This window comes from Cytobacillus praedii, assembly GCF_001439605.1.
In the GTDB taxonomy this organism is placed as follows: domain Bacteria; phylum Bacillota; class Bacilli; order Bacillales; family Cytobacillaceae; genus Cytobacillus; species Cytobacillus praedii.
Genome location: NZ_LMBX01000002.1, coordinates 57,672 through 115,342, shown reverse-complemented (window position 1 = coordinate 115,342; position 57,671 = coordinate 57,672). Strand labels below are relative to the sequence as shown.

Here is a 57,671-nt window from a genome sequence, read left to right as displayed (position 1 = left end):
AATCAATTTGGAGATATTTCAATTAATGATAATAATTTTGAAGGAAAGGCATCGCATAAGGCAAATTCTGAACATAGGCTAGATATTGTTTCTAATGATGGGGATGTCCAAGTGGACTTTTAAATGCACCAGGGATCTGAGTCTCTTTATTGAGATCTCGGATTTTCTTAATTTATTAAGTTTTATATAAAGGCTTTAAATCTAAATGGATTTGCTCCCCTAAGCATGTCCATTTTTTTTTATGACACCTGTCATAAAAAACTCCTGATAAGTGTGAATATTGATTGCTTATTTGCACAGATAAAATAAACTTATCAAATCAGGAAAGGAAATGGAAATGGATGAATATAAACAATAAACGAATTCGCTTACTTGATATTTTAAGAGGGTTTGCCGTGCTGGGGACATTAGGGACAAATATATGGATATTTGCCTGCTTAGGGGACTTGTCTTATATTTTCACATATGATCATTCTGCATGGTGGGAGTCTGTTCAAGATTTTATCAGAGTTTTTGTTTTATTTTTGGTTAATGGAAAGCTGCTTGGTTTACTAACCATTATGTTTGGCGTAGGCCTTGAGTTAAAATATCAGCAGGCTTTAAGAAAAGGAAATGCTTGGCCAGGAGTATATATATGGACTTCCTTTATCTTAATGATAGAGGGCTTTGTTCATTTCACGCTTGTTATGGAATACGATATCTTAATGAGCTATGGGGTAACGGCGATCATTGTTTCCTTTATTGTAAAGGGGGGGGATCGGGTGATTGCTAGAGCGATGAAAATTATTGGAGGACTTCATGGCAGTTTCATGCTGCTGCTTTTAGTGCAAGGAATCATTCTCGGGTTCTCAGCGTCAAATGTATCATTTGGAGATATGAAAGAAATCGTATCCCTCTATCAAAATGGCAGCTGGATAGAGCAAATTCAATATCGTTTATTAAATTTTGTAATTTTACGTTCAGAGGTCATTTTCGTTATTCCTATGAATATATTTCTCTTCTTGCTTGGTGTTCGTTTAATGAGATCTGGCGTTTTTTCTTCAGATGAAAATGGCAAGAAACAGAGGGGGAAATTATTTAAATTAGGCATATATGCAGGCGTTCCGCTAAATTTGCTCATCTTTGTGCCAGGGGGTGTCTTTGATTTTCCGGTGCGTTATCTATTTGCACCGATATTATCTTTAGGTTATTTAGCGTTTATTGCTAAAATAGTAGAAAGAACCCAATCTTTTTGGCTTTGGAGCAAGCTTGAAAGCGTTGGAAAGATGTCGCTTAGCTGCTATGTTATGCAAAATATCATTGCTTCCATTATTTTTTATGGCTGGGGCATTGGGCTAGGCGGAAAGGTAAATTCCATAGAGATTGTTCTTATTTGGCTGTTTATTAGCTCACTTCAAGTTGTTTTTGCAAATGCATGGCTGCAGCATTATAAGTTTGGACCTATGGAAGCGGCGAGAAGATATACTTCAAGATTAGTAGGAACGAAATAAAGATAAGGAGTGTATCGTAATGCTTAAAAAACTTTATCCTCATGATCAGATCCAAAAATATTTGCTTATTGATATGATTGCAATAGTGGTATTAATTTATAAAGTTAGCATTACGAATGGTGCAATTGGTTATCCAGGGCAGTTTTTATTAGTCATTTTGTATTTACTATGCTTTTATATCTGCTTGTGGCATAAGGATTGGAGGCTGTCTGCAGCCAGTTTTGCAGGCTGCCTCATTCTTATGCTTTTAGCTGTTTATGTGGATAAATGGATGCTGCTTTTCGGATTTATTTTTGCTGATTTGCTTGGAAGAGCAGAACGTAAGCTAGATCTTGGAATCGGGATCATTGGCATTGCAGTGATGTATATTTTATTCGGTTTATTAACAGCAGATAGCCTATTTGCAATGATCAAGACGCTGCATTTCCCCTTTATGATTGTACAGATGCTTTTGCCGTTAGTTATTTTTATAAGTACAAAGGCAAATGTTCTTCAAGAGGAACTTGATACGGCAAATGCTCAGCTTATTTTAGAGAAGGAGAGGCAGAGAATTGCCAGGGATTTACATGATACGCTTGGGCAAACATTAACGATGATAAAACTGAAAAGCGAGCTAACGAAGAGGTTAATTGAAAAAGATGCAGACAAGGCAAAGCAGGAGTTAGATGATATTTTAAATACATCCCGTTTGGCGTTAAAGCAAGTTCGGGAACTTGTTTCAGAAATGAAGTTTGTCTCGATTGAAGAAGAAATTGGACAAACACAAAAGGTCTTACAAACTGCAGGCATTGCTATGATTCATAACAAACAAGAGAAGCTGCCGCTATTATCGAATGTTGCGGAAACAATGCTGGCACTTTCTATAAGAGAAGCGATTACGAATATTGTCAAGCATAGTAATGCAAAGCGCTGCACATTTACTCAGTTTGAAAAGAATGGAGAATACTGCTTTCAAGTAATGGATGACGGAAATGGTCAAATAAGGGAAGGAAAAGGAAATGGAATTCAGTCAATGAAAGAGAGGATCGAAATGCTTCAAGGCGAGGTTGAAATCCACTCGAATCCTCATGGAGGCAGTGTAATCACATTAAGGGTACCAATTCATGTGAATGGAAGGAGAAGGTTAAGTGATTAGAGTTGTGATTGCAGAAGATCAGAAAATGCTTCGTGGGGCATTAACTTCATTATTAAAGCTGGAGGATGATATTGAAGTTGTAGCAGAAGCAGCTGATGGCTTGGCAGCATGGGATGCGATTATGAAATATCAGCCCGATGTGTGTTTATTAGATATTGAGATGCCTTCAATGTCAGGTCTTGAAATTGCTGAGAAACTAAAGCAAGTGAAAAATATGACAAGAGTCATAATTGTTACGACATTCGCTCGCCCTGGCTATTTACAAAAAGCAATTGATGCGCAAGTGGATGGCTATTTATTAAAGGATGAACCAATCGATTTCCTAATTGAAGCGATTCGAAGCGTAAAAAGGGGTGAACGTGTTCTTAGTACAGACTTAGCGGCAGCCTTATTTTTAAAAGAGGTGAATCCATTAACAGAGCGGGAAATGGATGTGCTCCGTCTCGCAAAGGAAGGGATGACAACAAGAGAAATTGTTAGTACTTTGTTTCTAACAGATGGAACGGTTAGAAATTATTTATCTTCTGCTATTCAAAAGCTAGAGGTTACGACAAGACAGCAGGCGATTGAGAAGGCGAAAAATAATGGATGGATTTAAAAAGCTGTCAATTGTAATCTTGGTTAACAAGCAATGGAGAGATAAAAATTCTTAGTGACTTTTAATACTATGAAAAAATGTGAATGAATCGTGAATCCCTTTTCTTAATCCTGCATAGCTGTAATGTCAGATTTGTATTATTTTCAGCATAAATAGGTATGTAAGTAGAATTGGTGAACTCTATTAAAAGTCCAATAAGGATGCATTATAGTACCTGTATAGGTATTTACTATAAGTAAAGTATGGTGATAAAAAATGCATCCAATAATTGACTACAATGAAAATCCCTTTATCGTAATTTGGGAAACGACAAGAGCGTGTCAGCTGAAATGCGTACATTGCCGGGCTGAGGCACAAACAACTCCCCATCCTGATGAGTTATCATATGAAGAAGGAATAAATCTAATTGATCAAATTTACGAAATGAATAATCCAATGCTAGTGTTTACAGGCGGGGATTGTATGATGAGGGAGGATCTTTATCAGCTTGCAGACTATGCAGTGAAAAAAGGCATGCGAGTTTCGATGACTCCAAGTGCTACTCCTAATGTGACGAAGGAAAAAATGATCATGGCTAAAGAGGCGGGATTATCCAGATGGGGATTTAGCCTAGATGGGCCAACACCAGAGATTCATGATTTTTTCCGTGGAACTCCAGGTTCATTTGATTTAACTGTTGAAAAGATTCATTATTTGAATGAACTAAATATGTCACATCAAATTAATACAGTGATAAACAGGTATAATTATGATCATCTTGAAGAAATGGCAGAGCTGGTGAAGGAACTGAAGGCAGTTGTGTGGTATGTATTCACTCTTGTTCCAACTGGCAGAGGACAAATGAAGGATTGCATTACACCAGCTGAGCATGAAAAGGTATTCCGCTGGCTGTATGACTTAAGCAAAACATCTCCTTATGATATTAAAACAACTGCTTCACAGCATTACCGCCGAGTCGTTCTGCAAGAAAAGGTACGTGAAAAGGCTTTAAGTAAAGGAAATATTCGCTATGAAGATACGATTACAAAAGACATGGCATTTATGGTGGATGGATTAAAACGTGCGCCACGGGGTGTGAATGATGGAAATGGCTTTGCCTTCGTTTCACATATAGGTGATGTATACCCAAGCGGATTGCTTCCAATTAAAGCCGGAAATATTAAAGAAACACCATTAAAAGAAATTTACCGTGAATCCAGCATCTTCAAAGAATTACGTGATCCGAATAACTATAAAGGCAAGTGCGGAGTTTGTGAGTATCGCTTTGTCTGTGGCGGTTCCCGTTCCAGAGCATATGCAGTAACGGGTGATTATTTAGAAAGTGAACCTTTCTGTGTCTATATTCCTGAAGCATTAAGGAATAAGAAGGAACAGACAACAAATAAACATTAACCATTAATAAAAAATACCATACGAAAAAGTCGTAAGGTATTTTTTTATTGCCTAAAACAAACCCTTATTTTTGCAAATGCTAAATGACCTTGATAAACAAACGATCCATCTTTTTTATCAAAAGATGAGAAATTTTTTACTAATAGTTGTATTTAATACTTTTTCAAATGAATAATCTCTGAAGGTACGCCGTAAGCAGCAGAAGCCTCATAAATAGTAGTGGTATTGTTCATATTTTCATATAAAAGCTCGTCTGGTATTAATATTTCAACAGCAAAGATATCTGCCTCAACCTCTATCTTATCTAATGAGAAAAGTGTGTTTTTTCTCAAGAAAGGAGTGTTTACCCTTGGATGCAGGATTGCGTGCCCTAATTCATGTGCACATATATATTTCTGCATCTCATTGTCTAAATTGTTGTTTATAAAAATATATTTATTCCTTTTATCATATTTATAAAAGCCCAAAATTTCCTCATGTAAGTCCCATGGAATGATGTGTATCTTCTTTAAAGATGCAAGCTCGAAGGGGTCAGAAGTTTTGTGCTTTGTCTTCATTTCATTCACTATGGTTTTGATCCATCCCAATGATATCGCCTCGCATCCCTACTCATTCTCTTTTCTATATTTATGAGGAACGTATTTTTTATTAATCCGTTGTGTTTGGCGAACAGCATATTCCATTGCCTCTAACAGTGATTCGATTGCTTCAGGACTCATAGGCTCTCCATTGAAACTTAACCCGTCTTCACTAGTTAGATCATTTTTTATTTTTTCCATTCGTTTAGCAATATCTTTTTCGTCTTTTTCAGAAAGAGGCGATAGGTTTGAAGAAACATACATTTTATCTTCAGATTGCCCAATCAATTCATTCATAGGAATTTTGAAAAACTCGCAAATCTTATCTAGCATGTCAAACCGTGGTTTTGCTATATCATTTTCCCAAGAATTATAACGCCCCCTTTTTATCCCCAATTTGTCTGCAACTTCATATTGACTAAGCCCTTTTTTATTGCGAAGGCTTTTCAGACTTTGTCCAAGAGTCATCATGGTCTCACCCCGAGTGAAAAATATTTTATCCATTTTTCGATTGACAGATAATATTTTTATCCAATATAATTTGATTATCTACTAAAAAGATATAAAATTTGGAAAAAATGTCATTTTATTATCCGATTATTACCAAAATGATAATTTTATTATCTTTTTTTATTATAAGAATATTAAATTATCTGGTCAATCTATTTTGATATTTTTTTGTGTAATTGGATAAATAAATTATCAATAGGAGGGTATATAAATGAATTGTAATGAAATCGAAAAACTGATTTATGATTATCATTGGTTACGTAAAGAGGTGAGCCGATTAGAAAAAATTGTTTTTGGATTTTCTGTACCTATAAAAAGTATCGGGGTCACACAATATGGAGTAGAAGCATCCTTGCCAAAAGGGAGTTTACTAAAGAGTGAAGCAGAACTAGCAGCATTAGATGTAAGGGAGAAACGATTATATAAACGATTAAACATGTATAGAAAAAAAGTATTTGCGATTGAAAAGATTGCAGAGCTTCATTTAGCAGATGATCAAGAACTTACACTGATGGATTGCATGATGGAAGGCATGAGCTATCGAGCGATTGCAGCCCATTTAGGACTTTCGAGAGAAAAAATACGAACTTTAAAGAACGAATTGATCGGCCATATCCACCAGAATTGCCACTTTTTGCATGAGTTGAAGGATGATAAATGTACAGTGTAAAATTAGATCAAGGCGGCAGGGTAATCACGAGTGACGCTATATTTAGAAATAGAACTTTTTAAATAAAAGGAAATATGGTAAAGCATAAAGAAAATGGAACCTATTTTTGGGGTAAAAAGGAAAATGTGGTCGCGTAAAAAGAAGATAAAACCCGTTTTTTGAAGAAAAGGAAAATGTGGTCACGTAAAAAGAAAATAGGCCCTGTTTATTGAAAAAAAAGGAAAATATGGTCACGTAAAAAGAAAATAAGACCCTTTTTTTGAATAAAAAGGAAAAAAAGGTCACATAAATAAAGATAAACCCGTTTTTTGAAGAAAAGGAAAAAAAGAATTGTCTAATGCAGAATTAAGCACTTGCTTATTTAAAAGAAGTGCTTTTTATTTTGGAATCGAGCTTAAGTAAAGTTAGAAGAAATGACCACCCATATCTGCCAAACCTGCCACTTTACGCATGAGTTGAAATGGAAGAAATCATGAGTGTAAAATGAGGTCAAGGAGATGAAGCAAGTATCTTACTTATTAAAAAGCTTTAGATTGTTGTTAAGCAAAAAGTGACTAATAGGGAAAAGATTGAGGCACTTATTTATGATAAAAGTAAGTGCTTTTTTATGGGGAATATTCTCAGTAATAATAAGTAACCAAATCTGCCAAACCAGCCACTTTATGCATGAGTTGAAACAGAGGAAATCAGCAGTGTAAAATGAGGGCAAGGAGATAAAGCAATTATCTTCCATATTAAAATTTAATAAAAAATTGTTTGTAAAGAGCACTTACTAAATAAAATGAGTAGGTGCTTTTTTGTTTGCCGTTTTAGTATTGTCGGCGTTAAAGAACAAGATAGTCGCAGTGGCTAGTGTTAACGAGCTTACTTGAAGGGAGGTGATTAAATAATGAAAAAATCTTTAAAAATCAACTTATAAATTTTTGAGTTGATTGATATACAGAGAGGAGGGAGTGAATGATCACCATAAATGATATGCGAAAAGCAGTAATTGCCACTTTAAAGACTTATTTTTCTTCAATAACTATATATGAAGAGCAAAAACAAGGCGTTGAGGGGCCTTGTTTTTTTGTTAAGCTGCTTTCAACTAAACAAATAAGGGAAATCAATCGGCGATATAAGCGCAGCCATTCCTTTGATATCACCTATTTGCCAGGTTCAGCGAGCACAATGGATGAAGTAGATGTAATTGCTGAACAGCTGTATCGGTATTTAGAGTATATCGAAGTAAGTGGCAGTTTGATCCATGCGCTAAGTATGAGGCACGAAATCATTGAAGGTATTTTTCACTTTTTTATTGATTACGATTTTTATGTTGTAAAAGAAAAAAGCATTCAAGTTAAGATGCAGAAGCTTGAACAGGAGGAATTTGTCCATGATTAAATCAAAGAATAAGGCAGGCTTTTCAAAAGAGCAGTTTCTAAATTCGGATAGCTACGCCGATAAAAGAGATTTACTTCAAACAGTACTTAAGGATGATGAAAAATATACGGCGGAACAAGCTGATAAACTAATCAGCGTTTTTTTAAAGAAGGAGGCTAAATAATGGCTGGAGGTACTTATACAGCGATGAATAAAGTAAGACCGGGTGTATACATCAATTTTGAAAGCGAACCAAAACCATTAGGTTCACTTGGTGAGAGAGGAATTGTTACATTTGCGCTTCCTCTTAGCTGGGGTGTGGAAAAAGAAGTGTTTGAGATTGAAGCAGGTGAAAATGTTAGAGCGAAGCTAGGGTATAGCATCACAGATCCAGAGCTATTATTTGTTCGTGAGGCATTGAAACGAGCAAGTAAAGTGCTTCTTTATCGATTAAATAAAGGAACAAAGGCGACAGCAACTGCAGATTCCCTAACGATTTCAGCAAAATATAGCGGGGTTAGAGGAAACGATATCTCGATTTCAGTTCAGAAAAATATCGATGATGCGACTAAATATGATGTCCAAACACTTGTTGAGGGTGCTGAAATGGATTTACAAACTGTAGAGTCAATCGAGCAGTTGCTTTCCAATGATTGGGTAAGTTTTAGCGGTACTGGGGTCCTGACCGAAACGGCAGGGATTTCTTTGGCAAATGGATCAGACGGCACTGCCACGAATCAGGATCATTTAGATTATTTAAGTGCCATTGAGGTTTTTGAATTTAACACGATTGGATTAACAGCAGCCGATACAATGCTGAAATCACTATATAGCTCATTTGTTAATCGCTTACGTAGCGATGAAGGGGTTAGGGTCCAGCTAGTTGTTGAAAATTATCCAATAGCTGACGGGGAAGGCGTCATCAGTGTGAAAAATGGAGTGATTCTATCCGATGGAACTGCGCTATCCGCTAACCAGGCAGTAGCATGGGTGGCAGGTGCAACTGCAGCGGCTGATGTCAATGAATCTCTAACCTACCAAGCTTATGATGATGCAGTAGATGCTGAGCCTCGATACACAAATTCGCAAATTGAAGCTGCTTTAAAGAATGGGGAGTTTGTATTTGTTCAAAGCAATGGCCTTGCGATGGTCGAGCAGGATATTAATACGCTTAAAAGCTTTTCGCCGAAGAAGGGAAAACATTTTTCAAAGAATCGTGTCATTCGTGTACTTGACGGGATTAATCAAGATATTAAACGGATCTTTGAAAAATTCTACATTGGAAAAGTAGACAATAATGCTGATGGACGCAACCTTCTAAGGAATGAATTGAACAACTATTTATTGATGCTGCAAAATCTTAATGCCATTCAAAATTTTGATGCGCAAAAGGATGTCACAATCCAAGCGGGCAGCGATTCGGACAGTGTTTACGTTGAAGTAAATGTACAGCCAGTAGACTCGATTGAGAAAATTTATATGAAAGTACAGGTGAAGTAACATGGCATTTTTACAAGCAAGAGATGCAATTTCTGGACAGGAAGGAAGAGCTTACGCAACCATAAATGGCAATGTGGAAGAAATGTTCTATGTTAAAACGCTAGAGGCAACCGTTGAAAAGCAAAAATCAGAAATGAAAGCTCTTGGCCGAAGAGGAACGCAGCATAAAGCGACTGGATGGAATGGCACAGGAAGTATGACTATTTACTATGTGACGACACGATTCCGCCAGCTGATGCTTGATTATATTAAAACCGGGAAAGATGTATACTTTGACATTCAAATTGTGAATGAAGATCCAACGTCAAGCATCGGAAGACAAACCGTTGTCTTAAAAAATGTCAACTTAGACAATGTGATTATGGCAAAGGTTGATACAGAAAGTGAATTTCTTGAAGAAGAAACTAATTTCACTTTTGATGATGTGGATATTTTGGAGAGTTTTGCAGCGCCAACAAATTAAGGGGGAAAAAGAGGATGAGTAAACTGCAGGCATTTTTTTCACAAAATGTTAAGTTTAATAAACAGCTAGATGTAATTATTTCTGAGAGATTTATTGATGAAAACGGTAAACTGATCCCATGGGAAATTCGATCGATGAGTGAAAAAGAGAATGAATTAATTAGAAAAAATACGCCGCGTGATAAAAAAGGGAATATTGAGGGAGAATCCTACGCTGCCAAGCTTGTTACCGAAAGTGTTGTTTTTCCTAACTTAAAGGATCCTGATCTTCAAAAGTCTTATGGTGTTATGGGAGCTGAGGATTTACTTAAAGAAATGCTTTTATCAGGTGAGTATTCAAGGCTTTGCCAAAAGGTACAAGAAGCAAACGGATTTGATGTCAATGAAATGATTCAATACGCAAAAAACTAATCAAGGAGGGCGATGCAGATGCAAATTATGCATACTATGCCCTCCATAAGCTCCGCATTCTTCCACATGAACTTATGAATATGAGTCTACGAGAAAAAGCAGTCATCTATGCGATGATTGATTATCGTATTGAACAAGATAGAAAGGAAGAAGCAAAAGCACGGATGATGTCTCGAAATAAAAGATAAGGTAAATGGAAAGCACTCAAGTAGGGTGCTTTTCTGCTTTTGAAAAGGTGGTGGGGAAGACGTCAATTAATAATATAATGAGCAGTTTTTCAAACTCATTACAAAATATGAATCAAAATATGAAGCAGACTAATTTTGCCATCGTAGAATTGAATCGCTCAATAAATCGGTTCACCAATCAGCTAGTAGGAACATTGCAAAGAATTGCAGCAGCTGAAGCTTCTCTGCTCAACTCCCAAAGTAATCCCCCTAACCAGAATGATGCAGGAAATGATAGTGGTTCTATCAGTGGCGGATTAGGTAAGGTTATAAATGGATTTAACAAAATATTAGGGACGGCAGAAAAAGTTTATGCAACTGTCGATGCCACAATGGCATTTGCGGACGGTATTACAGCCACTAATACACGTTTATCTTTTATAAATGATGGTTTAAGAACGCAGTCTCAGTTACAGCAGCAAGTTTTCGATGTTGCAAATCGTACTGCTACTAGCTATGAGTCGACTGCAGGATTTATTTCTGCGCTTGGATCAGCTACAAAAGGTGTTTTTAAGAATAATGATGATATGCTGTCTTTTACCGAAAGTTTTAACAAAACGCTTGATATAGGTGGAGTAGACAAAGGGACTAAGGATAATGTTAGTCAGCTGATGATTCAGGCACTTGGAAATGGAAAAATGCAAGATATTGGATTCAGAGAAATGAGTAAAGCGGCACCTGCTATTATGGATGTATTATCAGCGGGACTAAGTATTTCTGAAAATGAGCTGCAGAATTTGGGCGAAGAAGGAAAGCTGACAGCAGACATGATCGTAAAGGCTTTTGAAAATCAAAGCAATGTAATAGATGGTATGTTCAAACATATGCCTTTATCTTTTGAAGGGGCAACAAACATTGTGAAAAATAAAATCGTTGAATTTATTGGGAATCTCAATCAGGTTGGAGGACCACTAAGCTTAATAACAGAACAGATGAAGGGTTTTATAGCTTGGTTAAGTTCTGCAAATGGTGAGCAGTTTTTCAATGGTTTAGCGATGGGGATTGATCTTGTTGTAAGAGGCTTCGTATTCTTAACAGATGTTATTGGGAGAGTTTTAAACTTTGTTTTAACCTATTTGCCGGAGATTTCAGCTATGCTTTTGACTTGGGGAGCAACGCTAATCCCATCAATTATTGCCAAACTTTGGGGGATGGTGCCGCCAATTTTTGCACAAGCCATGGCATGGCTTGCTGCTAATTGGCCAATATTATTAATCGTTGCTGCGGTGGGTCTGTTAGTTTTTATTATTCATCAATTTGGCGTTACAGCAGATCAAATTGTTGGTTTCGTTGCAGGGGTTTTTACCTCTCTTTTTGCAACAATTTACAATAGTATCGCAATTATTTGGAACTTTTTTGCGATGCTAGCGGAATTTATAATAAATTTATTTAACGACCCTGTTTATGCAGTTAAGAAGCTCTTTTATGATCTCGTCAAAATGGCTGTGAATAATCTTTCCGCGTTAGCAGGTTCGTTTGATATGGTAGCTGATATTTTGGGAAAAGCTTTTGTAAATGGTGCAAATTTAGCAATAGGGGGAATTAATGCTCTTATTAGGGCTTTGAACAAAATTCCAGGTGTTGATATTCAAGAGGTCAAAAAGATTGAAAGCGGTGCTAGTACTAGACTATCTGACAAACTTAAAAACTTTGTTAATAATCTAGAAGAGCCTAAAAGTGATAAAAATATCGTTAATATCCCACGTATGGATTTGAAGTCAGTTCCTGAATCATTTCAAAAAGGCTACAAAACTGGCAGTGATTTCGTTAAAAACCTTGGGAAATCTGATGAACTTGAAAGTTTTGCAGGTAAAAACTTTTTTAAAGATAAACCGGGTATGCCAGGTGGCAATAATTTCACTAATATGAATAATGGCAGTAACGGCTTCACAAATATGAACAATGGCGGCAATCAATTACCTAACATCGATAAAGTTGGAGAAGTAGGGAAAATCAATGATACTGTAGATATTTCCAGTGAAGATATAAAAACGATGAGAGAGCTCGCAGAAATGAAGTCGATCCAGAATTTCGTGTCGCTACAACCGAGCGTGAAAGTGGAAGGGATTAGTGTTCGGGAAGAAGCAGACATTAATACAATTGTTGCGAGGATCGAACAAAAGCTGGAACAAGAATTTTATGCTGCAGCTGAGGGTGTGTATATGTAATGACTGATTATGAAATATGGCTTTCATTTAATAATGAAGCGGAGGGATTCCAGTTGCCTGAGAATCCCTCTTCTATTGAAATCAAGGATGCAAATAGTAACAAAATCTATCATATTTCAGGGGTAGGGGAAATTAATGTTTTAAAAGATTCATCACTGACTGAATATACATTTGAAGGTGTTTTTCCATCTCAGAAAAGTCCTTTCGTGATAGCAAAAAGAGCACTTGAACCAGAAAGCTATGTGGATTACATTCGGAAGTGGATGGCTTCGAAGCAGCCGATTCGCTTCGTCTTTACGGGTTCAACTTTTTCTATTAATACACTTGCAAGTATTGAAGCATTTGAGTGGAAAGAAGCTGGCGGTACAGTTGGAGACATTGAATATAAGCTGTCTTTGAAAAAATATGTGCATTATGCAGCTCAAAAGGTCAAAGTTGTCAATCAAGCTGCAGCAAACAAGCAAGCATCTCCTCGCCCGGATAATCGGGCTCCGGCAAAAACGTATAAACTAGTTAAAGGTGATAGTTTATGGAAAATTGCACAAAAATTTTTAGGCAGTGGCTCCCGCTATAAGGAAATACAAAAGCTAAATAATATTAAAGAGTCAGAGCTGCGAAAGCTTCCTATAGGACTGGAAGTAAAATTGCCTCCAAAGTAGGTGGTAGCAATGGAAATTTTATTAGATAACAAAAACGGGAATGTCTGGGATATAACGAAAATGGTTTCAAATGTTGCCTGGAAAACGACGAGGATTGGCCGTGCTTCTAGTTTGGAGCTGACGATGATCAAAGGCTCGCCAAATCAAGATAAAGCATTCCAATGTAATAATGGCGATGTCATCCGCTTAAAGGATGGAAATCAACCGGTGTTTTACGGCTATATTTTTAAAATTGGAAGCGGAAAAAGTGAAGAGGTCAAGATCACTGCCTATGATCAAATACGCTATTTAATGACAAATGAAACCTATGTAGGTAAGAATGTAACAGCTACCGAAGTAATTAAAAAAATAGCGAATGATCTTAAATTAAAGCTTGGTGTAATTGAAGATACAAAACACCAAATCCCAACATTGATAGAGGATGACAAAAAGCTTCTTGATACTATTTGTAAATCACTTGATTTAACATTAATCGCTACAACACAAAATTTTATTTTTTATGATCACTTTGGTGCATTAACTTTAAAAAATATTAAAAACATGAAGGTGGACGTTGTTATTGGGGATGAAAGCTTAATGCATGATTATAGTTATGAAAAGTCAATCGATGATGAAACGTATAATCGCATTAAAATCATTCGAGATAATAAAGAGACGGGAAAACGTGACGTGTATATTGCAGAGGATAGCAGCAATATTGCAAAATGGGGCCGTCTCCAACTCCTTCATAAGGCAGATGAAAAAATGAATGAAGCTCAAATTAATAATCTATTAGATCAATTGGTCACTCTTAAAAATCGGGAACATAGAAAAATAAAGATTAGTGCGATTGGAGACTTGCGGATACGGGCTGGTTGCTTTGTTCCAATTATTCTAAGTGAATTTGGTATCCGCCAGTATTTTTTAGTTGATGATTGTACTCACAGTTGGGAAGGGGCAGATCATACAATGTCGCTGGATCTGAAGGTAATTTAAAATGAGCATGATCAATATCATTAAACAAGCAGGGGTTGGAGCTATACACGCACAAAACCCTGTTCATATTCTATTTGGAACCGTGATAAAATCGAATCCTCTTGAGGTGAGTGTCGAGCAAAAATTCACTCTCACAGAGGATTTTTTAGTACTCACAGAAAGTCTGATCCGATATGAGGAGAAGGAGCATACTCATTCATCTGCAAATGGAGAAACGACACCGCCTTCTAAGCCGCTTATCATTAGAGCCGGTTTAAAAAATGGTGATAAGGTGCTCCTGCTGCGAGTGCAAGGCGGACAGCAATTTGTTGTCCTTGATAAGGTGGTGTGAACATGACAATCCCACAGTCTGAATTAATTGAAGAGCTTGAATTATTTAAGATGCCGAGCCTGACGTATAAGATTGATTTTCAGAAAAAAAGAATGTCTGGCATGACAGATCAGCTTGCTGCAATTAAGCAGGCAGTCTTTATTATTTTACACACAGACCGCTTTAAGCACATGATATACAGTGATCATTTCGGTATTGAATTAGAAAATTTAATAGGGAAGAACCCCAAATATGTGAAATCAGAGCTAACTCGACGTATAACTGAAGCGCTTCTTCAAGATGATCGAATAACTAGCATTGAAGAATTCCAATTTGTTTTTAATGAACATAACGTGCAAGTAACATTTACTGTCGAAACTGAATATGGAAGCTTTCAGGAAGCTACGGAGGTGAATTAGAATGTATGAACAGATGACACCTGAATATTTACTTGATCGCATGCTAAACAGGGTATCAGCCAATTTTGATAAACGTGAAAGCTCACCGATTTATACAGCCATTGCACCAATTGCCTATATCCTTGCTGAATTTTATGCAGATTTAGATGTACACAATAATCTATCATTTGTTGATTCAGCGGATGGAGAATATTTAGCAAGAGGGACAAGTGAGCATGGGATAAATAAAAACCTTGCTACCTTTGCCAAAAGAGTAGGAAAGTTTTTTGGAGCGAATGAAGCTCCAATGGATGTCCCAATTAATAGCCGCTTCTCAATTGGTCATTTATATTATCTAGTTGAAAGCAGGCTTGGTTTAGGTGAGTTCATTTTGAAATGTGAGACAGCAGGGACTGCAGGGAATGAACAATTTGGTGTACTGCTTCCAGTTGAATACATTGCTGGACTAGTTGAAGCACAATTAGCCGACGTACTGATCCCTGGTGAAAACGAAGAAGAAGATGAGGCTTTGCGCGAACGATTCTTTGAAGAAGTAAATGAGGAACCTTTCGGAGGCAATGTTGCAGATTATAAAAAGATGCTCAATACGTTAGATGGCATCGGAGGTACAAAGGTTTTCCCGGCATGGCAAGGCGGAGGTTCTGTTAAATGCTGTGTTCTTACAAGCGAATTTAATGAACCCACTCCAGATTTTATTCATGAAATACAAGAAAAAGTAGATCCAATCCCTGTTCAGGGACAAGGACTCGGTCTTGCGCCAATGAACCATTTTGTAACGATTACGGGTGCGGCTAAAGTTCTCTTAACTATTGAGTCAACGATTACCTTAGCGAATGGTGTAACAATTGGTCAAGTAGTAGGTGACATTGAAGCGATATTAAAGGATTATTTTCTATCTCTGCGTAAAAATTGGAAGAATGAAGCTAAGACGATTATCCGTTTATCTCAAATTGAAGCGCGGGTTTTAACGATCCCTAATATTGTGGATGTAACAAATACGACTATAAATGGTTCTTCAGTAAATGTCGAACTAAATGCCGAAAAAATTCCTTTCTTGGACCAGGTGATTTTAAATGGCTGAAGTATATTTACCCCATTTACAGCCAATTTTTCATGACATCCCTGAGTTTATGGAAATTGCTATAACTGTTGATAAAGAGGTTCAAATGCTTGAAGCGGAAATAGAACAAGTCTTTCGTAATCGTTTTGTGCAGACCGCTAACGAATACGCAATTAAACGTCGTGAAAAACTGCTTGAAATTCAAGCGGATCCAGAAACGGAAAGCTTAGACTTTCGAAAAAGAAGAATAATTAATCGTCAATCAACGAAAGTACCTTTTACCCTACGATTCCTTCAAGATAGGCTCAACTTTTTAGTAGGAGAAGGGCGAGCAGCAGTCTCTGCCGATTGGCTTTCCAGCATTTTATCAATAGCAGCTGATATAGGTGATGCGAAGGTTTTTAAAGAGGTTGAGCACACGATTAAGACAGTAAAGCCCGCATGCATGGTCTATCAACAGCAAACCGCATTAAGCAACACGATTTTGTTCAAAGAGCATATTTCCATGAGGCAAGTTACGAGAATGACAAGGCTCTCAACTACATGGAAGCTCGGCAGCACACCATTTGCTGCAGGAGGAAAGGAGGTGATCATTAAGTGATTACCCAGGAATTTTTAAGCGAAGTGGCGATCTTCACAGATCTGAAGATTAATAAGGTCGTATTAAATGGAACCTATCAAGTTCCTAATTTTGATCTAAAAAAACTAGCAGCAAATGAGCTTTCGATGAGATACACGGTACCGTTTGGCGCTGTAGAAACTATTCAACAAATTGAACTAAAAGATGAATTGGATAATGTCGTTACTTCGAACAAAGTATACGTTCCAATCTCATCAGATACGATTCTTTCACAGACTATATTTGTAAAGGAGGCATAATAGATGAAATTTCAGCCGAAAACAGACTGGAAATATGATGATACTCCAACGGAGGGAGACTTTAATCGGATTGAACAGGGGATTGTTGAAGCTCTTAAGAGGGGGGAAGTGAATAATGAAGGGTTGGTGGTTGTAGAGCAGCTCATTGGTACTCATTGTGCTGATAGAACGAATCCGCATAATGTTACAACTTCACAAATTAATAAGATTGAAAAAAATAGTAATAATAATATATCTCCATTATCTAACTTTTCAGAGGGAATTACGATCATGGAGTCAGATTTAATGGAAAATGGCTTCCCTTTTCAGTGGGGTACTCTTACGACACACAGAGTATTAGAGTATGGTTGGCAATTATTTTCAAAGGATAATAACATCCTTCACACAAGGACATGGAATCCTGATACAAAAGCTTGGCAAAATTGGTCACAGATCGAAACTACCACAGGCGCACAGTCAAAGGCGAACAAAGCGGAGTTGAATGCTAAAGATTATATTGATCAGCAAATTGCTGGTATTGAGTTTGATGATATTGATAGAGAGGCTGCTGACATTTCTTATTATGTGAGAACTACAGGTAATGATGATAATGATGGTAAGAGTGAGGCAACAGCATTTGCTACTTTAGGAAGGGCATTAAGGGAATGGAAACCAATAACAATTGGTGGCAAACGTACATTTAATATTGGTGAAGGTGTAGAACTTTCTGAGAGCTTGACACCGATTCATAGAGAGTTAGTAATAAAAAATAAATTCGGTGGTGATTTTGTCTTTAATTTTAATAGTGCTCATGCTTTAAATATTGTATTTGAAAACCTTCAGTGTAAAATAAGGGTAGAAAACTTTGAAAAATATAATTCTAATATTCTTGAATTTGGTATGGGGGAAGGATGTTACGTTGAAAACTGCCAAATGGTGGATTTTAATAATGTGACATGTAATTTGAGTGGAAAAGAATCTTCGTATGCAGCTTTCTATTTTTCAAGATCAAGAGGTCGTGTTGGGGAAGCTACTTTTACAAGTTATAGACCTTGGATAATTGCTGCTGACGCTCATTCTTTTGTCTTTGTATGGATGCCGAAAGGAACGATGAGAGATAATACCGAAATTCCTTATAGAGCTTCTGGTGGTGCTATAATTGATGTATTAGGCAATCAAGTTACGAATGCAACTGTTTTGAAAGAGGAAGAAGATGCTGGAAGAGTATTTGGTGTGTAAAATGTCCTTTAAACAACTTGTTAAGTGTTTAATTTTACATGGTGAGAGCATAGTATCCATGAAATTTTGTGGTGTAATGAGAATAAATGTATTATTAGATGGGGGAATAAGGAAGTAATAAGAAATATTTAGTTCAATAGGGTTCAATCTTGGATTCTTTTTTATTTATATCGAAAGGAGGCTACAAATGAACGAACTAAACCTAGTCCAAAAAGACATTGTTACACTCAAAACCTCCGTCGAAGACATGAAACAGGATATTCGCCAGCTTCAGGATAAAACACTAATTCATGATCGGGATATTCGTGAGATTCAGTCGGATTTAAAGGATATAAAAGAGGATACGAAATGGCTACGGCGCGCAATCACCAATGCATTTGTTGTTGGGCTGATTGGAGGAGCAGTGGCTATTTTTTATGCAGCCATAAATTTTAATCTGTAAGAGGCGAAATGATTATGAAAAAGGATATTGCTACATTGATCGGGGGCTTTTTGACAGCCCTTTTCTTCTTTTTTGGAACGATTGGCATCTCGTTTGAATGGTTTACGCAGGACAGTATTAATGCTTTTGTCGTTTTGATTTCTGCCGCTATTGCTTTAGGGATCAATTTATATGCTGTTTATAAAAATACGTATGCGTTAACTAAGAAAGCAAAGCTTCAGAAAGAAATTCTAGAGCGCCACAATCTTAAATAAACAGCTTTATTAAAAATATTTGTAAGTGGTTTATTGTGTACAAGCTTTATGATTATAACTTTCAAATAAAAATATGAGGTGATTAATAATGGCAAAAATATTTATCGATCCAGGTCATGGAGGAACAGATTCAGGTGCAGTTGGAAATGGTCTTCAGGAAAAGAACATTACACTGCAGATTTCTACAAGAATTAGAGATATTCTTTTAAATGAATATGACAACGTATCAATCAGAATGAGCCGAACAGGTGATCAAACGGTTTCTTTACCTGAACGGACGAATGCTGCGAATGCCTGGGCAGCAGATTTTTTATTGTCTGTTCATATTAATGCTGGCGGGGGAACAGGATATGAGGACTATATTTATCCAGGGGTAGGAACACCGACCACAACCTATCAGAATAATATTCACACTGAGGTCTTGAAGTTAGTTAATTTCTCAGACCGAAGCAAAAAGACTGCGAATTTCCATATGCTTCGTGAATCCAATATGCCAGCGGTGTTAACGGAAAATGGGTTTATCGATAACGCGAATGATGCGGCTAAATTAAAGACAAGCTCTTTTATCGAAAGCATTGCACGTGGTCATGTAAATGGGATCGTGAAAAGCTTTAATCTTCCTAAGAAGTCAACAGCTGTGTACCATATTGTTGTACAAGGCGATACAGTATATTCTTTAGCTCAAAAATATGGAAGTACCGTTCAACAGATTAAAGATTGGAACGGGCTTGATGCGAACTATACCATTTATGTTGGTCAAAGACTTCGGGTGAAATAAACTAAGAAGTACTTCTCAAAGAGTTTCCGTGCTCCTTTTCATTGTTTAGTTAGTTTCTCATACGGCTCGCTCAGTCGTAAAAGAAAAACAAATGGACATATGGAACCGCCAACACGGTTCCATATGTATGTTGGAGTACGAAGGAGAACCCCCTCGTACTCCTAATCAGTATTGTATCTTGTGACATTGGAAGAGTAATCCAAATTTAGACGATCTGATTCTTATGAATGAAAGTGCATGTATTAAAACTTTTCATTCACTTCCCATGATTCAACCATTTGATAAGCTGTTTGCGGATTATATCCTTTTCCAATCAAATAGGCGATGGCTGCTACTTCAGTCATTGCATGAGAATATGACGTAAATGCTGCTTCTTTTAAACCATAATCAACAAATGGTGTGACGGCATTTAATGTTTCGCTCTTTAAATCCCTATAGGGCATATAAACAGGGTAATAAGGTGATGGATTATAATACATATGCCAAGCTTCATCCTTTCTCAAATATTCTGCGGACCTGATGTATCATATGAGCAGCCTAGACATTCGTTTTTGTCCTTTTAAAAAAAATCGTATTTATTATACTTTTTGTTCTGGACAAGAAATCTGTCCCCCTGTCTCTAATATGTAAATTCATATTTTTTGGTATTTGAGTAATTGAAATGGACAAGTTCCTTGCGTTCGCTTAGTTTCCAGCCTTCACTTGTATTAATCAGCTTGTAATGCCAAGGATTGGCGGTTTCTGTCATCTCGTAAAGTTCTCCTTCAGTGTAGGAAGCTGAATTCATTGTTAAAACAACATTTAGCTCAACACTTTCTTCACCTTCATCCATACGATATTTAATACTATCTAAGTCATATTCAGTGTATAAAAGTTCTCCTTTGAAAATTGTTTGATTAGACCTAATCTCCTCAAATCGATCATGAAAGAAATTCAATAGTTCAGGTGTTATATGAACAAAATAGGAAGTATCCAATTGATTATAGGCAGACATCCATCCGATCGCGTACTCATTGACTACGGTCATTATTTCTTCTTGAAAGGCAGGGTCTTTTGCTTTTTCCGCTTCCATTGCTTTATTTAATTCTTCCTCTTTCCTTTTGCGTTCTTCCTCTAAAGCAGCCATTTTTAATTCATATGCCTTTTCTATAGACTTGAGCGTTTCTTTAAGCCAAAATGCCTCTAAGCCAATTTTATAATAGGAAGAAACTTGGCGATTAATCGTTTGCTTTAGCTGATTGTAACTGAGTCTGTCCTCTAATAACGAATATTTCTTTTCATCATATTTGATAAAATGACTCGTTAGTTCTTCTGCTTTTTTGTCTGAACTCCCATAAACCTCATTTGGCAATGCTCCTAAAAGAGCAATGAAATGTTCATCCTCAAATAACTGATTTTTTACATTTGCATCCATTTGTTTATATAAGTTCTCTCTAGTATTTGAAAGGAGGGTATCAAATTCATTTTGTACATTGAAGTGCTGATCATAATCTAAAAAGATAGGATCATCTTGTTTCTTTTCTTTTAGATTCAGGTAGTCTTTATAAGTTTTGATAAGTCCAGAATAATTTTCATTCCTGAATAGCGATTCTGCCTTTTCTAATAAAGCGGAAACTTCTTTATTGTTATTTAAAAGCATAGTATAGGTTGATTGGATTTGATTCTCTTTGTATAGGATGGAACGGTTGGTTATGGCATTTTCATAAAAGGTTTCGGATTTTACATATTGCTGTGATAGATAAAAATGCTCTGCGTTTTTCGTGGCAGTGAATTTTTCATATCCAAGATATGCTTTATATCCAAGAAGTCCGAACGAAATGATAAACAAAAGGAATAATCCGTTTCTTATTCGTACAGTATTTTTCATTACGTTGTCCTTCCTAATGAAGAGCCATTACGAATGGTTCCCGATTAAATTTTGTGTGCAATAAATGATGTGCCCGTTTCTTTGATTCCTCTATTTCATAAGAATGGATCGAATCCAGAAGCGTGCATAAGCGAATGATTCGCTCCTTAGGCAAATGATCAGCATATTTCATAATAAACTCTTCATAGTTTAAGAAGTATTGTTTCATTCTTAATGCTGCACCCGCTACGATGATGAAGATCTCATTAGAAAAATGTTCTTGTATTTCTCTTTCATAAGTAACGACATAATCTAATACCTTCTTATTGACAAGATGCCGCTGGACTTTTGCTGCATTACCCAAGTACGCAATAAATTCCTTACTATACATATTTGGGACTACTGTATCCATTTCTAATTGCATATCTTTACGAATAATAAATGTATTTAAGCATGTTAATTTTAGTTTTTTAGTGTCATCATCATTCGAAAATAAACCGATGATTCTTAAAATCTCATAGGCTTCAAGGTAGGCGTATTCTTGTATTTTCTTCTCAGCAAATGTTTTGTTGACATGAATCCCTCTCTTAATTTTTTCTCTATCAGCTGTGACTTGGTTCATGAGGAGATAATTTATTTCTGAGCTGCGGAAGAGCAGTTTAAAAATACATAAGAGGATAATTGCTGCAGCCCCAATTATGCCAATGATTGCTATTGAAATTGGATTAAAGGTAAAGAGAACAGCAATAAATAAGAGAAACAATAATAGGAAAACATCACTCTGAAATTTAAGCCGGTATTTTTTGGAGATAAATTGATCCATTGAAAGATATCCCTTTGCTTGTGAACAGTGACTGCAATGTTCCATACGCAGCAGGGTGTATCCGCTGCAGTTTTTGCATAGATATAATTGGTTTGTCAATTTCTCATTAAGAGTAAAATGGCTAAATTTGACTGGAGTTTTGCTCATGTGATAAGTTCCCTCCCTGATTCTTGTTTATATATTCATAAATTACCTCATCAACCTTTTTTTGTTTTATAATCGTAGTTTTGTATTTGTATAGTTGAAACGATTTCCATAGAAAACTAAAAATAAAGATAAGTAAAGGCAAATAGTATGGAATCAAAGCTTCTCCTCCTTCATGAATGTAAAATCCTTCTATATTAACAAAAATATTCAAAACTTTACAATATACGATAATTTAATTATATTTAAAATAGGGTGATTTTTCTATAAATATAGGGTTAGTTTACAATATATGTATGTTTTTCGGGAGGATATGAGGGGATTGCTTATTTTTTTAAGGGGGATGTTTCTGTGAAGGTGCATAAGTATGCGGCTTTTTTCTTATTATGCCTATTATTCTTACATTCACTTCTTCTAACTGATTCTGCTGCTGCAAATATATCCACAGATGCTCAAAAAATGGATGCTGTATTAGTGGTAGATGTCAGTAATTCTATGAAGGACAGTGACAAAAACAAAATCAGCAGCGAGGCAATGAAGATGTTCATTGATATGCTTTCAAAAAATGGGGATAAGGTTGGAATGGTCGCCTATACAGACCAAATTATTCGGGAAAAAGCCTTAATGAAGATTGGATCAGATGCTGATAAAACTGATTTTAAGAAATACATAGATACATTATCCCTTGGTGCTTATACAGATATTGCCGTTGGTGTCAGTGAAGCAGTTAAAATCCTTGATGCCGGCAAGGAAGCTGACCATACACCACTAATCATTTTATTAACAGATGGCAATAACTATTTAAATCCAAATTCGGATAGAACAGAGGAACTGTCTGGAAAAGAACTAGATGAAGCGATTAGGAAATCAAAGTCAGAAGGATATCCTATCTACACAATTGGTTTAAATGCAGACGGAACCTTAAATAAAACGATATTAGAAAAGCTGTCTGGAGAAACAGGCGGAAAATTTTTTACTACTACTACGGCAGATGACCTTCCAAGAATATTGAGTGAGATATTTGCAAACCATCTCAAGTTAAAAGTAATACCTATTACAAATTTAACAGGAAATGGCCAATTTCAGGACGTGAATATCGATATTCCAAACAACAGTGTAATGGAAGCAAACATCTCAATTACATCTGGGAATCCGATTGAAGCGAAGTTATTTTCTCCAGATGGGAAGGAAATAGAAATTCCGTCCGACGATGTGTACTATTCTAAGTCAAAGGCTTATTCATTAATAAAATTGATTAAACCAGCTTCGGGGAACTGGAAGGTTCAAGTGAAAGGCGTACAAAAGGACAAGATTGATATCAATATGGTTTTTAATTATGATTTAGGGCTTCGACTAGTGGACCCTGCGAAAAAGAACTACAAAAAGGGTGACATTATCGCTATTCAATCATTCCTTGAATCAAATGGGCAGAAGGTGGAAAGTCCAGAATTATATCAATCGATGGGTGCGAAACTGATTGTTAACGAAATCGCATCAGGTACGGTAAGTGAGATTCCTCTGACAAATGATGGAAAAGGCTTCAATGGAGAATTTATCATTCCAGAGGATAAACAATATGAGATAAAAGTAATAGCTGAAGATAATAGTTTTTTCAGGGAAACAAACACGTTCATCATCGATGCTAGTGTAATTGCTGCTTCTTCTTCCCCTGTAAAAGAAGAAAATACAAAGGACGTCCCATGGTTATTATACGTCCTGGCTGGAATTGGCTTCCTCCTTTTGGGCGTTCTTGTATTCTATATTCTTTCTTTTATAAAAAAAGCAAATAAAGGATTTATCGGTCAGATTGTTGTTGAAATCCGAGATGAAGATACAGGAGAGAAAACAACTCCACAATATCGTAAATTGAATACATTTAAAGGGAAGATTAAACTTCATCAACTTCTGCAGCTTGCACCAGAATTGATAGAAACTGAATCGGTCATTCTTGTGCCAGGCAAAAATGACACGCTCACTTTATTTAATAAAGGGGAAGTGATCATCGAAAAAGCTGGCAGGGCAGTGGATGCATCAAAAGGTATAACGATTAAGAAGAATGATAGGCTGAAAGCTAAACTGAGCAAGGTGAATAAATCGATTTCTCTTGATTATCTCATATAGGGGGTATACGGCATGAAAGCAACAGTTAGAGAACATATCCAGCAGTTAGACGTATCTTTGGGCGGTGGAATCGTAAGTGAAAAAATCCGTGTGGATACGATCGATAATCCAATACTTGTTATTGGCCTTGGCGGGACAGGGATAGATGCTCTTCTCCGTTTAAAATACCAAGTGAATAGAAGGTTTAAGCTTCCGGCTGATCCAATTTCCAAAAAGAAGAAAGAGAAGCCAAATAACATTGAGTATCTTGCTTTTGAAACAAATGAACAGGACCGTTTTAAAAAATATAAAGGAATTGGGCTAGACCCTGTAACCGAATTTGTCCTTCTCTCTAATCCTGAAATTGGAAGTCTCTTGCAAAATCGGAGCACACTTCCTTCGTATATTACAGATTGGCTTTCACCAGAGCTTTTGATTACAGATGGAATAAGTGGGGCATCTGGGGTTAGACAGGCGGGACGATTACTATTATTTACGAAGATTAATCAAGTAGTGCAAACAATTGAAAAGAAAATAAAGGTTTTATCTGAAGGGACCAATAAAAGGATGTCCGTGTTCATTTTAACTGGTATCTCTGGAGGAACAGGTTCAGGATGCTTCCTGGATATCTCCTATATTATTCGCGGCATTATGGAAAAGGAACATGGCTCAGCGGGTGTTGATAAAGTGAGTATTCTCGGGTACTTATTTACACCTGATGTCAATTTATCAAATAAAAGCTTAAATACGCACACAAGTGAATACATCAAGAAAAACGGGTTTGCAGCTTTGAAAGAGCTTGATTATTGGATGAATGTGGATGAGCGGAATGAGCGATTTAAACAGCAGTATGGGAATATCCTGACTGTTAATTCGCCAATGCCTCCATATAATCTGTGTCATCTCATTTCTGCGACAAATCTTGACGGGAAACTGCTTGAAAATGCGTATGACTACACCATGAATGTAACAGCTGAAAATATTACAAACTTTATGGCAAATGAGGATAAGCAATCGGGAGAGGAATTTGCCATTCACGATTATATCAGCAATATTGGCACGAATATTAAGCAGATGCATAAAGCTTACGCCGCAAATTATTCCTACAACATTCTTGGGGCTTCATCTGCGATTTTGCCTGTTGAAGAAATGACAACATACTTAGCCTATAAAGTTTTTAAAAAGATGGAAAAAATGTTTCCTGCTTCACCTACTCAAGAGGAAGTTGAAACGTTTGCGAATAGGATGGGGCTTGATATTGATTCTGTACATAGAAAGTTCAATTCCCTTGTTCCTGAACCGATTCCGGGCTATGAAAATAGCGATCGCTTAAACTTTAACAATGTGATAAAGCAGCAAACGATCAGTTTAGATCAAGAACTTGAACAAGGGTACCTATCAAAGGCAAGAGAAAATTATATTAAGTTAAAAAAGCAATATCCAGCAGAGCTGCTTGAAAATTTTAAAGAACAGATTAAACGTATATTTTTAAATCCTGAGCAGGGTCCATTTTTTGTATCCCGCTTAATTTTTACAGCTAAAGGAAATAGTTTATTAAACTTGATCAAGTCTTATATTGAATTTTTGCAAGAACAGGTATATCGAAAACCAATGGAAATAAACGATATGGCCCAGCATGGGGCAGAAAGATTAGCTGATGCCAAAAGTGCGCTATTCTCAAAAGATAAGAAGAAAAACGCCTACATCTCAACTAAAATTGATGAATATTATCTTCGTGCAGATAAAGAGTGTATGGAGCATATGATTGATTTTTATCAGGATGTCCACACGATGATTAATGAAGAAAATAATAAAATGTACTCTGTTGTAACGGAGATATTAAATACATTAAATGCGATTTTTGAAAAAAATGGCGATATCTTAATTCGTGGCGAAGAAACCCAGGATGGGAGCGGGAACAAAACTTATTATTGGAATGTAGTGAGTGTTCCTGATATGGCTGAAAAAATAACAGAAATTATGGATACAAAAGATGGAAATGATATGATTGCAGATTTTACAAAAGATCTGCTCGATCAATCAAATCGTTGGGTAAAAGAACAGGATTTAGATATTATCAGTTCCATTTCTGAATTTCTCTCTGAAAAGTTCGGCGATTTAATCACGAAATCGATGGAAGACTTTCTCGTTATGAAATACGGAGAAGATGAATCGATCGAACATATTATTGAACGAAAAATTGCAAAATTACTTAATGATGAAGCGGTTCCGGTATTCCATTTAAACAATAGTGTAGGTAATCTTGTATTTCCATCTTGGGGGTTTGTTTCAGTCCCTCATAAAGCACCAAATATTTTAAAGGGAATAAAGGATTTCCAGAGAACCTCAGTAAGCGGTGCTCGCTTCACGGTCAAGGAAAGTGAGGTAAAGAACCGGATTTTCTGGTTAAACACGAAAAATGGAGTCCCATTATTTGTCTATACTCCACTCACTAGTTATGAACAAAGCTATGAACGCACGATATTTGAACAAGAAGGGGTAGGCCGACATCTTTCTCAATCGGAAAAAGATAATTGGGCATACCTTCCGTCGCCTATTCCAGAAATGTCATGGGGAGACATTTATGAAAATGCTAGACTTAAAGATTACAACCGCCGCATAAGAGAATTATTTGCTAAAGCAATAGAATTCGGTGTCATCAAGGATAAGGGCGAATATGCAAACACGAATAATAAATTTGAAGTCATTCTTTCTGGACAATTTAATCTTTCAGACATTCTAAACCAATACCAAATGGAACATCATTCAGATAAGCCAAATTTAGGTGAAGTGAAAAAGTGTATCAGTGAACTTCGTAGGCTTTTAACAGAGCAGCTTCCTGTTGTTTCCAAGAGAGATATTTTTGGCAGCAGTAATAAAAATTTGGCGATTGAAAATTTTATTCGCACACCGAATCTCATCCATTATGTTAGAGAAGAAGTTCTAAAATATGAATCGATTCAGGAAGTATTGTATGAACTCGAAGCTTCACTTAAATCGTTTCAGGATGAAGCTGTGAATATAGAAAAGTTTATTGAAGTTTTATATACAAGCACCATTACGAAAAAAGGTGCTGTTTATGTCTATGATCACGATGTAGAAGAAGAGAGCTGGGAGCCTTTCCTTAACTTAACGAAGGTTAATAAGTTTATTGAATTTGAGCTTTACCAAGTCTACCGTTCGCTTAATGAAAAGCGCAAAGGGATTATTGATAAGAAAGCGGATCGAAGAAATACGAATTTGTCGATGAGCGATGATACCGGGGTATTAACAAGTAGATTAGAAGCATTAAGTGATGCAGCATTAGAAGCTAAATCAACATTAGAATATGATCGAAAAGAATTCGTTAACGGAGAAGAAATGTATACATTTTATAAACAAATTCTTGAAAAGGTAAATAGTCTAATTAAGGTGATTAGATAAACCTTTAAGGGGCCAAAATGGAATGCAAAAGTTAGTAGGAAAAATCATCGAAGATTATATTCTAAAGGCTGAAAATAGCCATCTTGGTAAAGAGGGAAGACGGCTGATCAGTAATCCGATCATTTACTTATTTATTGGTGATCAGTCTCTGCCTGCTCTAAAGGCAGTCTATGAACTAAATCAAAAAAAGTGGGCTAACCATGACGGAATTTTGTATCTTCATGCCTATTTGAAAGAAACATGGGCAGAAGCAAATGTTATATCATTTAAAGCCGCTGAAAAGGATGCATCAGGAAAAAGAAGCAGGCCTTCATTATATGAAGCCTTTTATCAAGATGAGCAAAAGCTGGTTGATTATAACCAGCTTTTGCGCCAATTAAATGTCCGTTTTGCAGAACTAGGGAATAAATTTGCTTCCTTTCAAAAGGTTAATATCTCTGTCATTACCGAGATAAATGATCCGCTTACAGTTATCCTATCAGAGTTAGCTATTTTACTTGAACACTCCTTAAGGGATTTATTCACAATGACCTACTTAGATGCTTTCTGTTTACTAGAAGAAAGAACAGCAGACGAAGGCACCTCGGTTTTAGGCTTAAGCTTTCTTCGTGAGTTAAAAAAGATGCAAGAACAGCAATTTTCTTTTTCAAAAGACATTCTTGTTACTAAAGATAGGATTCGGATCTCTGTTACTAGAAAGGGACCGTTATTTGATCTTGTGTATCTTCTAAGTGATAAAGACGAACGTGGGATGTTTACAGAAAATAGCATAGGTAAAAATGCAGAAATTATTAATGCAGTTAACTTAATAAAAAATAAAAAAGTAAATGAAAATGAACATTTTCCCGGAAATGAAATGTACAACAATGTCCATTTTTCGAAAAATATTCAAAATGATGAACGGATACCAGCATTTGTTTCAGCTGGGTTTTCAAAAGTTAGCCGTCCTAATGAAGCGATTGTTATAAATGTTCTTTATTATTTTTATATACATTTAAAAGCTGTTATCGGTGATCGTGCCAATAATATAGAGCAGCAAAAAGTTATTGAATTACTTGAATTAGATAACCTCTCTATTCATAGTAAAGTTTCTTCCTTTTTCCCTCCTACGGAAATAATAGAAGAGATGCTTGGTTTAATGCCTTCTGATTATATGTATCATCAGCTGGAAAATCTGACCTTAAGAGAAGCAGAGGAAATATTATTTGGGGATTCAGCTAAGGTGTTTTTTCAAGAGAACCTGTTGAAGCCATTTTTTGAAAAGATGAAAGACTATTATTCGAATCAACCGTTACAAGAGCTGCTTCAAAAGCGAGTGGAGGAAAACTCTAAATATGGGGTTTTTTGTGCTTATCGATGGACGGATGAACAGGTTGTCCAATATTTGCTCCGGCTTCGCTCCGAGTATATCCATCAATCTGAAGTACTTAAAGAAGAACTAAACACGATATACAGTGAATATGGAGGACAGCAGGATTTCCGAAAAGTCCTATTTTCCAAGAAACGAACAACTAGAAATTTCATTTCTCATTTAATTAATAGAATATATCAGCATAAGTGTATAAGTTTACTAGTTGACTCAAAGCTTGAGCTGGTCAACTACTATATGCTGATTCTTGAGGAGTGCCATGAAGAGTATAAGAAGCAAATTGAGGTATTTAATAGTTTGGAAATGAATTTGTACCGCAGGAAGGTTGAAATAACAACAGGCTATCAAAATAAGATTAACCAAAATATTCCAGAATATTATGAGAGGATAGTCCAATCCATTCTTCAAGAGTTAACGGAAAAACGTTCAACAGAATTTTACTTTGAGGAAAAGAATTTGGGGAAACTTTCCCTCCTTCTTAAACAAGGGATGTTTACCAACCGGGTCATAGAGATGTGTCAAAGGTTTATCTTCGAATCAGGAAAGCTAGATCAAACGTTCGAACAAGAAATACTAGCAAGAGGAAATGTAATGGTTGATTATGGTGACCCTCAGGTCCTTACAAAAGAAGAGCTTTTTCATGAACTATACCAGCTTCTGGAAAAGGACTCGGCCTGTCATATTCATTTATTAGATTATAGTCAGAAACATAAGTATGAAGAGAAATATTACCTTGGAGATTTTCAGAGCAGCTTTATCCAATATGTTTTAGGAATAGATAAGGATAATCGCCCCTACCGCCTCGGCTGCATCCATGAGAATAGAGCAAGTGGGATTGAAAAGTTAAGTTTAATGGGTGGGTTTGCTATCGAGGACTTGAGATTTTATCAAAACAATATTCGATACTATGAGAAATATCGTGAAAGTGGATATGAGTTCCACCCTGAGCCCATTAATCTGCGATCAACTTGATTGAAAGGGGTAACTTGATGAAGGTAAGAAATTTTAATTTTCTTCTCTTTATTTTAACGGCTATTGGAGGAGTAATTGGAGCATTTACTGGTGAGGCTTTACTGTCCGAATTAAAAGGGGAGGTTCCTAATAGCATCTTAGTAGGACTATACTTCGGCCAGTTAGGACTATGGATTGGCTTAATGGCATTCATTGGAGAAAAATTGAATCCTAGATTAAATGGATTACGCTGGGCTTCATCATATGCCTCTTTTTCATTGAAATTGCTTGTCCCCGTTATGGTAATTCTCCCATTTATTGCGGGCAGCTTGCTGCAATTTATCTATGAATTAGATGCATTGGATACGAAGTCCCCAGAGGATATTATTCTGATTGTGGATATTTCTGAAAGCATGCTAGAAACGGATCCGGATAATAAAACAATTGCTGCTGTTAAAGAGTTCTTAATGAAGGTAGACGGGAATCAGAGAAGTGCACTTTTAGTCTTTAATGATCAAACAAAGATGCTTCAAACATTTACTTTTTTGAAGAATAATAGTGAGAAACAACAGGCAGGAGATGAATTTGAAAAGTCAATTCGTTTTCAAGGCGGAACGGATATCGGACTCGCTCTTTCTGATGCAATGGAATATCTAAACCAAGTAAATGATGACAGACTGACAATGGCTGTTCTTTTATCAGATGGATTTAGTAAAATGGATGTTTCTCAGTCTGTAAAACCATTCCAGGATAAACAAATTGTCATTAACACAGTTGGCTTAAGCCAGAAACAAAATCAAGGTGCAGCTCTATTAAGTGATATTTCAGAACGAACAGGTGGGGCTTATTATAGCGTCGATGATGCGAATAAACTTTCCAGCGCTTTTCAGGACATTCAAAAGGATACACAAGATAGGCTTTTAATAGGTGAACGTCAAGGTTCTGCTCAATATATGCTTCTATATAAATTCCTAAGAATTCTATTTGTTTCTTTAATAGGAGGGGTATTAGGCTTAGCGCTTGGGCTGATGTTTGATAATCGCTTCCTGGCACAAAGCTTGGCCATTGGCGGGTTAGCAGCGGGAGTAATTGCTGGATTGATTTTAGAATGGGGATTCGGAAGTCTTTTCTTAAAAGGATTCTATATAAGACTTTGGAGTGATATCATTCTTGCAGTTATTGTGAGTTTATTCTCTGCAGTCGTTCCTTATAGAATGTACAATGCCGAAGGCGGGACGAATAGATCGGATGTTAGTTTGTATAACAGAAGAGCATTTGCTGATTCAGATAAGAAACATACGAGCAAAACTTTTTATTAAGGAGTTTTCATCATGAATTGGAGTTATGCAGAGTCCAATCAGTGGATTAAGGAGCCTAAGATAAGGATGCAAGATTATTCCATAATCTTATCTTGGCAATGGCCAAAGAATATTGAATTTGTTTATATTTGTAAAGCAGCAGAAGAGGATGGGCTTTCCTTTGGTGAGGAAAGCTCTATTCCTATGAAGCTATATACGAGAGAAGAATATAAATCAAATGCAGGTTATAAGGATACTGTTGACTCGATCGGGAAAATTGTTTATAAAATCTACCCAGCTATTCATGAAAACGGGAAAATGGTTATTCTTAATCAGGATAATCAGCACAATGAAATAACAATCAAAGCACAGAAAGCAAAGATTTATTATTCGATAAAGTATAAAAAGGGATGGTTCAGCTCTAAAAAGACGGTGAAAATCACAATTAAATCTGAAGTATTTATACCTAAAGAAAGCTTATGCTACGTCAAAAAAAAGGAGAGTCATCCAACAAGTACAATCGATGGGTCTATTTATCATTTTGTAAATGACTTTCAGCCAGGTCAAACCTCTCTGCCGGAAATTCAAATAAATAAGGATGACTATATTCGTCTCTTTTTTACTAATGGAAAACAGTATGGTGATTTATATGAACTCATTCCAGAATAGGAGGATGTATGATGATCAGCATGTTTAAGAATTTGTTTAAGAAAGAAGAAATTAAAGTGAAGCCGCCTTTTTATGATATTGTCTGTCCTTATTGCTTTGAAAAGTATCAGCCAGAGGATGTGGTATTCCGGGCAGCTCATCATCTGGAAGATGATGAAGATTATGCACTTCAGGAAGATGAAGAGCTGAATAAATATCGAGCAAAGTTTGGAATGGACTCTGCCCCAGAAATGGAAGCAGTACTGCATCCAAAATACATTCATGATGACGATAAAGTATATGCAGATGGTGTACTAGCTGCTATTACAGATTCACATGGAATCGTTACGAGAAAGCGGCTTTGTCCTGCTTGTCATAATGAACTGCCCATTAATGCTGGTAAAGTGCCAAGCAATATTATCTCGATTGTTGGAGCATCCTCGGTAGGTAAATCAGTATACATGACTTCCTTAATCCATACCCTTCAAAATACGACTGCCTACAATTTTAATGCAGCATGTATGCCATTAAACGCAGATGTTAGCCGTAAATTTAAAGAAAAATATGAAGATCTTATTTTTGAGAATGGCAGAATGCTGCAGTCTACGAGATTAGAGCTGCAGGAGCCTTACATTTTTCAATTAATCTTTAAAAATGAAAACCAGGCACCGCTCACTTTAGTCTTTTTTGATGTTCCAGGTGAAGGAATGGTTGATCAGGATTTTCTATCTATTTTTGCTTCTCACATTAAAAATTCAGCAGGGATATTATTCCTTGTCGATCCATTGCAGATCAAGTCAATTCGGGAACGGATGCTCATTCATTTAGATAATCATGGAGATGTATCAGAACGATATGCTGAGCCTCGTGATGTCATTCTGAACTTGTTTGAGAATTTTATTGGCCATCAAGATAAAGGGAAAACATCTATTCCGACGGCTGTTATCCTTACAAAGAGTGATTTATTAAATACACTTGCTGAAGAAGATGGCGCCTATATTCGGCCGAACAGTAATTTGTTTAATAACTATGTACATACAGGAGCTTTAAATCTAATAGAATTTGAAAATATTAATGGTGAAGTCAGAAGACTTATCGAGAAGATTGATCGCCCCTTTAAAGATGCTTTAGATGTGTACTTTACAAATACTGCCTTTTTTGCTGTATCAGCACTAGGTACGAATCCAGTAAATAAGGAAATAGCTGGAGTAGTAAACCCCATTCGGGTCGATGAACCGGTTATATGGCTTTTAAACCAGCTTGGCTATATTGAAGGAAAGGAATACTAGGTGATGTTACAAATTCAGCAGCATATGTACACAAGGGAGAGGGCAGGGATTTTTACGACCACTCCTGGATACGATACGATTGCTAAATCGAAAGGGCTCGATAACAATTTTATTAAAAAGGTCATCCACCCTCTCTGTTCTTACTATCCTCCAAGAGAACTTTCGAATAGTGGAGTAAGAGATGAAGGAAAGTATCCAAAGTCAAAGCTTATTATGGTTACTGATACAGGAGAATTGATTTTTGGACAAAGTGTTTATAAAGAATCGGACTATACAGGTGAGAGGGAAACCTTCTTCTCCCATAATATGATTATTCCTAAAGAAAGAGCGAAGGAGTATCTTTATGTAGCCGATACAGTTTTTGGAAGTCTCCCTTTCCGTACAGACTATGAACTTACTAACGGGAGCGAATTGGAAGAATTAGATACTCTTCCTTTTAAAAACGGGCATTTCCGCCCGCTACATTCAATTTTGAACGAACTAAATATCTCATCTGAACAATGTATGCAGTTGATATTTGCACTGATTTCTTCATTAACAACAAAGAAAAAAGTGTATGTCTCCTTACCTGGCGATATAACAGCGGCAACTGAATCTGCTTATCATTTAACCTATTATTTATTTCAATGTATTCCATATGAACTAAGGAAGTATTTTGGTTTTATTTCATATGCTGCAGAACCCCAAAGTAAAAAAAATATTAATCTCATGTTTGTTGAGAAAGGAAGCATTCGCCCGAATGATCGTTTAATAAGCAAGGACTACGTTTTTGATTTTGCTTTCCATCATTTTATCAATGCAAACGAAAATTTAGATCATCATCCTTTTTTTGAGTTTATATTTAGAAATTTACAGCAAGCCCCTTCAAAGCTAGCAGATTTTTATACGTTTGCGAAAACAGCATTATTTGATCAAAAAAGCCTTTCTATTCAATCTTATAATGAGTTAGTCTCTCTTTACGCTATTAAAGATGGAGGCTATAGCAAAACTAACAGTAAGCTTTCATCCCTTTATAAAAGTTTTCGCTCATTTTTAACGAGTGATAATATTAGTCAAAAAACAGAGCTATATCAGGTCTTAGTGAAATTAGTACATGATGATGCCGCAAGAATTTCTAAGCATTCATTGCCTGATGATGAAACAATTGCGGAAATTTTGCAGCTATCCACTTTATTTGCTCCAAGAGATCTCAGCAAAATTTATCAATATTTAGTGGTTTCATTATATTATGGGGCAAGTGATGTAAATTATTTAAATCAAGTATATGAATACATAAAAAGATACCCAATCCTGTTTAAAAATGTGAATGCAGCGATCTTGAAACAACCGAAGCTGGTCCCAGTAATTTTAGAAGCCTATGTAGAACTAAGATTAAATAGTATGGCTACCTTAAAAGAAGTACTAGAAGAGATAAGATATTTGCTGGATCAGAATCCTGAGGTATTCGATAACCAATTGATTAATGATCTGACGAGAGAAAGGCTTGTCTTAGTTTTTCGAAAGGAAAGAAATCGATTAAGAGCCTTTCAAGAGGTGCAAAGAAATTTAAATGCTGGAAGAAATTTGAATGATCGCATTCAATTGTTTAAGAAGGCTATGATTACGAGCTTGTCTAAAGAAGTGATGAGCGGTTTGAAGATGGAATTATTGAGTCCAGATGAATTCGATCAAGCTGCCGCCATAGCTAATCATATTCCAGGAGAACGGATGAGCGCTGAGATTAAGCAAAAAGTCGAACTTATTCACCTTGTTCATGACATCATGGAGAAAAGGTATTTGTCTAATCCTGAACGTTATGTTCTCCATTCTAGTTTTGACAAACTTCAAGCAATCATTATTAAGTTAATCCCGACAAGTCATTTAGAAGAGCAAACAGAAAGAATTGCTTTAAGTTTTTATAACAAAGGCCACAAAAATGATCATCTCTACCACTATGATGAAATGTTTTCATTTGTAGATTCAAATGGAGGCATAGATGAAATGAGAGTCTTTTTACAGCGTTTCCTTAGAATATGGGGCGCATCCCAGGTAAATGATCCTGCTTTCAAAAATGCTGTAGAAAGATATTTGAGTACTCATTCAAAGGTGATTTTTGGTGATAAAAGAGTCGAAAAAAGATGGGAAGCTATTCATCCAATGATAAAAAAGGCGATGGAAGAGGTTAAATTCCAGCGTTTAAGCGCTATAGGTAAATTTATTTATAAGAATAAAAAAGCGGTGGTATCCAGTTTGATCGTTTTGATCAGCTTGGTCATTGTTGGCGGAGCAGGCGGACTTGTCTATAAGCAGAAAATGGATGAAAAGGCAGCAGAGGCGCTTGCCGCTCAAAAAGAAAAGGAGGAAGCAGACAGGAAAAGAGCAGCCGAAGAGAAGGCAAAAGCTGAGCGTGCAGAGGCAGAACGAGTTGCTAAAACCTTGACACTTCAAGCAACGGGGATAACATACAAGGATGTTAATAATGATGGAGAGATTTCTAATTCAGATGAAATAATTATAGTGGTTTCAAATGAAATAGATATGACGAAGCTCTCAATTCTTGAGCACTTGGAAATTTATTATAAGGAAGAGAAAATAGAAGTCAAAAATATATCAGAAGCAGATATAGTAGTAGAACCAAATGCAGAAATTGTGAATGTGAAGATTTCGGAAAACAATCTAGCTGCTATCAGTCCAATAGCAGAGAAGGTAATTAATGAGGCAAAAGAACATAATGAATCATCGGAAGTATAATTTTTTTACTTAGTTTTTGTGAGTGATTGTTCATTAATGAAAATCAATTAGATGTACGATAAAAGCCTGATCATTTGAGAGCATCAATTCAAATGGATTCAGGTTTTTTATGTAGAGAGTTCTAGGCGTTTCTTCGATTGTTTAGTCTAATAAGCGAGTCATCAGCAGTTATTTCAATTATTTGCTGATTTCCGTATAATTGTTTGATAGAGAAAGATGAGAAAATAGATCATATATAAGGGAAGATGTGAACTTAATGGCAACATACGTATTTGTACATGGTGCATGGCATGGCTCATGGTGCTGGGAAAGAGTCATACCATTACTAGAGAAACAGGGGCATCTTGTCTTGACAGTGGATTTACCCGGAATAGATTCAGAGAAAACACACGATGTATCTATAAATTTGCAAAGATATACAGATTCTGTAATAAGTGTGATTGATAAAGCAAATGAGCCTGTCATCCTTGTTGGGCACAGCATGGGAGGGATTGCAATCTCTCAAGCAGCAGAACGTCATCCAGAAAAAATCAAATCACTTATTTATGTTACAGCTTACATGCTTAAAGATGGGGAAGCGATGCTGGATATTATTAGAACAGATAAGGAATCCTTGATTGCACCTAACTTAATTCCTTGCAATGAAGGTACTGCCTTTAATTTAAAATCTGACAAACTGATAGATATTTTCTACGGAAGCTGTGATCAGAAAGATATTGAAAATGCAGTGTCTCGTATAACATCACAGCCATCAGCCGTTTTTTCGGAGAGATTATTCCTAACAGACGAAAGATATGGAAAAATTCCTCGTTATTATATTGAATGTCTCCAAGACAGAGCTATCACGAATGAGTGCCAGCAGGATATGTATCATGCTTTACCATGTAAAAAGGTGTTTACATTGAATACAGATCACTCTCCTTTTTATTCAAAACATGAGGAATTGGCTGAAATTCTTCTTCATGAGGATAGTGTCTACGAGCCATCTGGGAAAACGGATGTTTTATTCGATTAGACCGAGACGGAAAGCGGAGGCAACGACTTGTGTGCGATTTTTGGCATGTAGCTTTGTCATAAGGCTGCTAATATAGTCTCTGACGGTGTGTTCACTTAAATGCAATAATTCTCCCATTTTTTTGTTGTCATACCCATCGGCAAGAAGGTCTAGGATCATTGTTTCTCGTTCAGTCAATTGAATATCTGCTAGTCTATTTCCTTCATCATGATTTCTTGAAAGGTATAGTCCAATCCGTTTTCCGGCCTGTTCGAGTAAGATTAACTCTTCCTTCGAACAATCAAATTCTTCCCCTAACTGATCAAATGTTAACCAGCCTAATAATTGCTGCTGATTAAATATAGGAACAAAAATAACTGAAGAGAGATTGAACAGCTTGATATGTTCCTCCCTTACATAATTATGAGGATTTTTAAGAAATATTGGCCCCTTCATATTAAAAAAAGTATTCTGTTTATTAAGCTGTCCTCTCATGCTTTGAACCTTTGTTAGTTCAGATCCAATGACCCCGTAAAATTGATTGGACCAAGGAATGTAGGCGTAAAATACACATCTTTTATAGTGAAAGATATCCTCGCATTTTTTTAGAATATGTGCAAGATTATTACTGCCTGAAGTACTGATTAGAATCTCGTTCAATTGATCTAGTAAATATAGTCTTCTAAGTTCTTCGTTTTCCTCTGCCTTTTTAGAAAATGTACGTTCCGTTTCAGTATCACTACGTTTGCTATAGCTGTGAAACAGATGGGAAAAAACGGATGATAGAAACATTAGAATGGGAATATTGCGGTTATGCTGTTTTAGATTTGCCATTAAAGTAAGGACTGATTTTTCAAAAATAAAGAAAAAATAATTAAAAATTCTTGTGTTCAAAATAGTTATTTGTGATTGCAGCCAAGTATCTAAATGATCCTCATAATTATTGCTGATATCTTCAATATCTGATTGAGACAAAAAATATATAAAAGAGTCTAGCAGTGTACCAATTAGTATTCGATCTTCTTCAATAATAGTAGGCTCTAGGTTTTTGTATATCGTAATATTTTCTCTAATTTGCTTGCTATGACTTTTAATAAAGATGATGAATTGTTCAAAATCTATTTCTTCATAGTCATGGGAATGCTGCTTCATACAAATTCATTCTCCTTAAAACAATTTAACCCTATAGATGAAGGATAATCTTCTATGTATTATACAGCAATATGGAGGATAGTAATTCAAAGCGGCAGTAGTAAAATTGAATTATAACAACAGTGACTCTTTCATGAATAGATCATTTAAGTCCACTTATTAAAGAGAATGAAGTGATTAGCAGTGGATTTAATAAAATGAAGAAAAGGAAAGGTGATACCAATGAGACTTGATAATAAAGTAGCCATTATTACTGGCGGTGGAACAGGGATTGGCAAAGAAACCGCATTGTTATTCGCAAAAGAAGGAGCCAAAATTGTTATCACTGATATAAACCAAGAATCTGGACAACTAGCAGTAAATGAAATAAAGGAAAACGGAGGAGAAGCTCTATTTATCCGTCATGATGTAAGTAAGGAAGAGGATTGGAAACTAGTTGCTGAAGAAACCATTAAGCGCTTTGGGAAAGTGGATGTCCTGTTCAATAATGCAGGGATTTATATGATTAAACCGCTTGCTGAAATTGAATTAGAGGAATGGAATCGTCTCATGTCTATTAATGTAACAGGCGTATTCTTAGGGATGAAACATATTATGCCATTAATAGCAATAAACAAAAAAGGATCTGTCATTAATGCGTCATCTATTGCCGGTTTAACAGGAGCTCCTGGCCATGTGTTATATGGGGCAAGTAAAGGAGCTGTCCGTATGATGACGAAGGATGCGGCTATGGAGTATGCTGCAGCTGGAGTTAGAGTAAATTCGATTCATCCAGGGTATATTGATACTGGTATGGCAGACTATGCATCCCAAGTAACAGGAAACTCAAAAGATCAACTAGGGAAAGATCTATTCCCTTTGGGACGACTAGGGGCTGTGAAGGATGTAGCTAATATGGTTCTATTCCTTGCTTCAGATGAGTCCGCCTTTTCAACAGGGGCAGAATTTGTCATTGATGGTGGAGCAACAGCAAGATAATTGGAAAATCTTAAGAATTTTATATTGGAGTGACACATGATGAGACTAGAAAATAAAGTGGCGATTATTACAGGCGGAGCAAGTGGAATTGGTGAGGCAACCGTTCGTTTATTTGCTGAAGAAGGTGCAAAAGTAGTCATTGCCGATTATTCTGATCGCGGACAAGAACTTTCTAAGGAACTGAATGCAAACGGGTATGATACTTTGTTTGTCAAAACAGATGTAACAAAAGAAGACGAAGTAAAACATATGATTTCTGCAGCTGTCGATAAATACGGAAAGCTTGATATTATGTATGCGAATGCGGGGATTGCTAATGATGCAATCGCACATGAGCTATCTTATGAGCAATGGAAGAGAACGATTGATATTAATCTGTCAGGTGTATTTCTTTCTGATAAATATGCGATTGAACAAATGCTTAAACAAGGGACAGGCGGGGCAATTGTTAATGCTGGCTCTATTCATAGTCATGTGAGTTTACCAAATGTAACGGCCTATTCAGCTGCAAAGGGTGGAGTTAAGCTGTTAACGCAGAATTTGAGCGCTGCCTATTCAAAGCATGGAATTCGTGTGAATGCTGTTTGTCCAGGCTATATTGATACACCGTTAATCGGTGGGGTTGATCCGAAAGTGAAGGAATATCTTGCTTCTCTGCACCCAATTGGCAGACTTGGTAGACCAGAAGAAATTGCCAAAGCAGTATTGTTCTTAGCAAGTGATGATGCCTCATTTGTAACTGGAGCAAGCTTGCTCGTAGACGGTGGATATACGGTGCAATAACATTTTGACGGAAAAAGAATGAAATAGGAGCCTATTCTCAATATGTGAATAGGCTTTTTTTGAGGTTTAAAAGGTTAATTATTTATTTGATTTTAAAACCTTTTATTGTTGCCTAAATAGAGTTTCGACTTTTTTCAGCTTAGCATCTATAAAGTCCACAATTCGTTGAAGTTCATGTATTTGAGATATAACTTTTTCTTTATAATTCAATAGAGTTCTTTTTAATTTGGGAACAGAACTAAGTTTTTCTTTTATAGGCAATTGCAAAATATTTTTCATTTCATTTAATGACACGCCTGTTTTCTTCAGGCAAATGATCAGTTCCATAATCTCTATACTTCTTCATCGTATATTCGATGTCCATTTTGTTTTCTTTGTCAGTTCCAATCCAACACCAGAGTTAGCCCCTGTAATCAATACTACTTTACTCTGTTCCTTCATTTAATTCTTCCTTTCTGTGTCCCCAATAGTAATTACAGAATATTACTTGGAGTAAGCACTAGGTCAAGAAAAATATCAATAAATAACTTCATCTAAACGACAATGTAAAATTGAAAACTTATACAGTTAAATGGCCCTTTCAGGCAAAAAAGCACAGATCCATACATTAGAAATGCCCGCTTTTATTGAAGATTGTTCTTGAATATCCATACGGAACAGATATTTAAGAAACTTGATTATTCTAATTTCCATCATACATCCATATATTTTTCGATAGTTACTATCAAGAGCACTTTCCTCCATGATTGTAAGAGTAAAGGGCTTACCGTTAATTACACATTACAGCAGCTCACATTCTCCTTTGAAATTTTGCAAAGAGGTCTAATTTACTTGTCCCAAAAGCAACTTACTTGATTACATATATAGGAAGGAATAAAATGTATAAATCTTCTTCTGTAATGAATGTTGAAATAGAAGAGCAAGATATACTGGAAAGGGGACGTTTATATTGTCACAATCATTAAAAGGAAAAGTAGCAATTGTAACAGGTGCAGGCAGAGGGATTGGCCGAGCAATAGCAACTGCGTTAGCAAAAGAAGGGGTTAATGTTGGTTTGCTTGCTAGAACTGAGGATGCCTTGAAAGAGGTAGTAAGTGAAGTTGAAAGCTTAGGAGCTAAAGCGGCATATGCAGCTGTCGATGTTTCATCAATGGATCAGGTTGAACAAGCAGTTAAACAATTGACAAGCCAGCTTGGTACAGCTGATATTCTTGTAAATAATGCTGGGACAGGGAAATTTGCGTCTCTATTAGATATGGATCCAGAAGAGTGGAAGAGAACGATTGATGTTAATTTAATGGGGCCATATTATGTTACACGTGCGGTTCTTCCGCAATTAATTGAAAAAAATGGCGGGGACATTATAAATATTTCTTCTACGAATGGACTAAATGGGGCTGCTACATCAAGTGCCTATAGCGCATCTAAATTTGGGCTGATTGGTTTAACTGAATCGTTGGCTCAGGAAGTCCGCAGAAACAACATTCGTGTAACTGCATTGGCTCCAAGCACAGTTGCTACTGAACTTGCTGTACAAAGCAATTTAATTAACGGAAATGAAGAAAAATATATGCAGCCAGAAGACATTGCGGAATTTGTTGTGTCACAATTAAAATTGCATCCGCGAATTTATGTGAAGACAGCCACACTTATTGGAACGAACCCATTTTAATAGAAACACCTATTCAATTAAATAAAGAAAATACAATCAATATAAGTTTAAATCCGAGTCTCACTGTCGAGGCTCGGATTTTCATTTTTATTGGGGTGACCTGTCCCAGGGAATGAAATGGTATATGTCCGAATATAGTTGTATCAAAAAGAGGTTATGAGGTGGAGGGGGATGTCGATGCTGGCAGGAAAGTATATTGAAGTGGATTCCGGTATTGAATTGTTTGTTCAAGAAGCTGGAAGTGGAGAGCCTATAGTATTTATCCCAGGTTTTACATTTACAACTGAGGTCTTTTCTAAACAAATAAAGTATTTTTCAAAAACGAATCGTGTGATTGTTATAGATCCTAGGAGTCATGGAAGATCGACAATGTCTATTCACGGGAATGATTATATAACCCATGGATCTGATTTAACTAAAGTACTTCAAGCTTTAGATGTGAAAAATACTAGCCTTGTTGGGTGGTCCTTTGGCTGCTTAACAGTTTGGGAGTATATAAAGCAATCTGGAATAGACCAAATAAAATCATTAGTATTCATTGATATGCCGCCTAAATCCTTATCAATGAATAAGGATGATTGGGTTGAAGGGCCATTGGATGATATAGCAGCAATTTATAATACGTATTTACGAAATTCTAGCGGACAGAGGGAATTTATTAAAAATTACATCACTCAAGTGATGGTGCAAAGAGATCTTGAGGAAGATGAATTAACATGGCTAGTGGAGCAATCGTTAAAAACTCCTTATTATATTGCAAGTAATTTATTTTCTTCAGGGATGTTTTCTGATTATCGGGAAGAAGCAAAAAAAGCAAGTCAAATTGTGCCTGCTCTCCTAGTTGTTGCGGAACATTGGGCAGAAAGTGCAATTAACTATACGAAACAAGTAATTCCGAATGCAAAGATTGAAGTGCTTGGAGGACATATGATGTTTTGGGAGCATAGTGAAAAGTTTAATGAACTTGTTCAGAGCTTTTTTAATGAGATAAAATAGATAGATAAAAAAACTGGCCATTTGGGAGCTTGCTTGCATTGAGATTTGATCATGTTTTTTATGACATTTTAGGATAGTCTTATAAAGTACTATTATGAATTTATTATATTAGGAGAGTTAGTTTCTAATTATACCAATCCTTATGGAGGAACTAATTTTTTGCGGTGATGTTGAAAAAGGTGTTAACCAACCAAGGAAGAAGTAAAAATGTTCATTCTTTTCTTGGTTGGTTTGTTTTTTTCTTTCTTTATAATTGAAGAAGGTTAAACAAAGTATAGACAACTTAAAGATTAGGCAGACATGGAGGCGATTTTGCTTCACAACGAAAACAGAAGAAAACACGAACTTAAATTTCAGTATTTCTTCCTAATTCATTGCAATTTATTTTCTATTTAAAAATACCTTTTGTGCTGCAGTGATACCTGCACCAGGATCGAACGAATAGTTGAAATCCTGTAGTCCCGCTTCCATTATAGAAACTGCTTCAAGAATATCACTTGGAAAGCAATAGCCCATATGGCCAAATCTAAAAACCTTCCCTTGTAAAGGACCCAGACCTCCAGCAAAATCCAGATGGTATTCTTTTTTTAAGTAGCCTAGATAATTGCCAAGATCCAATCCTTCCGGAGTAAGAATTGTCGTGATTGTTGGTGAAGCGAATTCATCACTAGTGAGAAGACCGATATTTAAAGATCTCATCGCTGCCCGGACCATATCTCTCATGAGAGCGTGCCGAGCAATTGTTTGCTCATAGCCTTCTTCTTCAATTAAGTCACAAACAGCTGATAGACCATATATGAGTGTAATCGCTGGTGTATTTGGCGTCATGCCATTTTCTGCCCAATGACGATAGCTTAAAAGGTTTAAATAATAGGAAGGTGTCTTATTTTCCTCAATAGCCTTCCATGCTCGATCACTGATACTTAAAAGGGAAAGACCAGGTGGAAGCATCATTGCTTTTTGTGATCCAGTTACTAAAATATCAATCCCCCAATTGTCCATTTCCGCTGGTGCACCGCCAATACAACTGACTCCATCTACAATAAATAATGCATTTGTCTGTGAATGAACAACCCTTGCTAATTGGTTAATCGGATTGAGAATGCCGGTAGATGTTTCGTTATATGTACAAAAGACCGCCTTAATATTACTCAAAGGCATGAGGAACTCTGCTAGTATTTCTTCCGTACAGGCCTCTCCCCATTCAATCGCAAGCTTATGTACGTTAAATCCATATGCCTCGCAAATTCCCACGAAATAATCACCAAATGCTCCGACAGTAATAACAACCACATCTTCTCCTGGTGAAACAGCATTAACTGCGGCAGCCTCTAATGCAGCAGTTCCACCAGATGGCAATAATAAAATATCTTGCTTCGTTCCAAACAGTGGTTTAACTCGTTCATTTATTTCACGATATAGTTCAACGAAATTAGAACTGCGATGGCTATATATATCTTGAGCCATTGCTAATTGTACTTTCTTAGGTATGGGTGTAGGTCCTGGATGTCTTAAAATATTTCTGTACATTTCCAACTCCTCCTTTTTCTTAAATTAGTTATATCTAACTATAAAAAAACCATTTTGTCTAATTATTCTATTTATTTTCTATTGAAAAGTAAAATAAGAATATATTTTGAACGGCACCTTAGTTTTGCTATGGCTAAATTTACTGTAGAAGAAAAATTACTCCCTTCAACAATTAGTGTTAGGAGAGGACAATTTGAAATAGCTGCCCATCAATCACAGAAAAAGAAGTTTGGGAGAACTTTAACTGTAAAATAGATTCCTTTTGATTAAGCAATGAATATATTCAAGCTAAATTGGAAGAATAAACAAAGGAATGAACCATAGAGGTTCATTCCTTTTCATTAGGTATACGAAAGGCAATAATCGTACCGTGATTAGGCTTACTTTGAATGCTTAGCCCTTCTCCATAAAGCTGCTTTAATCGGCGATCTGTGTTTCGTATTCCCACACCGATTCTTTCCTGAGTTCTGTTTTCTGTTGCAAAAAGCTGCTCCAGCTTTTCTTCGCTCATACCTATTCCATCATCCTCAATGGATATTTCAACATAACTCGGCTGTTTTTTTATTCGAATGGTAATTGTCCCACCGTTTGTGCGCTGTAAAATCCCATGTTTCACGGCATTTTCAACTAGCGGCTGTATGGTTAAAGGGGGTAAAAAGATAGGAATAGCAGTATCCACATCCCATTGTACATTTAGCCGTTCACCAAACCGTGCGTGTTCGATAAATAAATAGGAGTGAACGAGAGAAAGTTCATGCTCTAAGGTTACGAACGGGCTCGTGTTTTCAAAATCAAAGCTTAAGCGCAAATAATTACTAAATTCTTCTAAAAGCTCCTGCATTTTCGAAATATCCATCATCCCAAGAGCTGCAATTGAATTAAGCGTATTAAAGAGAAAATGCGGCTGGATTTGTGATTGCAGCCAAGCTCCCTCTGTACGCAGCTGTTCTTCGATGGATAATTTTAATTCTGTTAATGATCGCACCCGTACTTTTAATTCGGAAGCATTAACAGGCTTCATTACATAATCACTTGCCCCTGCTTGAAAGCCAGTTAATATGTCCTCTGAGCGGACGCGTGCTGTTAATAGCAGAACAGGCAGTTCGGAGAGAGAAAATCTTTCCCTGATTCGACGTGTTAATTCAAAACCTGAGATTTGAGGCATCATTACGTCAGAAATAACTAGATCGTATAGCCCTTCTTTAAGTTTAGCCAAAGCCTGTTGTGCATTTGTCACTGCAATAATCTCGTAATCTTCTACTTCAAGAATTTGCTTGAGGACATGTAAATTAACTGGATCATCATCGACAGCCAAAATTTTTGCTTTTATTTTGGAAGTATTTATCTTTTTATGAGCTGGCTGAACTCGTTCAGGCTGTTCGATTGTTGCGGCAGCTAATTCTTTTGGGTCATTTATATACGCGAAATGATTTATTTCTTTTTCGAAAAATATATCATCTATGATTGGCAGTGTGAAAGTAAATATTGATCCTTCCCCAAGGGTTGAACGAACAGTTAGTGACCCTTCATGTAATTCTACTAATAACTTGCAAATGCTTAATCCAAGCCCAAATCCGCCACTCGCTCTAGTGGAGTTTTCTGCTGCTTGTTCATAAGGGAGGAAAATTTTTTGCAATGCCTTTTCCTCAATTCCAATTCCAGTATCTTCTATATGAATATAGGCTAAGCCATTGTTCAATTCAGCACGAATAGAAATCGTTCCTTCATCCGTATACTTGATTGCGTTATGAATTAAATTAAATAGAATTTGAATCAATCGATTCTCATCGGCCCTAATAGCTGGAAATGAATGGGGGACATCCACATGAAACTGTATGGCTTTTCCATCAGCCATCAGTTTTGTCAGATCCAGTACACCTGCTATGATGGCGTGAATATTAATTTTTTCTATATTTAATTGAAGAGTTCTTTCTTTCAATCTTGACACATCAAGTAAATCGTTCAGCATTATTGACATTCGTTTACTTACATCCATCAATATTTCTAAGCGCTTTTTATGCCCTTTGCTTGGGGGAGTCACTTTATCTTCCAGGATAGTTTGAATGATATTCGTTATCCCATGCAAAGGATTTCTCAGTTCATGAGATGTATTAACTAAAAACTCATCCTTCCGTTTATCTTCAAGCTGAAGCTTATTAGCCAGCTTCTCAGCCTTTGTAGTTATTAAGAAATAACGTTTAAACCAAAAAGCGGTAAAAGCAAGAACAGCAAAAATGAGATCAAAAGGATAATGCAGGTTGATCGGTGCCGTAATTGTCCAAAGAACATTTACACCAACGCTTATACATCCAAGCAGCAAAAAAATGAGTTCTTCGTTATTTTTTTGTGTCTTTTGCAGCATGATTGTTGCGATTGAAACGACGATTGAGAGAACTAAAGCTGAGCTAAGCAGTACTTTAGAAGTCATGATAATGTACTTAGGTTCTGCTAGCAGAACAAAAAAGGAATAGAGTATACAAAAATAGGAATGCCCACGTACGATCCAATTTTTATTTTTTAAAGGATATAGGCTATTGATAACCAATGGAATAAAGGCACTTACACCTATATAGGCAAAATAAATGATCTTTAATGACCATTCGTATTCAAGCGAAACCCATTTAAATAATAATTTCTCATCAGACACTAGTACACTGAGAAGGGCAAATAAAAGCAAGATAGAGAAGTAAAGCAATCCTTTGTTTGGCCTGGACCCAATAAAATTTGCAATGAGTGCATATACACTATGTAATAGAAAAACAACACATAGCAGCAGCTGTAATCCAATTGAAAGAAAGGTTCTTAGATTAATTGCTTCTATTGTTCCTAAGCGAAGCGGTTTAAGCAACCCGCCTTTTTTGGCGTTGCTAGAAACATGGATGACTAGTTCAATTTCATTATGGTCAGGTTTAAATGTAACAGTGTAGGGAATGTTATTGCCATAATGGTTTTCGAGATTTGTGGCGGGCTTTCCAGTTTGTCCGATTAATGGACCATTCACGTATACTGCAGAAGCATTATAAATATAATCTAATCTTAGCGCGTAAACTTGATAACTTTGGTCATCAAGCAGGATCCGCAATTTATATGTACCAAAGTAAAAAGAAGAATTATGTACCTTAGGGAATGCATCGTTCCAGTTTCCAGGGACATTCAGAAATTTTTTATTTTTGTCATCAACTTCATCATTTTGTTGTCCGGGCGGCAGAAAAGTGGAGGGGTAAAACTCCCACTCTCCATTTAGTGTAAGTGTTTGGGCAGTGGTAAACTTTATCCCGCGTAAATCAAGCACGCCTTGTTCAACCTTTGGATTGTCTTCATAATCAAGTGTAGTTAAGAAGGTCATCCAGCTTAAGCGAAAAGCAGTAATGAAAATAACGAAAATGATAATAAGCGCGATCCATTTATTCCTTTTTATTGATTTCATCATTCTCTGTAATAGGTTCCTTTATCATTTTATTTTTACTTCTATGGGATGGGGAGTGGCTGTACTAAATAGGATAGCAAGATAAACTATACATTTTCTATACTACACGAATAGGTTTTCAAGAAATACCATATTTTTAGTAAAAAGGGCTGCAAATTTACTATTTTACACCGTCCTAATAATTAATAATTGAATGATAAGGACTTACCCTTTAAGATAAACTATGTGAAAAAGCATGAAAGGGAAGGATGAATCAGTTTGTTTAATTATAAGACTTTTGATTGGGAAAGTTTGCTAATAGATGCCGGAGTAAAAGCTCTGGAGGTTATCGGAATATTAATCGCTTTTGTAATCGTTAAGAAAATTGGCAGAAAGGTTTTAGACCGGACGTTTCTTAACATGAGCAAGCGGAAAAATATTTCAGAAGGCCGTGCATTAACACTGCATAGGCTAGCTGAAAATATTTTATCGTATAGCTTAATCTTCATTCTTGCTGCTTCATTATTTAATGCATTTGGCTTACCTGTTGCAAGTTTAATTGCCGGAGCAGGTGTGGTTGGACTTGCGATCGGTTTTGGAGCGCAAGGACTTGTTAGTGATGTTGTTACAGGCTTTTTCTTGTTATTAGAAAAACAATTAGACGTAAATGATTACGTAACAATTGGCAATATCGATGGGATTGTAGAAGCGGTAGGCTTACGAACAACGCAGCTTCGAAGCTTCGATGGAACATTAAATTATATCCCGAACAGAGATATTATGACTGTCAGAAATCATTCTCGCGGAAATATGCGTGCGCTTGTGGATATTGGAATTGCTTATGATGAAGACATTGATCATGTGATTGAAGTGACTCAGGCAGTTTGTGATCAGATGGCTGCAGATAATCCTGTCATTGTGGAAGGTCCGAATGTCATTGGTGTTCAGGCATTAGGTGCTTCCGATGTTGTATTGCGTGTGATCGCCAAAACAGAGAATGGAGAACAATGGGCAGTGGAGCGCGATATTCGTAAGGCAATCAAAGCTGCTTTTGATGAAAATGGCATTGATATCCCATACCCGCACCAAGTAATGATCCATAAAAACGAACAAAATCCTGGAAAATCATAAGGAAGGTGGCTTTGCAGCCCCCTTCCTTTATTTATCTGTCATTTCTATTCCCGTAGAAAAGGGGTATTTGATTTTAAAAACTAGTGATATGCCGCAGAAAAATGCGCCAATTACCCTTCAATTCATTACGCTGATAGATGAAATCCTTCAAGAAATCCTGTTATTGCAGCAATTTATTTAAATAAAAGAGAAGATCCCTCCAAAAGCTGATGGGATATCTTCTCCAATGATTAAGCCTGCTTTTCTATTTGAACGTTAGCAGCAACTGCTGTTCCTGTCTTCTTCTTCGAATTCCCGCTCCATTTTAAATATGTTCCAATTCTCATCAGCTTTTCAAAAGGACCTACCTTCCAAATCTTTAAATAGAAATGGCTGGAGATGACTTGAAGACCGTAAATGGAAATGGCTAATAAAATTCCATTAAGTACACCGATTTGACCAAACAATCCAATCCCGTATCCATAAAAGATTGTTGTACAAATAATGCTTTGAAGCAAATAGTTGGTCATGGATAAACGTCCAACATTTTCAAACAGCTTTAGAAAGACTGGATTTACTCCCTTTGCATATAGAAGGGCAAAAGCAAATATATAACCAATTGCTAATAATGGGGCTCCCAAAATTTCTGCCACACCTGCCCAAACGGTATTTGGCAGTAAATATGGAATGCTCTTTAGAAGCAAGCCGATAGGGACGAGTATACTTGCCAAACGTACATACCGCTTTCGTTCTTCGTTTGGCTGGGTAAACCAGTTCATCTTTGCTGCATACATTCCAAACAAAAATAATGGGCATAGCATAAACGGTGTTAATAAAATGATAAATAAATAGGCAGCAGGAGGAAGGCCAAGCGGATCTTCTCCGCTATTCCGAAAATCTTTAATGTCAGAATAGCTGCCATCTGCATAAATTAGATTTGCCTTTTGTACGTACGAGTCTATTCTTTCAGCTTCTTCTGGTGTTTCCATCATATTTCCAAACCCGATGAGCGATGTTAAAATGAGCAAAGTAACAGCCCAAATGAAGATTGTTTTTGGCTTGCGGTTTAAGAAGATCATCATAATTAAGCCTAAACATCCGTATGAAAATAAGATATCGCCTTCCCAAACAAAAGTGGAGTGCAATAACCCGAGACCAATTAGAAGGAAAAAGCGGCGGGCGAAATGCCGCTTCACCTTCCCGCCATTCTCTTCTAGCTTTTCCTTCATTTTGATCATAGAATAGCCAAACAGGAACATGAAAATTGGCATAAAGCTGCCTTCGACAAAAATCTTTAGCCAGATATTTGCCGCTTCATCACCAGCAAATAACTTAAAATGTTCAAGTTCATCCATTCCCCATATCCCATATTGAAAAATAAGCATATTCGCCATTAAAATACCTATTAAACTAAATCCTCTAATTCCATCAATTATTCCTAATCTTTGTTTCATCATACCTTCTCCTTTATACGTATCTGTATACTCCTACTCTACTTTTTTCAGCTTTCAAGACAATGAACAAAACTTTACTATTAGATAAATTTTTTCCATTTCGTTCAACTGTTCGTAAAGTTGCTATGCTACGATATGGGGGAGGTGGATACACATGGAAACAAAGAACATCTTAATTGTAGATGATGAAAAAGCAATCGTGAAAATGCTGGAGTTAATGTTGAAAAAGGAAGGATTTCAGCATATTTATAGAGCCCATTCAGGCAGTGAGGCACTTGAAATTGTAGAGAAGCAAAACATCGATATTATTATTCTCGATGTTATGCTGCCAGATTGCAGCGGATTTGAGCTCTGTCCGAAAATCCGTGAGAAAACGAATGCTTATATTTTATTTCTAACAGCCAAGATTTCTGATCTTGATGTGCTAACCGGGTTTGCAACAGGCGGGGATGATTATGTCACAAAGCCATTTAATCCGCTTGAAATCGCAGCAAGAATAAAAGCATATCTTAGAAGGGAGCCTGCTTCAAAGGCACAACCTGCATCTGCGGCCACAAAACTATATGATTTTGGACGATTTATATTAGATGAGAGTGCCGGAGAATTAATCGTTAATGGAAGACCGGTCGCATGCCCTACACAAGTGTATTTGCTGCTGCTTTATTTTTGCAAACATCCGAATATCGTGCTTTCTAAAGCAAGCCTGCTAGAAGCGGTATGGGGATTTGAACATTATGTTGATGATAATACAGTTTCTGTTCATATTAGAAGAATTAGAGAACGGATTGAAGAAGATCCGAGCAATCCTAAACTGCTGCTCACTGTCAGGGGCCTTGGATATAAACTAGTAAAAGGAAACCAATTATGAAGCGTTTAAGAAGGCGTCTATTCCTCCATTTCTCCTTACAATTTATTTCGCTGGCAGTTGCGATTATTATTCTATTCTTTTTTATTTTATTTATTGCAGTTATTTGGATAACGAAGGATGAATCTAAGTACAACTACTATCAGACGAAAATTGAAAGTATTTCGATGAATACTGGAAATTCTATGAAAGAAATTACTATGCTTGATGGCTGGGATAAGGATTTTGCTGGGGATGGAATCTGGGTGCAAATCATTAATCATAAAGGGGAAGTCATTGAATCAGGCAATGTTCCAGAAGCGATTCCGAATCAATACAGCGAGCATGATTTACATAAAATGCAGGAAACAAACGAGCTCCAAGGCTATTCCCTCTGCTTCTATCTAGAAACTCTGTATGAAGAGCCTTATTTATTCATTTTAGGATATGAAGATGAAGCGCGTAAATTGCTGCAGCAAATTGTTGCTGAATACGGTAAGGAAGGCATGGTTCCGAAAGCACATTTGAAACAGGTGGAGGATAAACTATTATCGGTTGATGGATTGATAAAAATTTATGATGCAAATGAAAATTTAGTCCAGTCATTTGGCAGCCCGTTAGATCTTGATGAAGAGCTTCCGCTAGATGTATTTGTCAGAAAGATGGCTCCTGATATTTATTCGATGAAAACAGCGATAGTGAAGGATCCGCAAACGCAAGCATTATGGGTTCTCTACACACCGAATGAAAATAAGCAGGAGATCAAGTTCGATTCACTGAAAGACATTATTATTGCGTTTGCTGCATCTGGAGTAATCGTTCTTGTGATTACCATTATTATCTCCTTTTGGAATGGCTTCCGTTATGGGAATCCGCTTTTTATTTTTACTAGCTGGCTTAGCCGGATGGGGACGGGCAAGTACAATGAGGTATTAACAGATAAGGAAAAGAAACTTATTTTCCGGAAAAACGGGAAGGTCCGGCTGAAATATCGATTATATGCTGAGGTTTTTCAAGCATTTTATGCGATGGCAGAAAAATTAGATGCATCAACAAAGGAGAGGGAGCAGCTTGAGAAAACAAGGGAGGAATGGATGACTGGCATCTCCCATGACCTGCGTACCCCTTTAACGACGATGCAAGGCTATGGAACGCTATTGGAAAGCGGACAGTATGATTGGTCCAAACAAGAGCTTGAAGATATAGGGAAAACAATTGGCGAAAAAAGTGCCTATATGCTAAGCCTTATTGAGGACTTCTCTCTAAGCTTTCGATTAAAGAATAACGCTTCGCTTGTTGATTTTCAGTTGATTGAAGTGAATCAGCTGTTATCAAGCATTGTAAGTAAGTTCAAGGAGGATATGACATTAGCAGACTATCAGCTATCGTTTCTTCCATTAAATCATAGTTTATCTCTTCAAATAGCCAAACGCTGGTTTGAGAGAATGATAGATAATTTACTATATAATGCGATTATTCATAACCCGCCTGGAACCAGTATTAAGATCATTATAGAAGAAGATAGTCAGAACGGCCAGCTCATGATTATGGTTAAAGATAACGGCATCGGCATGGATGAGGAGACAAGAAAAAACTTATTTAATCGTTATTATCGAGGAACCAATACTGATGAACGAGTAGAGGGGTCTGGATTAGGAATGAGTATTGCTATGCAAATTGCTGGGGTGCATAATGGGGAAATTATCGTTGATTCAGAGATAAATAAAGGGACACTGGTTACCGTTAGTATCCCGCTTCCTCAGCATAACAAGCAGTCGGATATATGAGTGAAACAAGCAGAAGAGAATGTTACTCTTCTGCTTGTTTTTTTACTTTTATATTTTGATAGGTACTAATGCAGAATTCTTTATACAATGTATTTGGCAGCGGGTTGTAATTTTCCATTGCCTTTTCTGCAGATTGAATAGCAGCATTCAAATTGTTCTGTTCTAAATGGCAAAGAGCAATAAAAACGTCGGCAATATAAAAAATGGATAAATCAAACGGGTGATGAATATTAGAAGGGATCTTGATCTCCTTGAAACAATGAAGGGCCTCGGAAAAATGACCAAGTCCAAATAATGCTCGTCCTTTTTCAACTAAGAAATATGGCTGATAGTAATCTGGTTTTTTCTCGTTTGCAAGTGCTGTATCAATAATATTAATCGCTTTAGCATATTCATGCTGTTCGGTAAGAAGTGATTCAATATGTATGAGATCGACAAACCATTTTGAATTGTTGTCATCAGTAAATTCTTCATATTGATTCAGCTTCCGAATGTAATATTCTCTCTCTTCAACGTTTTTCGACATCATTGCATATCCAGCAGCAAGCCGGTATAAATCATCAATTAAGTAAAATATTCGATTCTCTTTTGAAAAGGTTATTGCTTCATCCATCACCCGTGTGGCAGATTCTGTGTCACCGATTGCAAAGAATAATGCTGCTTCATGATAATCTAACAACAACCTCGTCATTGGATCAATATAAGCATGAGTAGTTTCAATTTTACGGCGTTCACTTAAATGGATGTGTAATGATTCGGTATAGTCATGTGCAAAGAATTTCTCAACCGAACGAAAAACACCAAGTGATGCCCTTCGTGAAGTGAGGTTCATCTGATCATAGATTTGTGCAGCTTTTTCTAATAATTCCTGCCATCCATCCCTTTTTTCATAGTAAAGTGAGCGGCTGTAAATATCTAATAAGCGTGCTGATTCGTATCCGTTGGCAAGTCTGCTTGAATAAGGCTCAATGAGGGCAATGAGCTGCTTATATTGATCATTCACTTCTTCAAAATCTTGATTATAAATCTTTTCAGCCTGTTCAAGAATCTCCCGCAATTCCTGCGAACTGACTTCCTCTAATAAGTCAGTTACCTCCACACCTAATTGCTGTGCGATATAGGATAGGCTATCCATAGATGGATTTGCCTTATTATTCTCAATGAGACTTAGCATGCCTTTTGTGAGTGCGTCACCTGCTAACGCTTCTAATGTCATTTTCTTTTGTTTTCGTAATTTACGTATGCGTTCACCTAACATGGTTTAAATACACTCCTGTTTTGAAAGTTAGTTTAATTATATTAAACTTTTTATTGAAAAGGAAGAGGGGGGATGTTATGATTTGTTTAATTAAATTAAACATTTTGGAAGGTGTGTTATTGTGGAAGATGCACTGAAACTAAAAAAGGCAACCTATCATTTATGGACATTTACGATTAGTAAACTGATTTCAACGTTCGGGGCGAATGTGTATTCATTTGCAATTAGTTTTTATATTCTGCAAATGACTGGATCTGCGACGAACTTTGCCGCAAACCTTATTTGCAGCTTGCTGCCTCGAACAATCGCCGCACCATTTGTCGGGTATGTGGCAGATAATTATTCTCGAAAGGCAATTATCATTTGCTCACAGATTGCAACAACGATTGCAATTGGAGGACTCCTGATTGTGAGCTTATATTCAGGTCTGTCTCTTGCTGCCATTTATATAACTACATGTATATTATCCATTACATCGACTTTTTCCGGTGTTACTTTTTCCTCATCCATTACAGGACTTGTAGATGAAGCAAGAATACAGAAAGCCATGTCCTTAAACCAAATGTCTATTTCTTTTGCCTCAATAGGCAGCCCAGCGGTAGGGGGACTTTTATTCGGTGCTGTTTCAATGCCGGTATTCCTCATTATCTATATGATTGCCTCTAGTATAGCTATCGTTCTTGAATCAACAATGAACTTCAAACTGTTCGCAAAAAGGAAAGGAAAAGTCGAAGGGGAGAAGAAAGAGCCGATGTGGCAAAGCATGAAAGCTGGATTCAATTATTTGAAATTGCAGCCATTACTAATCATCGTCATCTGGATTGCACTTCTTGTTAATTTCCTTTTAGGTGCATTTGAGGTTGGCTATTCCTATATTCTAATTGAAAAGTTAAAAATGACTTCACAGCATTTTGGGCTTACACAAGGTGCATTTGCAGTAGGAATGCTCCTCATGTCACTCTATTTTTCAGTAAGGAAAGAAGTGAAATTTCCACTTCTTGTCTCAAAAAGGGGGATTTTAGGAATGGGAGCCATTTTGTCAGGTATTTCTATTCCACTAATGATTTCACTATCTGATATTCCGATTTTTGCTTATTATGTGGTGCTGATGTTCAGTTTCGGTACAATCATTATTCTTGTTAATACTCCATTGCAAGTAATGATGCAAAAACAAATAGATGATGATTATAAAGGACGTGTTTTTTCTTTATTTGAAACGATGGCAATGGCTCTCATGCCATTGGGAATGGTTTTGTATGGTTTCTTATACGATGTGCTGCCAGCTCAATGGATATTAATCATATCAGCTGCTCTTCTTATCGGAGTGGTCCTTTGGCTCGCTAGACCAGCAGTGATAAGAAGGGTGTATCCAGAGCTCAAAAGGGAAGAGCCAAAGCGTAAAGTAGAAGCTGTATAAGGAAAAAGCACTAAAAGCTTGAAGAATTCACTTTTATCTTTTTCTTTCCTGTATAATAACAGTACATTTGAAAATGGAAATGTTAGGCGAGGTGAATTCAGGTGAAAAAGGGGATGGCTGCTCTTGGCTGCTTTTTTATCGCAATTGCTGCTTTTTTGTACGCAGCAAAACATATAACCGCTGCACTAATGTCTGCTTATATCAATACGCCAGATGTAACTTATTATGAAGGAGCTTACGATCTAATTGGTTTTGGCATGACATTTTGGATTATGCTCTCTCTTTTTGCCGGACTCCTATTCTTACTTATTGGCATATGGCCATCTATAAAGGGATTGCTTCAGGTGAAAAATCCAAATAGTAGGTTGAACAAAAATGTATAAGAAATAAAAAAGGAAATAGAATCTCTATGAGAGAGGTACTATTTCCTTTTTTCTATATCAGAAAGTATACCCTTTAGGGTTAGAGAGTTGACTAGCTTCAGCGCCTATCGCCTATCAAACTTCAGGTCCCCTCCGCAACGATTGCGTCAACATCGGTTCGCTATTGCTTAACGTGTTTCCTTTACCGAAAGAACCGGTCCTTCCGGTTTGTACGTCGATGACTGAGGCGCTTGCGTTTTTCGATATGTCTAGCTCCAGCGCCTATCGCCTAACAAACTTCAGGCCCCCTCCCTACGATAAGTCAACATCGGTTCGCTCCCGCTCAACGTGTTTCCTTTATCTCAGTCGCGGTCCTTCCAGTTTGTACGGCGATGGTCAAGGCGCTTGCGCTTTTCTAAGATTACATGCCAGTTTCTCCACTGTCATGGCTTAATTGCCATCCAATGCCAAATTTATCAGTTAATTGACCATAGCATTTGCTCCAAAATGTTTCTTGGAGCTCCATGCCGATAGTCCCGCCTTCTTTCAATTTATTAAATACCGATTTAATTTCATTGATGTCCTTGCTGACAATGGCAAGGGTAATGTTATTTCCCTGGGTGAAAGGCGATCCAGGAAACGTGTCGGAGAACATAACCGTGCTCCCGCTGATCGTTAAGCGTGCATGCATGACTAAATCTTTTGCTTCCTCTGGAAGCGGATATTCTGGGTTTGGCTTTGAATCGCCAAAGGCCATAATCTGCGGTTTCTCTGTCCCGAAAACCTCAGCGTAATATTCTACTGCTTCACGGCAATTTCCATTAAAAGTCAAGTAAACTTCTACTGCCAATTTCACCACTCCTCTAAAATAATCAGTATAATACAACCTCATTATAACCATTAACACCCAATCCAATATACACTTTCAAAAAAAAAAGATAAAAAAGATTAAAAATTTAGACTTTTCTTTTTTATAAATGTACTCTATAATTGGTATAGACAACTATACCAATTAATTGAAATTAAGGAAGGTTAAGACATCGAAGGCTAAAGAATATCTTTTTCTATTTTAGCCTTTTTAGGAGCTGTTTAAATGGAAAGAAAGATTCTCATTTCGAATGTCACAATTGTAAACTATGATCAAACAGAATTTGTTGGCAGTATTTTTCTTAAGGATGGCAAGATTGAAAAAATAGGTAAGGACATTCACGTTGATGCAAATGAATTTCTGGATGGTTCCTCAAAAGGGTGGATAGTATTTCCGGGGTTTATCGATATGCATATTCATGGGTCTGAAGGATATGACACGATGGATGCGACAGTAGTGTCACTTCGTGGCATGGCACGTTCTTTAGTCAAGGAAGGAACGACTGGCTTTTTAGCAACGACGATGACACAATCGATCCCTGTCATTGAGGCTGCGTTAGAAAATATCAGTCATTATAAGAGTAATCCGGATGAAGCTGAGCTGCTAGGCATCCATGTTGAAGGTCCTTTTATATCAAGAAGATGGGCCGGTGCCCAGCCCATGGAGCATATTATTGAGCCATCAATTGAACAGTTTAATAGATGGCAAGAGCTAAGCGGCTATCGGATTAAGCAGGTAACGATTGCACCAGAGGTTCGGAATGGATTGGAATTTGTAGAAGCATGCTGTAAGATGGGGCTTCTTGTTTCAATCGGCCACTCAGATGCAACTGCAGAAGAAGTGGAAAGGGCAGTTGGATTGGGAGCAAAGCAAGCAACGCATTTATTTAATGGAATGCGCCCTTTCCATCACCGTGAACCAGGCGTAGTTGGGGCGGCACTG

At 36.7% G+C, this 57,671-nt stretch carries 53 protein-coding genes (2 of these 53 cut by a window edge); 41 read left to right on the top strand and 12 right to left on the bottom strand.

Going from position 1 to position 57,671, the window contains the following annotated elements; genetic code table 11:
• From ASU02_RS02550 to ASU02_RS02530, 5 genes are all read left to right on the top strand, one after another.
• A protein-coding gene (locus ASU02_RS02550) for a DUF4097 family beta strand repeat-containing protein (protein WP_057760663.1) crosses the window boundary here: on the top strand, positions 1-123 show its 3' end. The gene continues 840 nt to the left of window position 1, outside the view; 123 of the gene's 963 nt are visible here — the last part of the coding sequence; its start codon lies beyond the left edge, outside the window; it ends in the stop codon at positions 121-123.
• 218 nt (positions 124-341) lie between these two features.
• Positions 342-1,490 (top strand): DUF418 domain-containing protein, encoded by a 1,149-nt coding sequence (locus ASU02_RS02545; RefSeq protein WP_057760661.1) that lies wholly within the window; start codon positions 342-344, stop codon positions 1,488-1,490.
• Positions 1,491-1,509: 19 nt separating this feature from the next.
• Entirely contained in the window at positions 1,510-2,625 is a 1,116-nt protein-coding gene (locus ASU02_RS02540) for a sensor histidine kinase (protein WP_057760659.1), read from the top strand.
• A complete protein-coding gene (locus ASU02_RS02535) occupies positions 2,618-3,223 on the top strand; it encodes a response regulator transcription factor (RefSeq protein WP_057760657.1) in 606 nt (201 codons plus the stop codon). The genes ASU02_RS02540 and ASU02_RS02535 overlap by 8 nt, the downstream gene beginning before the upstream one ends.
• A 255-nt stretch (positions 3,224-3,478) precedes the next feature.
• Positions 3,479-4,615, top strand: a complete 1,137-nt coding sequence (locus ASU02_RS02530; RefSeq protein ID WP_057760655.1) for a TIGR04053 family radical SAM/SPASM domain-containing protein — start codon at positions 3,479-3,481, stop codon at positions 4,613-4,615.
• A 152-nt stretch (positions 4,616-4,767) separates the two neighbouring features.
• Here ASU02_RS02530 and ASU02_RS02525 read toward each other — a convergent pair whose 3' ends face one another.
• Both ASU02_RS02525 and ASU02_RS02520 read right to left on the bottom strand, forming a co-directional pair.
• Complete coding sequence (locus ASU02_RS02525) at positions 4,768-5,172, bottom strand: ImmA/IrrE family metallo-endopeptidase (RefSeq protein ID WP_057761102.1); 405 nt, start codon at positions 5,170-5,172, stop codon at positions 4,768-4,770.
• A gap of 48 nt (positions 5,173-5,220) precedes the next feature.
• Complete coding sequence (locus ASU02_RS02520; RefSeq protein WP_057760653.1) at positions 5,221-5,661, bottom strand: helix-turn-helix domain-containing protein; 441 nt, start codon at positions 5,659-5,661, stop codon at positions 5,221-5,223.
• A gap of 253 nt (positions 5,662-5,914) precedes the next feature.
• Here ASU02_RS02520 and ASU02_RS02515 point away from each other — a divergent pair, with 253 nt between their 5' ends.
• The 18 genes from ASU02_RS02515 (at position 5,915) to ASU02_RS02435 (ending at position 19,497) form a co-directional block, all read left to right on the top strand.
• On the top strand, positions 5,915-6,373 hold the full coding sequence (locus tag ASU02_RS02515; protein ID WP_057760652.1) for a helix-turn-helix domain-containing protein: 459 nt from the start codon (positions 5,915-5,917) through the stop codon (positions 6,371-6,373).
• Between the two features lie 957 nt (positions 6,374-7,330).
• A complete protein-coding gene (locus ASU02_RS02510; protein ID WP_057760650.1) occupies positions 7,331-7,756 on the top strand; it encodes a phage tail terminator family protein in 426 nt (141 codons plus the stop codon).
• Complete coding sequence (locus tag ASU02_RS26610) at positions 7,749-7,919, top strand: hypothetical protein (RefSeq protein WP_198317396.1); 171 nt, start codon at positions 7,749-7,751, stop codon at positions 7,917-7,919. The genes ASU02_RS02510 and ASU02_RS26610 overlap by 8 nt, the downstream gene beginning before the upstream one ends.
• Positions 7,919-9,235 carry a phage tail sheath family protein gene (locus ASU02_RS02505; RefSeq protein ID WP_057760648.1) on the top strand — a complete coding sequence of 439 codons (1,317 nt, stop codon included), beginning with the start codon at positions 7,919-7,921 and terminating at the stop codon, positions 9,233-9,235. The genes ASU02_RS26610 and ASU02_RS02505 overlap by 1 nt, the downstream gene beginning before the upstream one ends.
• 1 nt (position 9,236) lies before the next feature.
• Complete coding sequence (locus ASU02_RS02500; protein ID WP_057760646.1) at positions 9,237-9,698, top strand: phage tail tube protein; 462 nt, start codon at positions 9,237-9,239, stop codon at positions 9,696-9,698.
• A 14-nt stretch (positions 9,699-9,712) separates the two neighbouring features.
• Complete coding sequence (locus ASU02_RS02495; RefSeq protein ID WP_057760644.1) at positions 9,713-10,108, top strand: phage tail assembly chaperone; 396 nt, start codon at positions 9,713-9,715, stop codon at positions 10,106-10,108.
• A 193-nt stretch (positions 10,109-10,301) separates the two neighbouring features.
• Entirely contained in the window at positions 10,302-12,503 is a 2,202-nt protein-coding gene (locus ASU02_RS02490; RefSeq protein ID WP_082631671.1) for a tape measure protein, read from the top strand.
• Positions 12,503-13,162 carry a LysM peptidoglycan-binding domain-containing protein gene (locus ASU02_RS02485; protein ID WP_057760639.1) on the top strand — a complete coding sequence of 220 codons (660 nt, stop codon included), beginning with the start codon at positions 12,503-12,505 and terminating at the stop codon, positions 13,160-13,162. The genes ASU02_RS02490 and ASU02_RS02485 overlap by 1 nt, the downstream gene beginning before the upstream one ends.
• 9 nt (positions 13,163-13,171) lie before the next feature.
• Positions 13,172-14,137 carry an XkdQ/YqbQ family protein gene (locus tag ASU02_RS02480; protein ID WP_057760637.1) on the top strand — a complete coding sequence of 322 codons (966 nt, stop codon included), beginning with the start codon at positions 13,172-13,174 and terminating at the stop codon, positions 14,135-14,137.
• 1 nt (position 14,138) lies between these two features.
• On the top strand, positions 14,139-14,468 hold the full coding sequence (locus ASU02_RS02475; RefSeq protein WP_057760635.1) for a DUF2577 domain-containing protein: 330 nt from the start codon (positions 14,139-14,141) through the stop codon (positions 14,466-14,468).
• A gap of 2 nt (positions 14,469-14,470) precedes the next feature.
• Positions 14,471-14,866, top strand: a complete 396-nt coding sequence (locus ASU02_RS02470) for a DUF2634 domain-containing protein (RefSeq protein WP_057760633.1) — start codon at positions 14,471-14,473, stop codon at positions 14,864-14,866.
• A 1-nt stretch (position 14,867) separates the two neighbouring features.
• On the top strand, positions 14,868-15,947 hold the full coding sequence (locus tag ASU02_RS02465) for a baseplate J/gp47 family protein (protein WP_057760631.1): 1,080 nt from the start codon (positions 14,868-14,870) through the stop codon (positions 15,945-15,947).
• Positions 15,940-16,527 carry a putative phage tail protein gene (locus ASU02_RS02460; protein ID WP_057760630.1) on the top strand — a complete coding sequence of 196 codons (588 nt, stop codon included), beginning with the start codon at positions 15,940-15,942 and terminating at the stop codon, positions 16,525-16,527. Before ASU02_RS02465 ends, ASU02_RS02460 begins: the two co-directional genes overlap by 8 nt.
• Positions 16,524-16,805 carry a hypothetical protein gene (locus ASU02_RS02455; protein WP_057760628.1) on the top strand — a complete coding sequence of 94 codons (282 nt, stop codon included), beginning with the start codon at positions 16,524-16,526 and terminating at the stop codon, positions 16,803-16,805. Before ASU02_RS02460 ends, ASU02_RS02455 begins: the two co-directional genes overlap by 4 nt.
• Before the next feature lie 3 nt (positions 16,806-16,808).
• Positions 16,809-18,023 (top strand): hypothetical protein, encoded by a 1,215-nt coding sequence (locus ASU02_RS02450; protein ID WP_057760626.1) that lies wholly within the window; start codon positions 16,809-16,811, stop codon positions 18,021-18,023.
• 187 nt (positions 18,024-18,210) lie between these two features.
• A complete protein-coding gene (locus ASU02_RS02445) occupies positions 18,211-18,465 on the top strand; it encodes a hemolysin XhlA family protein (protein ID WP_057760625.1) in 255 nt (84 codons plus the stop codon).
• A gap of 14 nt (positions 18,466-18,479) precedes the next feature.
• Complete coding sequence (locus ASU02_RS02440; protein ID WP_157684474.1) at positions 18,480-18,719, top strand: phage holin; 240 nt, start codon at positions 18,480-18,482, stop codon at positions 18,717-18,719.
• 88 nt (positions 18,720-18,807) lie between these two features.
• On the top strand, positions 18,808-19,497 hold the full coding sequence (locus tag ASU02_RS02435) for an N-acetylmuramoyl-L-alanine amidase family protein (RefSeq protein WP_057760623.1): 690 nt from the start codon (positions 18,808-18,810) through the stop codon (positions 19,495-19,497).
• 242 nt (positions 19,498-19,739) lie between these two features.
• Here ASU02_RS02435 and ASU02_RS02430 read toward each other — a convergent pair whose 3' ends face one another.
• The 3 genes from ASU02_RS02430 to ASU02_RS02420 form a co-directional block, all read right to left on the bottom strand.
• A complete protein-coding gene (locus ASU02_RS02430) occupies positions 19,740-19,976 on the bottom strand; it encodes a hypothetical protein (RefSeq protein ID WP_082631670.1) in 237 nt (78 codons plus the stop codon).
• Between the two features lie 140 nt (positions 19,977-20,116).
• Entirely contained in the window at positions 20,117-21,364 is a 1,248-nt protein-coding gene (locus tag ASU02_RS02425; protein ID WP_057760619.1) for a hypothetical protein, read from the bottom strand.
• Positions 21,365-21,377: 13 nt separating this feature from the next.
• The gene (locus ASU02_RS02420) at positions 21,378-22,313 is read right to left on the bottom strand and encodes a hypothetical protein (protein ID WP_157684473.1); all 936 of its coding nucleotides are present in this window, start codon (positions 22,311-22,313) and stop codon (positions 21,378-21,380) included.
• 348 nt (positions 22,314-22,661) lie between these two features.
• On the opposite strand from ASU02_RS02420, the gene ASU02_RS02410 reads away from it, so the two are divergent.
• From ASU02_RS02410 to ASU02_RS02375, 8 genes are all read left to right on the top strand, one after another.
• Positions 22,662-24,431, top strand: coding sequence for a vWA domain-containing protein (locus ASU02_RS02410; RefSeq protein ID WP_057760611.1), 1,770 nt, complete (start codon positions 22,662-22,664; stop codon positions 24,429-24,431).
• 12 nt (positions 24,432-24,443) lie between these two features.
• Entirely contained in the window at positions 24,444-27,833 is a 3,390-nt protein-coding gene (locus ASU02_RS02405; protein WP_057760609.1) for a tubulin-like doman-containing protein, read from the top strand.
• Between the two features lie 22 nt (positions 27,834-27,855).
• Positions 27,856-30,174 (top strand): hypothetical protein, encoded by a 2,319-nt coding sequence (locus tag ASU02_RS02400; protein WP_057760608.1) that lies wholly within the window; start codon positions 27,856-27,858, stop codon positions 30,172-30,174.
• 17 nt (positions 30,175-30,191) lie between these two features.
• Positions 30,192-31,472: a vWA domain-containing protein gene (locus tag ASU02_RS02395; protein WP_057760606.1), complete on the top strand. Its 1,281-nt coding sequence runs from the start codon at positions 30,192-30,194 to the stop codon at positions 31,470-31,472.
• Positions 31,473-31,484: 12 nt separating this feature from the next.
• Positions 31,485-32,120 (top strand): hypothetical protein, encoded by a 636-nt coding sequence (locus tag ASU02_RS02390; RefSeq protein WP_057760605.1) that lies wholly within the window; start codon positions 31,485-31,487, stop codon positions 32,118-32,120.
• Between the two features lie 11 nt (positions 32,121-32,131).
• Positions 32,132-33,388 (top strand): TRAFAC clade GTPase domain-containing protein, encoded by a 1,257-nt coding sequence (locus ASU02_RS02385; protein WP_057760603.1) that lies wholly within the window; start codon positions 32,132-32,134, stop codon positions 33,386-33,388.
• 3 nt (positions 33,389-33,391) lie between these two features.
• Entirely contained in the window at positions 33,392-36,118 is a 2,727-nt protein-coding gene (locus tag ASU02_RS02380) for a GAP1-N2 domain-containing protein (protein WP_057760601.1), read from the top strand.
• Between the two features lie 256 nt (positions 36,119-36,374).
• The gene (locus ASU02_RS02375) at positions 36,375-37,133 is read left to right on the top strand and encodes an alpha/beta fold hydrolase (protein ID WP_057760599.1); all 759 of its coding nucleotides are present in this window, start codon (positions 36,375-36,377) and stop codon (positions 37,131-37,133) included.
• Here ASU02_RS02375 and ASU02_RS02370 read toward each other — a convergent pair.
• Positions 37,122-38,264, bottom strand: a complete 1,143-nt coding sequence (locus ASU02_RS02370; protein WP_057760597.1) for a LuxR C-terminal-related transcriptional regulator — start codon at positions 38,262-38,264, stop codon at positions 37,122-37,124. The two genes, ASU02_RS02375 and ASU02_RS02370, sit on opposite strands and share 12 nt — an antisense overlap.
• A 222-nt stretch (positions 38,265-38,486) precedes the next feature.
• Here ASU02_RS02370 and ASU02_RS02365 point away from each other — a divergent pair, with 222 nt between their 5' ends.
• Both ASU02_RS02365 and ASU02_RS02360 read left to right on the top strand, forming a co-directional pair.
• A complete protein-coding gene (locus ASU02_RS02365) occupies positions 38,487-39,242 on the top strand; it encodes an SDR family NAD(P)-dependent oxidoreductase (protein ID WP_057760595.1) in 756 nt (251 codons plus the stop codon).
• Positions 39,243-39,281: 39 nt separating this feature from the next.
• Positions 39,282-40,025, top strand: coding sequence for an SDR family NAD(P)-dependent oxidoreductase (locus ASU02_RS02360; protein WP_057760593.1), 744 nt, complete (start codon positions 39,282-39,284; stop codon positions 40,023-40,025).
• 102 nt (positions 40,026-40,127) lie between these two features.
• On the opposite strand, the gene ASU02_RS02355 is transcribed toward ASU02_RS02360, so the two are convergent.
• Positions 40,128-40,352: a MerR family transcriptional regulator gene (locus ASU02_RS02355; protein ID WP_057760591.1), complete on the bottom strand. Its 225-nt coding sequence runs from the start codon at positions 40,350-40,352 to the stop codon at positions 40,128-40,130.
• A gap of 622 nt (positions 40,353-40,974) precedes the next feature.
• Here ASU02_RS02355 and ASU02_RS02350 point away from each other — a divergent pair.
• Entirely contained in the window at positions 40,975-41,697 is a 723-nt protein-coding gene (locus tag ASU02_RS02350; protein ID WP_057760588.1) for a 3-ketoacyl-ACP reductase, read from the top strand.
• Between the two features lie 177 nt (positions 41,698-41,874).
• Positions 41,875-42,693 carry an alpha/beta fold hydrolase gene (locus tag ASU02_RS02345; RefSeq protein ID WP_332307610.1) on the top strand — a complete coding sequence of 273 codons (819 nt, stop codon included), beginning with the start codon at positions 41,875-41,877 and terminating at the stop codon, positions 42,691-42,693.
• Positions 42,694-43,074: 381 nt separating this feature from the next.
• On the opposite strand, the gene ASU02_RS02340 is transcribed toward ASU02_RS02345, so the two are convergent.
• Positions 43,075-44,223 (bottom strand): pyridoxal-phosphate-dependent aminotransferase family protein, encoded by a 1,149-nt coding sequence (locus tag ASU02_RS02340; protein WP_057760584.1) that lies wholly within the window; start codon positions 44,221-44,223, stop codon positions 43,075-43,077.
• A gap of 328 nt (positions 44,224-44,551) precedes the next feature.
• Positions 44,552-47,653: an ATP-binding protein gene (locus ASU02_RS02335; RefSeq protein ID WP_232426130.1), complete on the bottom strand. Its 3,102-nt coding sequence runs from the start codon at positions 47,651-47,653 to the stop codon at positions 44,552-44,554.
• A 255-nt stretch (positions 47,654-47,908) separates the two neighbouring features.
• Between ASU02_RS02335 and ASU02_RS02330 the strand changes: the two genes are divergently transcribed.
• Positions 47,909-48,760, top strand: a complete 852-nt coding sequence (locus tag ASU02_RS02330; protein WP_057760582.1) for a mechanosensitive ion channel family protein — start codon at positions 47,909-47,911, stop codon at positions 48,758-48,760.
• Positions 48,761-48,990: 230 nt separating this feature from the next.
• Here the strand turns inward: ASU02_RS02330 and ASU02_RS02325 are convergent, their stop codons facing one another.
• Positions 48,991-50,196, bottom strand: coding sequence for a DUF418 domain-containing protein (locus ASU02_RS02325; protein WP_057760580.1), 1,206 nt, complete (start codon positions 50,194-50,196; stop codon positions 48,991-48,993).
• A gap of 151 nt (positions 50,197-50,347) precedes the next feature.
• Here ASU02_RS02325 and ASU02_RS02320 point away from each other — a divergent pair, with 151 nt between their 5' ends.
• Together ASU02_RS02320 and ASU02_RS02315 are read left to right on the top strand one after the other, a co-directional pair.
• Complete coding sequence (locus ASU02_RS02320) at positions 50,348-51,061, top strand: response regulator transcription factor (RefSeq protein ID WP_057760578.1); 714 nt, start codon at positions 50,348-50,350, stop codon at positions 51,059-51,061.
• Positions 51,058-52,824, top strand: a complete 1,767-nt coding sequence (locus ASU02_RS02315) for a sensor histidine kinase (protein ID WP_057760577.1) — start codon at positions 51,058-51,060, stop codon at positions 52,822-52,824. Before ASU02_RS02320 ends, ASU02_RS02315 begins: the two co-directional genes overlap by 4 nt.
• 22 nt (positions 52,825-52,846) lie before the next feature.
• Here ASU02_RS02315 and ASU02_RS02310 read toward each other — a convergent pair whose 3' ends face one another.
• Positions 52,847-54,082 carry a helix-turn-helix domain-containing protein gene (locus ASU02_RS02310; protein ID WP_057760574.1) on the bottom strand — a complete coding sequence of 412 codons (1,236 nt, stop codon included), beginning with the start codon at positions 54,080-54,082 and terminating at the stop codon, positions 52,847-52,849.
• A 121-nt stretch (positions 54,083-54,203) separates the two neighbouring features.
• Between ASU02_RS02310 and ASU02_RS02305 the strand changes: the two genes are divergently transcribed.
• Together ASU02_RS02305 and ASU02_RS02300 are read left to right on the top strand one after the other, a co-directional pair.
• Positions 54,204-55,499: an MFS transporter gene (locus tag ASU02_RS02305; protein ID WP_057760572.1), complete on the top strand. Its 1,296-nt coding sequence runs from the start codon at positions 54,204-54,206 to the stop codon at positions 55,497-55,499.
• Between the two features lie 101 nt (positions 55,500-55,600).
• Complete coding sequence (locus ASU02_RS02300; protein WP_057760569.1) at positions 55,601-55,882, top strand: hypothetical protein; 282 nt, start codon at positions 55,601-55,603, stop codon at positions 55,880-55,882.
• Positions 55,883-56,282: 400 nt separating this feature from the next.
• On the opposite strand, the gene ASU02_RS02295 is transcribed toward ASU02_RS02300, so the two are convergent.
• Positions 56,283-56,711: a VOC family protein gene (locus ASU02_RS02295; protein ID WP_057760567.1), complete on the bottom strand. Its 429-nt coding sequence runs from the start codon at positions 56,709-56,711 to the stop codon at positions 56,283-56,285.
• A 243-nt stretch (positions 56,712-56,954) separates the two neighbouring features.
• Here ASU02_RS02295 and nagA point away from each other — a divergent pair, with 243 nt between their 5' ends.
• Positions 56,955-57,671: the 5' portion of an N-acetylglucosamine-6-phosphate deacetylase gene (gene nagA, locus ASU02_RS02290; RefSeq protein WP_057760565.1), read on the top strand. Its footprint extends 444 nt past the window's final position; the window shows 717 of its 1,161 coding nt (coding positions 1-717); it begins with the start codon at positions 56,955-56,957; its stop codon lies off the right edge, out of view.

Bases quoted from the DNA above. Each gene is read 5' to 3' on its own strand.
- ASU02_RS02435 (WP_057760623.1), top strand. From the start codon at position 18,808: ATGGCAAAAATATTTATCGATCCAGGTCATGGAGGAACAGATTCAGGT.
- ASU02_RS02520 (WP_057760653.1), bottom strand. From the start codon at position 5,661: ATGACTCTTGGACAAAGTCTGAAAAGCCTTCGCAATAAAAAAGGGCTT.
- ASU02_RS02355 (WP_057760591.1), bottom strand. From the start codon at position 40,352: ATGGAACTGATCATTTGCCTGAAGAAAACAGGCGTGTCATTAAATGAA.
- ASU02_RS02335 (WP_232426130.1), bottom strand. From the start codon at position 47,653: ATGATGAAATCAATAAAAAGGAATAAATGGATCGCGCTTATTATCATT.
- ASU02_RS02320 (WP_057760578.1), top strand. From the start codon at position 50,348: ATGGAAACAAAGAACATCTTAATTGTAGATGATGAAAAAGCAATCGTG.
- ASU02_RS02370 (WP_057760597.1), bottom strand. From the start codon at position 38,264: ATGAAGCAGCATTCCCATGACTATGAAGAAATAGATTTTGAACAATTC.
- ASU02_RS02495 (WP_057760644.1), top strand. From the start codon at position 9,713: ATGAGTAAACTGCAGGCATTTTTTTCACAAAATGTTAAGTTTAATAAA.
- ASU02_RS02405 (WP_057760609.1), top strand. From the start codon at position 24,444: ATGAAAGCAACAGTTAGAGAACATATCCAGCAGTTAGACGTATCTTTG.
- ASU02_RS02310 (WP_057760574.1), bottom strand. From the start codon at position 54,082: ATGTTAGGTGAACGCATACGTAAATTACGAAAACAAAAGAAAATGACA.
- ASU02_RS02480 (WP_057760637.1), top strand. From the start codon at position 13,172: ATGGAAATTTTATTAGATAACAAAAACGGGAATGTCTGGGATATAACG.
- ASU02_RS02440 (WP_157684474.1), top strand. From the start codon at position 18,480: ATGAAAAAGGATATTGCTACATTGATCGGGGGCTTTTTGACAGCCCTT.
- ASU02_RS02345 (WP_332307610.1), top strand. From the start codon at position 41,875: ATGCTGGCAGGAAAGTATATTGAAGTGGATTCCGGTATTGAATTGTTT.
- ASU02_RS26610 (WP_198317396.1), top strand. From the start codon at position 7,749: ATGATTAAATCAAAGAATAAGGCAGGCTTTTCAAAAGAGCAGTTTCTA.
- ASU02_RS02325 (WP_057760580.1), bottom strand. From the start codon at position 50,196: ATGATGAAACAAAGATTAGGAATAATTGATGGAATTAGAGGATTTAGT.
- ASU02_RS02365 (WP_057760595.1), top strand. From the start codon at position 38,487: ATGAGACTTGATAATAAAGTAGCCATTATTACTGGCGGTGGAACAGGG.
- ASU02_RS02385 (WP_057760603.1), top strand. From the start codon at position 32,132: ATGATCAGCATGTTTAAGAATTTGTTTAAGAAAGAAGAAATTAAAGTG.
- ASU02_RS02395 (WP_057760606.1), top strand. From the start codon at position 30,192: ATGAAGGTAAGAAATTTTAATTTTCTTCTCTTTATTTTAACGGCTATT.
- ASU02_RS02485 (WP_057760639.1), top strand. From the start codon at position 12,503: ATGACTGATTATGAAATATGGCTTTCATTTAATAATGAAGCGGAGGGA.
- ASU02_RS02465 (WP_057760631.1), top strand. From the start codon at position 14,868: ATGTATGAACAGATGACACCTGAATATTTACTTGATCGCATGCTAAAC.
- ASU02_RS02315 (WP_057760577.1), top strand. From the start codon at position 51,058: ATGAAGCGTTTAAGAAGGCGTCTATTCCTCCATTTCTCCTTACAATTT.
- ASU02_RS02400 (WP_057760608.1), top strand. From the start codon at position 27,856: ATGCAAAAGTTAGTAGGAAAAATCATCGAAGATTATATTCTAAAGGCT.
- ASU02_RS02525 (WP_057761102.1), bottom strand. From the start codon at position 5,172: ATGAAGACAAAGCACAAAACTTCTGACCCCTTCGAGCTTGCATCTTTA.
- ASU02_RS02500 (WP_057760646.1), top strand. From the start codon at position 9,237: ATGGCATTTTTACAAGCAAGAGATGCAATTTCTGGACAGGAAGGAAGA.
- ASU02_RS02375 (WP_057760599.1), top strand. From the start codon at position 36,375: ATGGCAACATACGTATTTGTACATGGTGCATGGCATGGCTCATGGTGC.
- ASU02_RS02460 (WP_057760630.1), top strand. From the start codon at position 15,940: ATGGCTGAAGTATATTTACCCCATTTACAGCCAATTTTTCATGACATC.
- ASU02_RS02515 (WP_057760652.1), top strand. From the start codon at position 5,915: ATGAATTGTAATGAAATCGAAAAACTGATTTATGATTATCATTGGTTA.
- ASU02_RS02475 (WP_057760635.1), top strand. From the start codon at position 14,139: ATGAGCATGATCAATATCATTAAACAAGCAGGGGTTGGAGCTATACAC.
- ASU02_RS02470 (WP_057760633.1), top strand. From the start codon at position 14,471: ATGACAATCCCACAGTCTGAATTAATTGAAGAGCTTGAATTATTTAAG.
- ASU02_RS02490 (WP_082631671.1), top strand. From the start codon at position 10,302: ATGGAAAGCACTCAAGTAGGGTGCTTTTCTGCTTTTGAAAAGGTGGTG.
- ASU02_RS02340 (WP_057760584.1), bottom strand. From the start codon at position 44,223: ATGTACAGAAATATTTTAAGACATCCAGGACCTACACCCATACCTAAG.
- ASU02_RS02450 (WP_057760626.1), top strand. From the start codon at position 16,809: ATGAAATTTCAGCCGAAAACAGACTGGAAATATGATGATACTCCAACG.
- ASU02_RS02540 (WP_057760659.1), top strand. From the start codon at position 1,510: ATGCTTAAAAAACTTTATCCTCATGATCAGATCCAAAAATATTTGCTT.
- ASU02_RS02445 (WP_057760625.1), top strand. From the start codon at position 18,211: ATGAACGAACTAAACCTAGTCCAAAAAGACATTGTTACACTCAAAACC.
- ASU02_RS02360 (WP_057760593.1), top strand. From the start codon at position 39,282: ATGAGACTAGAAAATAAAGTGGCGATTATTACAGGCGGAGCAAGTGGA.
- ASU02_RS02380 (WP_057760601.1), top strand. From the start codon at position 33,392: ATGTTACAAATTCAGCAGCATATGTACACAAGGGAGAGGGCAGGGATT.
- ASU02_RS02425 (WP_057760619.1), bottom strand. From the start codon at position 21,364: ATGAAAAATACTGTACGAATAAGAAACGGATTATTCCTTTTGTTTATC.
- ASU02_RS02420 (WP_157684473.1), bottom strand. From the start codon at position 22,313: ATGAGCAAAACTCCAGTCAAATTTAGCCATTTTACTCTTAATGAGAAA.
- ASU02_RS02505 (WP_057760648.1), top strand. From the start codon at position 7,919: ATGGCTGGAGGTACTTATACAGCGATGAATAAAGTAAGACCGGGTGTA.
- ASU02_RS02530 (WP_057760655.1), top strand. From the start codon at position 3,479: ATGCATCCAATAATTGACTACAATGAAAATCCCTTTATCGTAATTTGG.
- ASU02_RS02510 (WP_057760650.1), top strand. From the start codon at position 7,331: ATGATCACCATAAATGATATGCGAAAAGCAGTAATTGCCACTTTAAAG.
- ASU02_RS02430 (WP_082631670.1), bottom strand. From the start codon at position 19,976: ATGTATTATAATCCATCACCTTATTACCCTGTTTATATGCCCTATAGG.
- ASU02_RS02545 (WP_057760661.1), top strand. From the start codon at position 342: ATGAATATAAACAATAAACGAATTCGCTTACTTGATATTTTAAGAGGG.
- ASU02_RS02390 (WP_057760605.1), top strand. From the start codon at position 31,485: ATGAATTGGAGTTATGCAGAGTCCAATCAGTGGATTAAGGAGCCTAAG.